A 57,671-nucleotide genomic window follows, 5' to 3' on the forward strand; every position below is an offset into this window, starting at 1 on the left:
ACAAGTTTGGCCCCTACGCCACCTGCCTGAGGTTCTTTTACAAATCGTGCCAATGCCGTCTCAATGGCCCGAGGCATCAATTCAAGATCATTATTCAGGTAAAGGGTGAAATCAGCCTCGACGTGCTTGAGTGCAGCGTTACACCCCTGTAAGAATCCAACATTCCCTAATGTTCTGATAACATTGATCCCACGAACATACCGCTCGATATGGCGAATTTCATCGGATGAACCGGAATCAACAAGAACAACCTGTATTTGACCACTGTAATTCTCTCGCAGCGAGTAAAGCGCAGTCATCGTCATGGCGAAATTATTATGCGCCACCATAATCACGCTCAGCTCTGGCTGATCACAAGAGAAATCAAGCCCACCCCGCAAAAGAAGAGGGAGACGGATACGGCACATTTCCTGATAAACAGCTTTGGAAATAAACTCCCGTTCCTCTGAAGAATATCCTCCTTCTTCCACAACACCACCATGCACCATGTAATGAACAAAAAAACTGGGATACCGTTGTGACGCGATTTCGCTTTTTATTTTAGGATTTTCTGCATAAACTCTAAGATTGACGTCTCTGGCGGGCTGACGCAGTTCGTACTGACCATTTTTTACAAAATGCTCATAACAGTTTCTAAACGCACCATGCTTGACTGCACCAGCCACGTCTTCATAGGCCTGAGCGTAGAATTGCTCGGAGAAAAAAGCGTTGGGATTGAACGCTTCTGGCGTGGCATTTGTCAGATAATGGTGGAGCGGCCCCTGCCAGTTAACAGCAGAGCGTTCCACATCAGGATAATTTTCCTGATACCAGACCGGATCAAAATACCATGAAAGCTTTTTGTCATTCAGAGTATTATCAGGAAATCCCTTGAGAAAGCTGATATAAGCGCCTTCGTCTGGCTCAACTACAAAATCCGGGACTTCAGCCAGAAAGACAATGGGATCAAAAAAAGGAGAAGACGGACAGTTGAGACGACTGCCCTGCTTAAGGTAATGGTCATAGCCATTCCTGAACCCATTTTTTTCAATTTCTTCACGGGGGAAATCCAGAAATTTCCGCCGATAATAGTCCTCATCAAACAGCCAATGCGGGCTTTTATCCCAAAATCCGACTTTGCAGTAATGATCAAATCCGGATTTAAATTCCCCAGAACAAATGCGCTCCCTTACGTCGGGATACCGCTCCGTGTACCATTTTTCATCAAAGAACGGGTTTGGGGAATGCTGTAACGCCCCCCCATATTGCTCATAAAATTCTTTAATATCATCGTCTGAGGTCGTATTTAAAAAATCCAAGACGGTTCTATATTTTCTTTTATACCAATCGAAGTTGAATTCACTCCAATCAAAACTCTTCCTGTTATCAGAGTGAACCATCATTCAAGCCCATATAATTAAATACCCAACCTCAGATCATGTAGGGCCTGCCGCAGCCCGTATCGGAAAACGGGGAACATACCGGTCCCCCGCGCCCAACCCAATTATGCAATAAGCTGTTCTTGGCGGAGAATGGAAAGAACATCCTGAATACGGTTTCCGTAGGTATGTTCTTCCAGCGTCCGTTTCTGAGCCTGCTGGGCAACCTCCAATCGCCGGTCGGGATCATCCAGAAAAGTTTCAATCAACTCATCAAAGTCCCGCTTGTTCGAAAATGTCGGGATCTCATCAGCCGTGAAATAACGGCGAAGTTCATAGGTATCTTCATGGAAAATCTGAAATGCGCCAGCCGCAGCCGCTTCAAATGTACGAGGCCCCGGCGTGGAAGGCGAGATCATGAAGCGCTTGTTTTCAAAGTGCAGGGAGCGCCCAAGGTTCAGCACAATTTTAGAACGCTGATACAGTTCAACCAACTGATGTTTTTCGATCCGGGCATCTGAAAATCCGACGCCGAACTCCCCCCAACCCGGACCGATGATACGAATGTTTAATCGACGCAAAGACGGCATGAGGTTGCGAACAATGTCTTTACGGCTTGTAAAAGCGACACCACAGAACAGAACATCAATGTTCCTGTTCGTTTCATCCATGACGGGCGCATAGTGCAGTTCACGGCTTGCTGCCAGAGGAAGATGATATACTCTTCCACGCTGATAAAAATTCGAACCCCAGCGATCACAGGAAAAAATAACGTCAAAATCGTCTGTAATACGGTAATTGGCGTCCTGTTCGTAAGGATCTTCTGTGGCCCAGAAAACCGTGGTAGCCCCGACCTTCTTGGCTTCACGGCTGACTTCTCCAAAATAGATGCTTTCTGGAAGATAAGAGCCAATAGAGAAGACAATAGTTGGTTTAAGTTGAGCAATAGATGCTGCTGCACCACTAATATGGACAGCCGTTACATTCTCCGCCCCAATACATTCGGCCCAACCATCCATAATAGATTCCCGAATCTGGGCATTTGCCTGAGATTCGTACCGACCACCACTACAAATCAAAACACGTTGGTCTGTTTCAAGGCCTGAGAATGTCACATTATTCCCCTTGAGAGATTTCACAAAAGCATCCAAACATAAATGTAAATAAAAATCTCCGCTTTTTTACGCAGGCAAGGTATTTTTGTAAAGTTACATTCCTCGCACAAACCGACCCTGAAACCAGACCCGAATAGTTCTCATTTAAATCCTTCAAATATATAAAGAGTAATTTATTTATTAAAAATGATATAACAAGATGAAATTAATACAAAACACATCTTTATTGACTGGAATACCTCTCACACCTTCTTTTCTCTCTATGTTATGTTCTAACTACGGAGTAAAAAACAGCGCATCATTCGGGTAGCACCACACACAAAATCAGGCATGATATGTTTTTTAAATACAAACAATTAGGTCGGCTTTGCCCTTCTTTTTATTGTGCGCCGTTTATATCGCAAGAACAAAAGCAATAAAAAAGCTCTCGCCTTTACAGACGAGAGCTTGATTCTCAACAAAAAATAGAAAAATGACTACTTGGTTATTGCACGCCCAGCAAGCAAAGCGACCACCAGAAAAACAACAAACAGGACAATTGCGATAAAGAACAGAATTTTCGCCATTCCTGCGGCTGCAGAAGAAATTCCGCCAAACCCGAATAGGCCCGCAATAATGGAAATGACCAAGAAAAATAATGCCAGCTTCAACATAATTGATTCTCCTCTACGTAAAGAAATTTATAGAAATTTTTCTAACAAATCAGAGTTTTCTGGCACACAGCGCACCTAGCAAAAACCCGGTGATCCCCGCCACAACAACGGACACAACAGGCTGATCCGCTACAACATCGCGCACTGCCTGTACCGCAGCGCACCCTTTGTTGCAGGTCAGATCCTCTATGGTATCAGACGCTTTGTCCCGCAGGCTTTCCGCGCCATCCTGCACACGGCCAATGCCTTCTTCCAGCTTGTACTGAATGTCGTTTTCGTCACTCATCACGCACACTCCTTATCGTTACGTCTTCTAACGCACTCTCATGCACAGAGATGCACGGACAAGGCAAATTTCTTACGAAAACCGTCAGATTTCCGCAGAATGCCAGTAGGGTGCTCCACCCGGATCTGCCTCTCCCGCAATCATGGCGCGCAGCCGGGCGGTATAGATCTTGAAAGCTGAGGAATGAGGATCTTTCTGGCCCGCTTCTACTTTTAACTCTCCTGTAATACCTGCAGGCGATCCTGAAAGAACGACAATACGTGTGGCCAGTTTCATGGCCTCTTCTATGTCATGCGTGACAAAAAGGACGGTCTTGTGCGTCTGCTGCCAGATTTTCAGCAGTTCATCCTGAAGAGCGCTCCGCGTTATGGGGTCCAGCGCGCCAAACGGTTCATCCATCAACAGCAGATCCGGGTCCACAGTCAAAGCCCGCGCCACGCCTACACGTTGACGTTGGCCACCCGAAAGCCGTCGCGGCCAACGCTCCGCTGCCTCTTCAAGCCCGACCAGCCGCAACGCCGCCAGCGCACGAGCCTGCTTTTCCTTGCGCGTAAGCGCCAGACCTTCCAGACCGAACATCACGTTGCCCAGCACACTGCGCCACGGCATGAGACGCGCATCCTGAAAGACGAGCGCCTGAGCCCGACGCTTTCCGGCCTCACGCTGCCCTGCTGCAACACCCGCAGCACTCTGGCTCGCTTCCGTTACCTGCCCTTCCGTGGGATTGCTCAACCCCATGAAAACCCGCAGCAAAGTCGACTTACCAACGCCGGATGGCCCGAGCAATGCGACAAACTCGCCTTTTAGCAAGGAAAGACTGACATGCCGCAAAATAAAAGTCTGGCCACCATCATGGGAAAGCCCCACATCTTCAAGACAGGCGACACTATCGGTAACACTCATGGCTGCCACCGCAAAACATAAGAGCTTACAAAGCCAAACAGAAAATCGGTCAATGCATATAACAGTGCCATGGTAAGCATGTAGACCACCACCACATCCGTTGCCAGCAGACTGGAAGCCTGCATCATACGCGCCCCAATACCGGGGACGCCAAACAGCTCTGCTGCCACGACAGACATCCACCCCTGCCCCAGACCAGTTCTCAATCCCGCCATCAAACCGGGTGCAGAAGCGGGCAATACAACCTTGAACAGACGCCCCCAAAATCCACCATGGCCAAAAGCGGCCGCCAGTTCATAAAATTCGGGATCAACACCGCGTACTGCTGCGTAAGCGGCGTAAAAATTGATCCAGAAGACCGATATGGCGATAACAAATGTGGCGCCCGCCGTGTTGAGGCCAAACCACAAAATAGCAAATGGAACCCAAGCCAGCCCCGGCACTGGCCGCAGAAGCCTCACCACCCCTTCCAGCAAACCGTCCACCACGGCAACCATGCCGCACAGCAAACCAAGCAATGCTCCGAAAACGGACCCGACCAGCAACCCGAGGCTGTAATGGCTCAGACTGTCCAGAATAGCCTGCTGCCAGAACCCGCCATGAACTTCATCCAGCCATGCCTGCCATAAGGAGCTTGGTGCTGGCACCATGCCCGATGGCAGAAAACCCGCCCTGACCGATGCTTCCCATAATCCAAAAAATACAAATAAACCGACTGCTGACAAAAGCAGCCGGTTTCGTTTAGACAAAGACCGTATCACTGTTTCAGTTGCCGCCACAAATCAAGATCGAACAGATCATCCACCTGTTGCGCCTTTCGAAGCAAGCCCTGTTCCACTTCAAAGTCCTGCAACTGACGCACACCCTCAATAATGCGGGTTGGATCGCTGATAAAGCGCGCGGCTGACCGTTCCAGCGCCTTCTTCATAACATCTTCGTTCAGAATGCCACCGCCCAGCGCCTTTGTCACAAAGGGAGCGGCATCGTCAGGGTGAGAGGAAAGCAGCGTGGTTGCACGAATAAACAGGGAGGCGAGTTGTTTGGCCCATACCTGCCGATCAACCGCATCGGGTTTAACAATGGCTAAAACAGAACCCGGCTGATCCGGCAGGAGATCATGCCCCGTTGCTAGCGTCCTTACATCTGGCAGGCGGCTTCTTACCACGGTTAAAGCAGGCTCACGCAACACGGCAGCATCAACCGCGTTGGCAAGAAAGGCCTGTTGTGCAGCATCAATATCCACCCCCACGATGCTGACAGTGGTGGGAAGCGAAGAGAGCCCTACCTGCTTCTGCAACCAGAAACGCAACAGGCTATCAGGCACTGAGCCCATAGGTTGGGCAGCAATGCGGGGCAAATGGCCCTTTTCTTTCGTGAACGCCGCAAACGAATTCTTCACGACTTCAGGTGAAAACCCGCCTTCCTGATCCTTGGGAAGCTGGTTTGCCAGTGCCCCACGCGCCACAACCTCCAGTTCCTCAACGGAGGCCGCAGTTACCACCTTCACATCAGAACCATGAGCACGTGCCTGAAGAAGAGGCAGCACCCCCGCCACATACGCATCAATCCTTCCGGAAACCAGGGCCTGAATAGCCTGCGGGCCGGACGTAAACCGCACCAGTTGAAGATCCAGTCCTGCATCCTTGGCCCAGCCCTCTCCATCCACCACAAACAGCGCAGATGACCCCAGCACAGGAATATATCCTACTCGAACCGGAGTTCCTGCCTGAGCAGGCGTTGACAGTGCGGCAAGCGCTATGCCTCCCAGCATCATCAGTCTGGAAAAGAGCCGTTTCATTTCATCCCCTGTATGGAAAGATGGTTTAATCTATCTTCTCAAGGGTGATTAAATGCCAGAAAGTGTCAATATCACAAACCAAAATAGGGATTGAATTTTCTACACACTACCTAATTTCGGAAATGATCTCGTATTTAAGACTGCGCGATCTTGTAGGCCCAAGGCGGCAAAGCCGCTTCCCGCCCAAACATAAAAAAGGTGCACGGAGCGTTACTCCATGCACCTTCCTGAAATTTACGCATCCAGAAAGCCGGGTAATCCGGCCTTTCTGGAATCAGCTTTTACTGACCACCCGCCGCATGCATTGCAGCTTCCTTATCTAACTGGGATTGAGCCCGTTCAGCCTCCCGCGTGTAAGCCCGCGCTTCTGGAGAAACCGTGATCGCCATTGTCATGAGGGCAGAGAGGACATACAGACCGCTGAAGATCCAGATGACACCTGCCGTACCAACAGAACCCTGAAACCATGTCACAATTGCTGGACCAACCCACGTACTGGCACCCGCCCCAAGACCCAGAATGGAAAGAGCTGCTGCTTTTTCCTTCGGGCACACCTGCGGCATCAAACCGGACAGCGGCACAAACGCGGCCAGAGACGCGCCATACAGAACCCCCATGGCGGCGGCAATCGGGAAATTGTGCGGCATGGACAGCGGAACGTAATAGAAAAGCGGTACACAGATAGCAGCACCAAGGCCACCGCCAACAGCCACAACGGTACGCGGACCCAAGCGGTCAGCCAGAATACCGGACAACAGATTGAAGATAATGTTGCTCAGGAACACGATTGACAGCAATTGCAGCCACTGTTCCAGAGAAAAGCCAACCAGCTTGGTGAACACGCCCGGCATAATCACCAGGAAAGCATATTCAGACGACGTGTTGATCGTCCGAACAAGGCCGGCAATAGCCGTTTTTGGTTCACGCCAGATAATGCTGATGGAACCAAACATGGCCTGCTTCAACGTTACATCCGGCGGGCTCAGGCGCTTCGAACCACTGGGTTCATGCGTGCACAACAGAGCCACAAAACCACCGGCCATAACCAGCGCCAGAGAAGACCAGAATGTTCCCATTTCCCCAATGCGCGGAATAGCAAAGCTGGCGAACAGTGATCCCAGCGTGGGCAACCCACCAGAAAACGCGAACCAGAACCAGCCGGCAGCAGAACCAAGCTGCCGCGCAGGCGTGGCAGCTGCAATCCAGACCAGAAAACCATAAGCAAACAGCGGATACCCCAACCCGCGGGCCGTGTATGCCACAATCATCATGCTATAGTTGTTCGGCTGGAGCCCAAGGACCAGAAACAGAACTTCAAAAATGCCCCAGATCCAAAGTCCGGTCCACATGACCTTCTTGGGTCCCCACATGTCAGACAACGGGCCGGAGAGCCAGGAAGAGATGGAAACAGCAACACCATAAACAGTAAACAGCAGAGCAACGCGTGTTGATGATTGCCCCTGACTTTCAAGGAACGGTGCCAGATACCCGGCTTCAACCCCGTCCCCGATCATGAAGAGCAAAAGCCCGACAAAGCCCCAAAGCAATGGCCGAGGTATGCCTATTCGGTCTATAAGGTTCTGCGCTTCCTGTTGCGTTGCTGTCTGCATCTACATGCTCTCCTTACATGCGATGATGGCACGCATATCCAGCACCTCATTGTGCCGGCTTCGGGCTCATCATCAACACGAACCATGGCGGGAGTGCTCACCCGGTCCGTCAGAAAAAGATTTTTGTTCGGGCACCGCGCTAGCAGGCGGATTAGACAGATCTGGAAGATCTCACCCAACAACAAGGGACGGAGCCAAACTCGACATCCAGTGTTGTCTCAATCGTTCATACCTGAGAACGACACGCCTAAAAAGGCAAAAGGGAGCCGCGGGGCGGCTCCCTGCAAAACCGTCAGCTTGACTTAAGCTGCCAGATCCTGCGTTTCCGTCGCTTCCGGACGGGGGCCGCTGTCCTGGCCCTTCGCGCTAACATCGCGATCAACCAGTTCAATCACAGCCATGTCTGCGGCATCGCCATAACGCATGCCGGCACGCATGACACGAGAGTAACCACCCGTGCGGCCTTTGTAACGTTCTGCAATAGCAGAAAACAGCTTCTTCACGATCACATCGTCACGCAGCATAGCGAATGCCTGACGACGAGCGTGCAGATCACCACGCTTGCCCAGCGTGATCAGCTTTTCCACAACCGGGCGAAGTTCTTTTGCCTTCGGCAGCGTGGTGGTGATCTGCTCGTGCTTGAGCAGAGCAACAGCCATGTTACGGAACATGGCAGCGCGGTGAGAAGAGGTAACGCCGAGCTTTCGGCCGGCAATACGGTGACGCATAGTTCAGTTCCTAGTCCTAAGAAGTGGGCTTAGAACGGCTCATCAAGCCGTTTTGCCAGATCTTCAATATTTTCCGGCGGCCAAGCCGGCACATTCATACCGAGAGAAAGCCCCATGGAGGTCAGGACTTCCTTGATCTCGTTCAGAGACTTGCGGCCGAAGTTCGGAGTCCGCAGCATTTCCTGCTCGCTCTTCTGGACCAGGTCCCCAATATAGATGATATTGTCGTTCTTCAGGCAGTTTGCACTACGAACAGACAATTCAAGCTCATCAACCTTACGCAGCAGGTTACGGTTGAACGGCAGATCATCCTGCGGTTCTTCCGCCTGAACCGGGCGCGGCTCATCAAAGTTGATGAACAACTGTAGCTGATCCTGCAGGATTCGGGCAGCAAGTGCAACCGCATCTTCCGGCGTGATCGCACCGTTGGTTTCCACCGTCAGCAGCAGCTTGTCATAGTCAGTTACCTGACCAACACGGGTCGGCTCAACCTTGTAAGACACGCGCTTAACCGGGGAATAGATGGCATCAACCGGGATAAGACCGATCGGCGCATCTTCCGGGCGGTTTGCAGCAGCAGGCACATAGCCCTTGCCCATACCAACCACAAATTCCATTCCTAGCTTCACACCATCATCCAGCGTGCAGATCACCAGATCCGGGTTCATGATTTCAACATCATGGCCTGTCTGGATCTGCCCGGCGCGAACCTCGCCAGGGCCAGTTGCCGTCAGCACCATGCGCTTCGGGCCTTCGCCATGCATACGCAGCGCAAGCTGTTTGATGTTCAGGACGATGTCCGTCACATCTTCGCGCACGCCAGCAACAGACGAGAACTCATGCAGAACGCCATCAATCTGCACGGCGGTCACTGCTGCCCCTTGCAGGGAAGACAGAAGCACGCGACGCAGGGCGTTACCCAGGGTCATCCCGAAACCACGTTCCAGCGGCTCGGCAACAACCGTTGCAATACGTGTCGGCTCCACTCCGGATTCGACTTCAAGCTTTTCGGGCTTGATCAGAGATTGCCAGTTTTTCTGAAGGACCAAGGTACCGGCCTTTCAATATGAAAAACCACTGCTGAAGCAGCGATTTCTCTGAACATTAATAAACAAACCAAAAGACGGCGGTTACCATAAGATAACCGCACACTTTCAATCCTTAGACGCGACGACGCTTGCGCGGACGGCAGCCGTTGTGCGGCACCGGCGTCATGTCACGGATGGACGTGATGGAGAACCCAACTGCCTGCAGAGCACGCAGTGCGCTTTCACGGCCTGACCCAGGACCGGAAACTTCAATTTCCAGCGTTTCCATGCCGTGTTCGCGAGCCTTACGACCAGCGTCTTCAGCCGCAACCTGTGCAGCATACGGCGTGGACTTACGAGAGCCCTTGAACCCCTGAGCACCGGCGGAAGACCAGGAAATAGCATTCCCCTGGGCATCAGAGATGGTGATCATGGTGTTATTGAACGTGGACAGAACGTGTGCCACGCCGGAAATAATGTTCTTGCGCTCTTTTTTACGAATACGCGGTGTAGCGGCTTTCGCCATAATTTTTCTACCTCAGTCCCTGCCCAGAAGCCCGCTAAAGCCATCCGGAAAACTTCAACAAATCGGATTAGCGTGTGGCTTTCTTCTTGCCTGCAATCGCAACAGCCTTCCCCTTGCGGGTACGGGCGTTGGTGTGCGTCCGCTGACCATGCACAGGCAGGCCACGACGATGACGCAGACCGCGGTAGCAGCCCAGATCCATCAGACGCTTGATGTTCATCGCCACTTCACGACGCAGATCGCCTTCAACGCGATACTGGATATCAATCAGCTCACGCAGCTTCATGATTTCGTCGTCGCTCAGTTCATTCACGCGCTTCGCTTCAGGAATACCAGCAGATTTACAAATCTGGTCAGCCTTGGTTGCGCCAATCCCGTAGATATACTGAAGCCCGATAACAACCCGTTTGTTTGTCGGGACATTCACGCCGGCAATACGTGCCACGCCTTACACTCCTGTCGGGTTCACCCAAAAAGGGCGAACACTCATAGCCTCCGCCACCGGAAGCAGATTTCACTCAGTGGCCGCGAAATATACCGGCCACCCGCACAAGTCAACGAAAACGGATCACTTTTTCGTGATCGATCACTGTCCAGCCATAACTGCTTCAATTTGCGCAGTAACTTCGGCAGCCGGCAACATGCCGTTAATTTTATAAAGACGACCGGTTTTTTCGTAGAATGGAAGAATCGGCGCAGTCAGTTTCCGATACTCCTTAAGACGTTCAACGACCGTCTCCCGCCGATCATCCGCCCGACGCTTGAATTCGTGGCTCCCACATGCGTCACACTCACCTTCCTTCTTGGGAGGGTTGGAGACTTCATTGTAGGTCGCCCCACACTGCGCACACGTAAAGCGGCCAGAGATTCTATCCGCCAGAATGTCCTCATCCACATCCAGAAACAGAACGACATCAATCTTCTTGTTGTCGGCCTTCAGCATTGTATCCAACGCTTCTGCCTGTCCGGTTGTGCGTGGGAATCCATCCAGGATGAATCCTTTCACACAATCTGGCTGCTCTATCCGTGACTTCAGCATGGCGATGATCAGCTCGTCTGGCACCAGGCGCCCGGCATCCATCAGGCTTTTGGCCTGCTTGCCGATATCCGACCCACGCGCCACTTCTGTCCGCAGCATATCGCCAGTCGAGATCTGCACCAGCCCATACCGTTCTTCCAAACGTTTGGACTGGGTTCCCTTTCCTGCTCCGGGCGGCCCCAGAAAAATAATGTTCATCGCCGGATGATCCTCTGTTTCTTACCGCCCCGAGAGCGACGCATCAGTCCCTGGTACTGATGCGCCACAAGATGCGACTGCACCTGCGTGACCGTATCAATCGTAACCGAGACGATAATAATCAGACTGGTCCCACCAAAGTAAAACGGCACATTGTAATGGCTGATGAGTATCTGCGGCAGAAGACAAACCAGCACCATATATGCCGCCCCGATTGTCGTCAGGCGGGTCAGAATCTTATCAAAGTAGGCAGCTGTGGCGGCTCCGGGACGGATACCGGGAATGAAGCCTCCCTGCTTGCGCAGATTATCCGCCGTCTCCGTCGGATTAAACGTTACCGCCGCGTAAAAGTAAGAAAAGAACACAATCATGGCGGCGTAGAACAGCATGTAAAGCGGCTGCCCCTGCCCGAGTTCCTCACCTAGGAAAGAGAGCCACCCCGGCATGGACTTACCGTTCATGAAACCCGAAATAGTGACCGGAATCAGCAGTACGGAAGACGCAAAAATCGGCGGAATAACCCCGGCGGTATTGACCTTCAGAGGCATATGAGTGGTATCGCCTCCAAACATCCTCTGTCCCATCTGGCGCTTGGGATACTGAATAACCACGCGACGCTGAGCCTGCTCCATGAACACGATGAACGTGATCGTGATAGCTGCCAGCACCAGAAACACCAGAACGAAGAAGGGTGAAAGCGCACCCGTATAACCAAGCTGGAACAAGCTCGCCAAAGCTTGCGGCAGGTTGGCCACAATCCCCGCAAAGATGATCAGGGAAATACCATTCCCTACCCCACGCGATGTAATCTGCTCACCAAGCCACATCAGAAACATCGTGCCACCCACAAGGGTGATGACACAGGATGTAAGGAAGAAAACGCCTGGGCTCACCACTGCTGCACCGGCAGCGCTATGCATATTTTCAAGCCCCACAGCAATGCCGTAAGCTTGAAACAAAGCAATAAAAACAGTCAGATAGCGCGTGTACTGATTGAGCTTCTTACGCCCCTGCTCGCCTTCCTTCTTCAGCGCTTCGAGAGACGGAACCGCTGTAGACATCAACTGCACAATAATGGATGCAGAGATATAAGGCATGATGTTCAGGGCAAAAACCGTCATACGGCCCAGAGCACCACCAGTAAACATATTGAACATGCCCAATATACCGCCCTGATGCTGCGCAAGCAGTTGCCCCATGACCGTGGCATCCACTCCCGGAACAGGAATGTACGTACCAAGACGGTAAATAATCAGCGCACCAAGGGTAAACCAAATCCGCTTTTTGAGTTCGGTTGCCTTGGCGAAGGAGCCCACATTAAAGTTGGCAGCCAACTGTTCGGCCGCGGAAGCCATGCATCCGTCCTTTCACACAAACAGCGTCACCACATAATGCGGGACGCTGGCATGATAGTCTAAAAGTTAAACCAGAACATCTCTGGAAAAACAGACCAGAAGAGGACAGCTATGACCCTGCCCTCTTCCATTCGCATTAGGATGCGCTGGCTTCGGCTGCTTTCGGCGCAAGAATCTTAACAGATCCTCCAGCCTTTTCGACAGCTGCAACTGCGGAAGCAGAAGCGCCAGAGACTTCAAACGTGACAGCACGTGTCAGTTCGCCTTCTCCCAGAATGCGCACGCCAGCATATTTACCAGTGCCAACAAGACCAGCTTTCTTCAGCAGTTCTTCCGTCACCGCTGCACCGGCATCAAGCTTACCATCTGCAAGAGCCTTTTCAACTGCACCGAGGTTAACCGGCGCATAGACCTTACGGAAGATGTTCTTGAAGCCACGCTTCGGCAGACGACGATAGATCGGCAGCTGACCACCTTCAAAGCCGTTCAGGGAAACGCCTTCACGCGCTTTCTGCCCCTTCACACCTTTACCGGAAGTCTTGCCCTTGCCGGAGCCGATACCGCGGCCAAGCCGCTTTTTACGATAACGAGCACCGTCGTTATCGCGAAGCTCATTCAGATTCATATCAATCCTCCACCTTCACAAGGTGGGCCACTTTACGGACCATACCGCGTGTTGAAGGGGTGTCTTCAAGAACCCGCTCACGACCAATCTTGTTCAAGCCAAGACCAATCAGGGTTTCTTTCTGGCCAGGCTTGCGTCCATTACCGGACGCAATCTGGACAACCTTGAAGGTTTTTGTCTCAGGCATCTGCAGCCTCCCCAACTGAAGCGGCCTGGTCGCGCTTACCGAAGATTTCTGCAACCTTCTTACCGCGACGGTTCGCTACGGAGCGTGGGCTGGCACAGCGGGCAAGAGCATCAAATGTTGCCTTCACCATGTTGTGCGGGTTCCGGGTCCCGAGGGACTTCGCAACCACATCGTTGATGCCCAAGCTTTCAAAAACGGCACGCATCGGACCACCAGCGATGATCCCCGTCCCGGCTTCAGCCGAGCGCAGCACAACCTTACCAGCCCCGAAGTGACCAGCAACATCGTGATGCAGGGTGCGGCCTTCCTTCATCGGCACGCGGATCATGCCGCGCTTGGCACGTTCCGTCGCCTTACGGATCGCTTCCGGCACTTCACGCGCCTTACCTGCACCGTAGCCAACACGCCCCTTCTGGTCACCAACAACAACCAGCGCTGCAAATGCAAAACGCCGACCGCCCTTAACAACCTTCGCAACACGATTGATGGTAACCAGTTTATCTACCAGTTCATCGCCTTCGCGTTCACGATCACGGCCGCCTCGACCGCCTTCTCTTGGTTCACGAGCCATTACGTGATCCTTTCCTCAGAAGGAGAGACCGCCCTCGCGGGCAGCCTCCGCCAGCGCCTTCACGCGCCCATGATAAAGATATGCCCCACGATCGAACACAACCTGAGAGACACCAGCGGCAACAGCACGCTGGGCAACCAACTTACCAACAGCGCCAGCGCTGTCTTTGTTGGCACCTGTCTTCAGATCTTCACGCAGCTCTTTATCCAGGCTGGAAGCAGCAGCGAGGGTACGCCCCTGCACGTCATCAATGACCTGCGCATAAATGTTCTTGCCAGACCGGAAGACCGACAGACGCGGACGACCACCAGCCTTGCGACGGAGCTGAAAACGGAGACGATCCCGCCGCCGATTCCGCAGTTCCTGCTGAGTGCTCATTATTTCTTCTTGCCTTCCTTGCGGCGAATGGTTTCCGTCTCATAACGCACGCCCTTGCCCTTGTAGGGTTCCGGCTTGCGGTAGCTGCGAATATCAAGAGCAACCTGCCCTACACGCTGCTTGTCGATCCCTTCGACAAGAATAGCGGTCGGACGCGGCGTGGAGATCTTGATGCCCTGCGGGATCGGATAGACCACGTCGTGAGAGAAACCGAGGTTCATCACAAGGTTGGAGCCCTGGACGGCAGCACGATAACCGGTGCCGTTGATTTCCAGAGCTTTCGAGAAGCCTTCAGACACACCCTTGACGGCCGTGGCGATCAAAGCGCGCGTGGTACCCCACATCATACGAGCCTGCGCAGCGTCGTTCACCGGACGAACGGCGACCTTACCTTCTGCAATTTCAGCCTCAATGTGAGAAGACAGGGGAACGGAAAGTTCACCCAGCTTGCCCTTGGCCTTGAAAACACCGTCTGCAATCGAGACAGTCACACCCGCGGGAACGTCAACGGGATATTTGCCTACACGTGACATGTATCCCTCCTCAGAACACGCGACAGAGGACTTCACCGCCAACATTGGCAGCGCGAGCCTCGACATCGGACAGAACACCACGCGGCGTGGACAGGATGGAAACACCCAGCCCGGCGCATACACGCGGCAGCTCCTTGATTTTGGAATAAACACGACGCCCCGGACGGGAAACGCGGTGAATTTCCTTAATAACCGGCTCACCTTCAGAGTATTTCAGTTCGATATGAAGCTGAACGATACCCTTGCGCACTTCTTCGCGCTTGTAGCCACGAATATACCCTTCGCGCTGCAGAGCATCCAGAACGTTTGAACGCAGGTTAGAAGCCGGAGACACACAGGCAGCATGGCGCGCACGCTGTGCGTTACGGATACGGGTGAGCATATCACCCAGCGGATCAGAAAGTGACATTGTGCGCCTTTACCAGCTAGCTTTAACCATGCCCGGAATCTGGCCACTTGAAGCCAGATCACGCAGTGCAATACGGCACAGCTCAAACTTACGGTAGTTACCGCGAGACCGGCCCGTCAGCTTGCAGCGCAAACGCACGCGAACGCGTGACCCATTGCGCGGCAGCTCTGCCAGCTTCAAAGACGCATCAAACCGATCTTCCACAGGAAGCGAGCGGTCCATCACAATATTCTTCAGCGCCGCACGCTTTTCCTTGTCACGCGCAGACATGCGAGCCCGCTTGGCATTCCGCGTGATGGCAGAAGTCTTAGCCATATATTTTTATCCTCCGGAACCCTTCGAAAACCTTCGACGGTTTTCCAAGACAACAACACCTGATGACAGGTAAACGATTTCCCTTAGGCTGCAAAGGGAAGATCAAACGCTTTCAGAAGCGCTTTAGCTTCCGCATCCGTTTTTGCGCTGGTCACGAACACAACGTCCATACCGCGGATTTCATCAACCTTATCATAGTCGATTTCCGGGAAGACGATCTGTTCTTTCAGACCCAGGGCAAAGTTACCACGCCCGTCAAAACCCTTGTTAGCCGGCAGACCGCGGAAGTCGCGAATACGCGGCATCGCAATCGTCACCAGACGATCAAGGAATTCATACATCTGGGCACGGCGCAGCGTAACCTTACAGCCGATCGGCAGACCTTCACGGATCTTGAAGCCCGCAATAGCCTTCTTGGCAACGGTTTTCACCGGCTTCTGACCAGCAATCAACGTCATTTCAGCAACTGCTGCATCAAGCTTTTTCTGGTCACCAGCAGCTTCACCAACGCCCATGTTCAGGACGATTTTTTCAAGCCGCGGCACCTGCATGACGTTTTTGTAGCCGAACTGCTCACGCAGCTTGCCACGCAGTTCGTTTTCATAGCGTTCCTGAAAACGAGGAACGGAACGAACGCCCTTAGACTCACTCATTCTCGCCTCCTCAGCCTTCAATCACTTCGCCGGTTGCCTTGGCAACACGAACTTTACGGCCATCTTCCAGCACACGGAAACCAACACGCGTCGGCTTCTTGGAAGCCGGGTCAACCAGCTTCAGGTTGGAAAGATGAACAGGCGCTTCACGGGAAATGATCCCACCTTCTTCGCCCATACGGGTTGCTTTCTGGTGACGCTTCACAACAGCAACGCCACGCACAATGGCGCGGTTTTCTGCCGGACGCACAGAAAGAACTTCACCTTCAACACCCTTGGAGGAGCCGCTGATGACAACAACCGTATCGCCTTTTTTAATACGAGCGGCCATTATTATAGCACCTCCGGAGCCAGAGAGATGATCTTCATGAACTTGCGTGCACGAAGCTCACGAACAACCGGGCCGAAGATACGGGTACCAATCGGTTCCTGCTGCTTGTTGATCAGCACAGCGGCGTTCTTGTCAAAGCGGATAGCACTGCCATCAGGACGACGTACCGGATAGGAAGTACGCACGATAACAGCTTGGTGGACGTCGCCCTTTTTCACCTTCCCGCGGGGGATGGCTTCCTTGACAGATACGACGATCACGTCGCCGACCGAGGCGGACTTCCGCTTGGAGCCGCCCAGCACCTTGATGCACTGCACCTGACGCGCACCGGAGTTGTCGGCTACGTCGAGGTTGGTCTCGGGATGGATCATGTTCTAGATATCCTTACCTTACGCCGACACGCCGACAGCAGAGGCGTCTACGGCCTCGCCATTGCGAGCAACCACAGCCCATGCCTTGCGCCGGGAAACCGGGGGGCACTCAATAATACGCACCGTGTCGCCAACTTTGCAGACGTTTTCTTCGTCGTGCGCCGCGTACTTCTTGGAGCGACGGATAAACTTCTTATACAGCGGATGCATGACACGACGATCGACAAGAACCGTTACGGTCTTGTCCATCTTGTCGCTGGTCACACGCCCGGTAAGGACGCGCCTTGGCATCGTCCAACTCCCTTCAGGAAATGGCAGCAGATGTTTTCGCACCTGCCGCAGTCTTCTCATTTTGCGCCACAATCGTCTTGATGCGCGCAATTTCACGCCGGATCACCCGAACGCGGCTCTGGCCTTCGGTCTGCCCGGTTGCCTGCTGGAAACGCAGATTGAGCTGTTCGCGCTTGAGCTCGATAAGCAGCGCGTTCAGTTCGTCTGACGTCTTGGCACGCAGATCAGCTGGCTTTGTTGCCTTTGCCATCTCACGCATCTCCAATTCGGGTCACAAACTTGGTCTTGATCGGCAGCTTTGCTGCACCGAGAGCCAGCGCTTCACGCGCGACTTCGGGCGGCACACCTTCGATTTCGAACAGAATGCGACCAGGCCTCACACGGGCCACCCAGTATTCAGGTGATCCCTTGCCGGAGCCCATACGCACTTCTGCGGGCTTTGTCGAGACCGGAAGATCCGGAAAAATACGAATCCACACGCGACCAGCACGTTTCATCGCTCTGGTAATGGCCCGACGAGACGCTTCGATCTGCCGTGCGGTGATGCGTTCGGGCTGAAGAGCCTTCAGACCGAACGTGCCAAAGTTGAGCGTGGTTCCGCTTTTGGCAAGACCGTGAATACGGCCTTTGTGCGCCTTGCGAAACTTAGTACGCTTTGGAGAAAGCATTGTCTTCTATCCTTCGCCTCAGCGCTGAGGGGCCTGTTCGGCCGCCCGGCGGTCCTGAGCCAGTGGGTCATGCGCCAGAATCTCACCTTTGAAGATCCATACCTTTACACCGCAGGTGCCGTAGGTGGTCTTCGCAGTAGCTGTTCCGTAGTCGATATCGGCACGCAGAGTGTGAAGCGGCACGCGGCCTTCACGATACCACTCGATACGAGCGATTTCTGCACCACCCAGACGACCGGAACAGTTGATCCGGATACCCTGCGCACCAAGACGCATGGCAGACTGCACAGCGCGCTTCATGGCGCGACGGAAGGCAACACGGCGTTCAAGCTGCTGGGCAATGTTGTCTGCCACCAGCGTTGCGTCGATTTCCGGCTTACGGATTTCAACGATGTTGAGCGCCACTTCCGTGCCAGCCATACGGGTCAGCTCTTTACGCAGAGCGTCAATATCCTGACCCTTCTTGCCGATGACCACGCCAGGACGTGCTGCATAGATCGTAACGCGCGGCTTCTTGGCCGGACGTTCGATCACAACACGAGACACACCAGCGCCGGAAAGCTTGCGGCGCAGGAACGCACGCAGCTTCAGGTCTTCGTGCAGCAGGCGAGAATAATCACCGTCAGCGTACCAACGGCTGTCCCACGTGCGATTGATACCGAGCCGCAGCCCGATCGGATTGACTTTATGTCCCATACCTCAGGCCGCCTTCTGCTCAGTAGAAGCTGCTTCAGGCTCGGGAGCCCGTTCGGCAACAACGATCTTCAGGTGGCTGAAGAATTTTTCCACGCGGGCAGAACGACCACGACCACGTGCATGGAAGCGACGCATCACGATGGACTTCCCAACTTCAGCCGTCTTTACCACCAGCTGGTCAACATCGAGCTGGTGATTGTTCTCTGCATTCGCAATCGCGCTTTCCAGGGTCTTTTTGACCTGCTGGGCGATACGACGCTTGGAGAACGTAAGAGTGGCAACTGCCTGAGACGCCGGCTTGTTGCGGATAAGACCCGCAACAAGGTTCAACTTGCGGGGACTAACCCGAATGTTGCGCGTAACGGCCTGCGCTTCAGTTTCCGCGAGCGTGCGCGGCTGTTTCGGCTTGCTCATTTTAGCCCCGCTTCGACTTCTTGTCGGCCCCGTGCCCGTGGAATGTACGGGTGGGAGAAAATTCGCCGAACTTGTGCCCGACCATATTCTCCGTCACCTGCACAGGCAGGAACTTCTGACCATTGTAAACACCGAACGTCAGTCCAACGAACTGCGGAAGGATCGTGGAACGACGTGACCAGATCTTGATCACTTCATTACGACCCGACGCGCGGGACGCTTCAGCTTTGCTTAGCAGATACCCGTCGACGAACGGGCCTTTCCAGACGGAACGTGCCATCTTCTATTGCCCCTTACTTGCCGGTCTTGCGACGACGGATAATCAGACTGTCCGTACGCTTGTTGACCCGAGTTTTGTAACCTTTGGTGGGCTTGCCCCACGGTGTGACCGGATGACGACCACCGGATGTCCGGCCTTCACCACCACCATGCGGATGGTCAACCGGGTTCATCACAACGCCGCGGTTATGCGGACGACGCCCCAACCAACGAGCACGACCGGCTTTACCCAGATGCTGGTTCATGTTGTCCGGATTGGACACAGCACCGATTGTTGCCATGCATTCACCACGCACAACACGCAGTTCACCGGACTGCAGCTTGATCTGCGCGTAACCGGAGTCCTTACCAACGAGCTGGGCATATGTGCCTGCAGAACGGGCCAGCTTGCCACCAGCGCCCTGCTTCAGTTCGATGTTGTGCACGATGGTGCCGACCGGGATAGAGGCCAGCGGCATCGCGTTACCCGGCTTAATGTCAACGCGCGTGCCAGCGATAACGTTATCGCCAACTTTCAGACGCTGCGGAGCCAGGATGTATGCCAGTTCACCGTCTTCATACTTCACCAGAGCGATGAAGGCCGTACGGTTGGGGTCATATTCCAGACGCTCAACCGTGCCGAGCACATCAAACTTGCGCCGTTTGAAGTCTACGTAACGATAAGACTGCTTATGACCGCCACCACGGAAACGAGAAGTCGTACGGCCGTTGTTGTTACGACCACCCGTCTTGTTCTTGCCTTCCGTCAGCTGCTTGACCGGCTTGCCTTTCCACAGATCGGCGCGATCAATCAGAACCGTGCCGCGAAGGCTCGGCGTGACGGGATTAAAGTGCTTCAGTGCCATTTGTTCCTACCCCACGTCACGCCAGTTTGGCGGTCAGGTCAATGGACTGACCTTCCGCAAGCTGGACGAACGCCTTCTTGATGTCAGAACGCTGTCCCAGACGCCCCTTGAAGCGCTTGGTCTTGCCCTTCTGGACAAGGGTGTTCACCCCAACAACCTTGACGCCAAACAGTGTTTCCACTGCCACTTTGATTTCAGGCTTGGTAGCCGTGATGGCAACCTTGAAAACAACCTGATTTTTTTCAGAAAGCGCGGTCGCCTTTTCCGTGATCAGCGGCGCACGAACAATATCGTACATCGCTTCCCGAGAAAGACGCTCGGCTTTCTTGCGCAGCGCAAGAATGTTGGTCATGCCAGGCGCTCCTTCAGACCTTCGAGACCAGCCTGGGTAATGGCCAGAACCTCGTGGTTAAGAATATCGTAAACGTTGGCGCCGATCGTCGGAAGAACGTCGATTTTGGGCAGGTTGCGCGCAGCGCGAACAAAGCCTTCATCAACAGCAGCGTCAACAATGAGGGCGGACTTCAGGCCGAGGGTCTTCAGCTTGACTGCCAGTTCGCTTGTGCGCGCCACACCGGAAGCAGACTGCAGAACAATCAGCTTGCCATCCTGAGCTTTCTGGGAAAGCGCAGAGATCAGGCCCAGACGACGCACCTTCTTGGGCAGGTCATATCCGTGGTCACGAGACACCGGACCATGGACCACACCACCGGTACGATACTGCGGTGCACGCAGAGACCCCTGACGGGCGCTGCCTGTGCCTTTCTGGCGATACGGCTTCTTGGTGGTGCCAGACACGTCAGCCATGCCTTTTACCTGATGCGTACCTGCGCGGCGCTTTGCAAGCTGCCAATGCACGACACGCGCCATGATATCTGCGCGCGGAGCGACTGCAAACAGTTCATCCGGCAGCGTAGCAGAACCAGCAGTGCCGTTATCAAGCGTTTTGATTTCGATTTCCATGACCTCAGCCCTCCGCCGTCACGAGAGCGGCCGGATAAGGCGCATCGACATGGCGGGCTTTTTTGATCGCATCACGAATCAACACGGTGCCGTTTTTTGCTCCAGGAATGGAACCACGCACCATGATCAGATTCTTTTCCGGATCGATCGCTGCAATTTCAAGATTCAGGGTGGTCACGCGTTCATCACCCAGATGGCCTGCCATCTTTTTGTTCTTGAAGGTTTTGCCGGGATCCTGACGGTTACCGGTAGAACCATGAGAACGGTGAGAAATAGACACACCATGTGTGGCTTCAAGACCAGCAAAGTTCCAGCGCTTCATGGCGCCTGCGAACCCTTTACCCTTGCTGGTGCCGGTCACGTCCACTTTCTGACCTACAACAAAGTGAGCAGCGGAAAGGGATGCGCCAACCTCAAGCGCGGCATCTTCAGCCACGCGAAATTCGCGTACAACCTTTTTGGGCTCAACCTTTGTGCGGGCAAAATGGCCGCGGTTCGGCTTGGTGACATTTTTTACCTTGGCTTTGCCCAGACCCAACTGAACAGCCGTATAGCCATCCCGTTCCTGAGTACGAACGTCCACCACCTGCACATCATCAACATGCAGGACGGTAACAGGCACATGCGTGCCATCTTCCTTGAACAGTCGGGACATGCCCAACTTTTTTGCGATCAATCCGGTGCGCATCGTCTGGACCTTAAAGTTTGATCTCGACATCCACGCCAGCGGCGAGGTCGAGTTTCATGAGAGCGTCCACGGTCTGCGGAGTCGGCTCGACAATATCGAGCAGGCGGCGATGAGTCCGAATTTCGAACTGCTCGCGACTTTTCTTATCCACGTGGGGAGAACGGTTAACCGTAAACCGTTCGATATGCGTCGGCAGCGGGATAGGACCCCGAACCCGCGCACCCGTACGCTTCGCCGTGTTTACGATCTCTTTTGTGCTGTTGTCCAGCACGCGGTGATCGTACGCCTTCAGGCGAATGCGGATGTTCTGGTTGTCCATTGTTTCTTAGTCCAACACTTTACTTGTCCGGGGAAACCCGGCCGCCAAGTAAGACCCCGGCTGATTGACTCAGCCGGGGCCATACAGTCCTAGGCTACTATCCGAATTATTCGGTGATAGAAGCCACAACACCTGCACCAACGGTGCGGCCACCTTCGCGAATAGCGAAGCGGAGACCTTCATCCATAGCGATCGGCGCGATCAGTTCAACATCCATGGCGCAGTTATCGCCAGGCATAACCATTTCCGTGCCTTCCGGCAGGTGTACAACACCTGTTACGTCAGTCGTACGGAAGTAGAACTGCGGACGATAGTTGGTGAAGAACGGCGTATGACGGCCACCTTCTTCTTTCGTCAGGATGTAAGCTTCTGCTTTGAACTTTTTGTGCGGGGTAATTGAACCCGGCTTCGCAAGAACCTGACCACGTTCAACGTCTTCACGCTTCGTGCCACGAACCAGCGCACCAATGTTGTCACCTGCTTCACCGCGATCAAGCAGCTTACGGAACATTTCAACACCGGTAACGGTTGTCTTCACGGTGTCTTTAAGACCCACGATTTCAACTTCATCACCAACGTTCACAACGCCACGCTCAACACGGCCGGTCACAACCGTACCACGACCAGAGATGGAGAACACGTCTTCGATCGGCATCAGGAACGGACGATCAACAGGGCGTTCCGGCTGCGGGATGTACGCGTCAACGGCGTCCATCAGATCTTTAACGCGGTTTTCGCCAACTTCCGGATCGCCATCTTCCAGCGTCACCAGAGCAGAACCCTTGATGATCGGAATTTCGTCACCCGGGAACTGGTAAGAAGACAGAAGTTCACGAACTTCCATTTCAACCAGTTCAAGCAGTTCCGGATCGTCAACCTGGTCAACCTTGTTCAGGAAAACAACCAGAGCCGGCACACCAACCTGACGAGCAAGCAGGATGTGTTCACGAGTCTGCGGCATCGGGCCGTCAGCTGCGGACACAACCAGGATCGCGCCGTCCATCTGAGCGGCACCCGTGATCATGTTTTTCACATAGTCAGCGTGTCCGGGGCAGTCCACGTGAGCGTAGTGACGCTTCGCGGTTTCGTATTCCACGTGAGCCGTGGAAATGGTGATGCCACGAGCGCGTTCTTCAGGAGCAGCATCGATCTGATCGTATGCTTTAAAGTCAGCACCGCCGCTTTTCGCCAGCGTCTTCGTGATAGCAGCCGTCAGAGACGTCTTACCATGGTCAACGTGGCCGATGGTGCCGATGTTGCAGTGCGGTTTATTCCGCTCAAATTTAGCCTTAGCCATTTTTCCACTCCATACCCCTCGAACCACTCAAGAGGCAGTTTCCAAATAAGTTTGCCACTTCCCTTACGGGCAAAAATGGCACCCTCGAATGATTACCAGCGATAGTGACTGAATGCCTTGTTGGCTTCAGCCATACGGTGGGTATCTTCGCGCTTCTTAACAGCAGCACCACGGTTGTTCACGGCGTCCAGCAATTCGTTGGACAGCCGGTCCTGCATGGTGTTTTCGCCCCGCTTGCGAGAGGCATCAATCACCCAGCGAATAGCCAGCGCCTGACGACGCTCAGCCCGGACTTCAACCGGCACCTGGTAGGTTGCACCACCAACACGGCGAGAACGAACCTCTACTGCAGGCTTAACGTTATCCAGAGCATTGTGGAACAATGCAACCGGATCAGCAGAAGCCCCACTCCGGCGAACAAGCGCCTCGAGAGCTCCGTAAACAATCCCTTCCGCAGTGGATTTCTTGCCATCATACATCAGAGCGTTCATGAAACGCGTAATGACAATGTCTCCAAACTTCGGATCAGGAAGAATCTCACGCTTAACAGCGCGGTGACGGCGGCTCATACCTTAACCTTCCCTTACTTCGGACGCTTGGCGCCATAAAGCGAACGCCGCTGGCGACGCTTAGCGATACCTTGGGTATCGAGAACACCGCGAAGGATATGGTAACGCACACCCGGAAGGTCCTTCACACGACCGCCACGGATCAGCACGACACTATGTTCCTGAAGGTTATGGCCTTCACCCGGAATATAGCTAACCACCTCATAACCGTTCGTCAGACGCACCTTGGCAACTTTACGCAGTGCGGAGTTCGGCTTTTTGGGCGTCGTCGTATAAACACGGGTGCAAACACCACGTTTCTGGGGGCAACCCTGCAGTGCGGGCACTTTATTGCGCTTAACTGCAGGCTTACGCCCTTTGGCAATGAGCTGGTTGATGGTCGGCATGCGCCTTTCCCGATCCTTACACAGTTCGGCCGGCTAACCTTTTTTATTGGCTGCCGACTTTCATTTGAAAATCCCACCAGGCACAACACCCGTGTGGGGCTATGTTGACATCCGGCACCACTTCCTACCGGAAGCCAACCGCATGCTTAACAGAGAATTACGATTTACCCCTGCTCCTGCAATGGAGCGGAGCTGAGGGCTGCTACCTAACCCTGCACCCCGTTGAAGTCAAGCCGAGATGAACGATTCTCCGCGGTTTGCTTCATGTCCACGCAAAAAAAGAAAGGGAACCAAGGATATCTCCCGGCTCCCCTTCCCTCTTCATAGCAAAGCAGACGCTTTTATTCGGCGGCTGAGGACCGACTGACCCGCTGCTTGTCCTGAGAGGCTGCAATAGCCCGCAGGCGGTTCATGACGCTCCCTGTCCCTGCCGGGATCAGACGCCCAACAATCACGTTTTCCTTCAAGCCGTTCAGTCTGTCGACTTTCCCGGCCGTTGCAGCTTCCGTCAGGACACGCGTGGTTTCCTGGAAGGAGGCCGCAGAGATGAAGGACTGTGTCTGCAGGGACGCCTTGGTGATCCCCTGCAGCACCGGCATAGCCACTGCGGGACGTTCACCTGCGTTCAGGCACTTGGTGTTCTCGACATCCATCTCAATCCGATCAACGGTTTCGCCAATCAGGTATGTCGTGTCGCCTGGCTCCAGAATTTCAACCTTCTGCAGCATCTGACGAACGATAACCTCGATATGCTTATCGTTAATCTTCACGCCCTGAAGACGATAGACATCCTGAATTTCATTCACGAGGTAATCGGACAGAGCCTCAACCCCCATGACCTTCAGAATATCGTGCGGCACGCGGGGACCATCGACCAGCGGATCGCCCTTTTCAACAAAGTCACCTTCCTGAACGGAAACGTGCTTGCCTTTCGGGATCAGATATTCGGTCTCTTCACCTGTCTCATCGTTCTTCACGATAATACGGCGCTTGGACTTGTAATCCTTCCCGAATTCAACACGCCCTTCCATCTCAGCAATGATGGCGTGGTCTTTCGGACGACGTGCTTCAAACAGTTCTGCCACACGCGGCAGACCACCTGTAATATCACGGGTCTTGGAGCCTTCACGCGGCAGACGGGCCAGAACGTCACCAGCATGAACTTCTGCACCGTTTTCAACGGACAGCAGTGTTTCAGGTGACAGGAAGTAACGGGCATCGCTGCCGTTTTCCAGTTTGATGACCTCGCCGTTCGGGCCTTTGATCTGCAGACGCGGCCGCAGATCAACACCCTTCCCTGCCTGCTTGTAGTCAACCACCACTTTGGAGGTCAGGCCGGTGACTTCGTCCATACGCTCAACGAGCGTGATGGAGTCAATCAGGTCAAGATATTCAATCTTACCAGCCTGTTCCGTGATGATCGGCAGGGTGTAGGGATCCCACTCTGCCAGTTTCTGACCACGGGACACAGATGCGCCTTCCGTTGTCAGCAACCGGGCGCCGTAAGGCACACGATAACGCGCTTTTTCCACACCAGCATCGTCAGTCAGCAGAATTTCACAGTTACGCGCCATGACAATCGGCACGTTCTGAGAGTTCTGCACCACGTTACGGTTCCGGATAACAACCTTACCGTCGCGGGATGCTTCGATCATGGACTGCTCGGCACCACGCTGAGCCGCACCACCGATATGGAAGGTACGCATGGTCAACTGAGTGCCGGGCTCGCCAATGGACTGTGCAGCGATCACACCAACGGCTTCACCAATATTGACCGGCGTGCCGCGGGCAAGGTCTCGTCCATAGCAATGGCCGCAAACGCCTACCCGGCTATCGCATGTCAGCACAGAGCGGATGAAAATGGACTCAATGCCCGCTTTTTCAATGCGCTCTGCATCCGCTTCTTCAATGAGGTGATTGCGCGGAACAATTACGTCACCAGAAGCAGGATCGACCACATCCGCAGCCGCGGTACGACCGAGGATACGTTCTGACAGGGAGGCAACAATTTCACCACCATCGAGAACGGCGCGAACCGTCAGACCACGTTCCGTACCGCAGTCTTCTTCAATGATGATGCTATCCTGCGCAACGTCCACCAGACGACGGGTGAGGTAACCGGAGTTCGCCGTTTTCAGAGCGGTATCGGCCAGCCCCTTACGTGCACCATGGGTAGACGTAAAGTAATCGAGAACCGACAGACCTTCTTTAAAGTTGGCGATAATCGGCTGTTCGATAATTTCACCAGACGGCTTGGCCATCAGACCACGCATACCGGCGAGCTGCTTCATCTGGGCCGGTGACCCACGCGCCCCGGAGTGGCTCATCATCCATACGGAGTTGATGGGCTTGCCAATTTCCTGACGAGAGATCTCTTTCGTCATGGCCGCCTGCACTTCGTCCGTGCAGCGTGACCAGGCATCGACCACCTTGTTGTAGCGTTCGCCAGCCGTGATCAGACCATCCTGATACTGCTGTTCGAATTCCTTCACTTCAGCAGCCGTACGATCAACAAGCACCTTCTTTTCAGCCGGGATGATCATGTCATCCTTACCAAAGGAAATGCCTGCCTTTGCAGCGTGACGGAAACCAAGAGCCATCAGACGGTCACAGAAGATAACCGCTTCTTTCTGACCGCAGTGACGGTAAACCGTATCGATCACATCAGACACGGCCTTTTTGGTCAGCTGTCTGTTGATCAGCGAGAACGGAATGGCATCGCTCTTCGGCAGGATCTGAGCAATCAGAACACGGCCTGGCGTGGTCACGATGGTTTCGTAAACTTTCTGACCGTCCTTGTTCACGCTTTCAAGGCGTGCGCGGATTTTGTCATGCAGCTTCAGAACACCGGCGCTCAGCGCATATTCCACTTCCCCGATGGAGGAGAAAGAAGGAGCACCAGCCTTAACCAGTTCACCCGTCGTGTTGTCATATTCACTGCGATCAGGCGTTACAGCAAATTCCGGCACTTCGAGACTGAGATAGTAAAGACCCAGAACAATATCCTGAGACGGCACGATAATGGGCTTACCGTTAGCCGGGCTGAGAATGTTGTTGGTGGACATCATCAGCACACGCGCTTCAAGCTGAGCTTCAAGGCTCAACGGCACGTGCACCGCCATCTGGTCACCATCGAAGTCCGCGTTGAATGCGGTACAAACCAGCGGATGAAGCTGGATGGCCTTACCTTCAACCAGCACGGGTTCAAACGCCTGAATACCAAGACGGTGAAGCGTGGGCGCGCGGTTTAGCATCACAGGATGCTCGCGGATCACTTCTTCAAGAATATCCCAGACTTCCGGACGTTCTTTTTCAACCATCCGCTTTGCAGCTTTAATGGTTGTTGCGTGACCGTACTTCTCCAGCTTCGAGTAGATGAAGGGCTTGAACAGTTCCAGCGCCATCTTCTTCGGCAGGCCGCACTGATGCAGCTTAAGTTCCGGTCCGACCACGATCACGGAACGACCGGAATAGTCAACGCGCTTACCAAGCAGGTTCTGACGGAAGCGGCCCTGTTTGCCTTTCAGCATATCGGACAGGGACTTCAGCGGACGCTTGTTGGCACCGGTAATGGCACGACCACGGCGACCGTTATCGAACAGGGCATCAACGGCTTCCTGAAGCATGCGCTTTTCGTTACGCACGATGATATCAGGCGCACGCAGTTCCATCAGGCGCTTGAGACGGTTGTTACGGTTAATAACGCGACGATACAGATCGTTCAGATCAGACGTTGCGAACCGGCCACCATCCAGCGGCACCAGCGGACGCAGTTCCGGCGGAATAACCGGAACCAGATCCAGAATCATCCATTCCGGACGAGAACCGCTTTCAGCAAAAGCCTCAATCAGCTTCAGGCGCTTGACCAGCTTCTTGCGCTTGGCTTCTGAAGTGGTTTCTTTGAGTTCCTGACGCAGATGAACCTTGTCGGCATCGCAATCAATGCGCTCAAGAACCTTCTTGATGGCCTCGGCACCAATCCCGACTTCAATGCCTTCTTCGCTATATTCGTCCATGACATCAAGGTACTGGTCCTCGGTCAGCAGAGAATATTGTTTCAGCGGAGATGTGCCGGGCTCCAGAACCAGATAGTTCTCAAAATAGAGAACCTTTTCCAGATCTTTCAGAGTCATATCGACCATAAGGCCGATACGGCTGGGCAGAGATTTCAGGAACCAGATGTGCGCAACCGGGCTGGCAAGCTGGATGTGGCCCATGCGTTCACGACGCACCTTGGCCAACGTGACTTCAACGCCGCATTTTTCACAAATAATGCCGCGGAACTTCATCCGCTTGTACTTGCCGCACAGGCATTCGTAGTCCTTGATCGGGCCAAAAATGCGCGCACAGAACAGACCATCGCGTTCCGGCTTGAATGTCCGGTAATTGATGGTCTCGGGCTTCTTGATTTCACCAAATGACCAAGACCGCATCTGATCGGGTGATGCCAACTGGATCTTGATCTGATCGAAGGTCATCGCCTGGCCGGTCTGGCCAAGAATTTTCATGAGTTCATTCATGTGCGGAAGCCCCCAAAGGGAAATGGGGCGCCGGAACTGCTGTTCCGGCTACCCCTTCAAAATAAGAACGGAGAATGGTGCTGAGCCTCACCTTTATTCTGCCCCCTGCTCCAGCTCAACATTCAGACCAAGAGACTTCAGTTCCTTGATCAGAACGTTAAAGCTTTCAGGAATACCGGCTTCAAAGTCATCCTGCTCACGCACAATGGCTTCATAAACCTTGGTACGACCGGATACGTCATCCGATTTCACTGTCAGCATTTCCTGCAGCGTATAGGCAGCGCCATAAGCTTCAAGCGCCCAGACTTCCATTTCCCCAAAGCGCTGACCACCGAACTGCGCCTTACCACCCAGCGGCTGCTGCGTAACAAGCGAGTAAGGCCCAATGGAACGCGCATGGATCTTGTCATCAACAAGATGGTGCAGCTTGAGCATGTAAATATAACCAACAGTGGTCTTACGCTCAAACGGCTCGCCCGTGCGGCCATCAATCAACTGGGACTGACCGGATTTGTTGACGCCTGCTTTTTCAAGCATGGCTTCAATATCTGGAATGGAAGCACCATCAAACACCGGCGTGGCAATAGGAACGCCCTTGCGCAGATTGTTCGCCAGTTCAATGAGTTCATCATTGCTCATGTTAGCAATGTCGTCCTCATAGATCTTGTCGCCATACACGTCTTTCAGGCGATCAAGCAGTTCCTGACGCTTCTCACCCGTGCGCTGATAATCATCAACCAGATTACCAATATCACGGCCAAGATTTGCGCAGGCCCAACCCAGATGCGTTTCCAGAATCTGCCCCACGTTCATACGGGACGGCACACCCAGCGGGTTCAGCACGATATCAACAGACGTCCCATCTTCCAGGAACGGCATGTCTTCAACCGGCACCACGCGGGACACCACACCCTTGTTTCCGTGACGACCGGCCATTTTGTCACCCGGCTGAAGCTTACGCTTCACGGCAACAAACACCTTGACCATCTTCATCACGCCGGGCGGCAGTTCATCACCGCGCTGCAGCTTTTCGACCTTGCTGTCAAAGCGAGCCTGAATTTTCTGCACAGAGGCATCAAATTCACGACGCAGCGTTTCCAGCTCAGCCATGACTGCATCAGAGGCCACAACAATGTTGCGCCATGCACCACGGGGCTGCTCATCCAGAACCGCGTCCGTGATTTCCGTGCCAGAACGGATACCCTTGAACCCGGCACCGGCAATCTGACCCAGCAGTTTTTCACGCAGACGGCTGTAGAAGGAGCGTTCCTGAATACCGCGTTCATCGTCACGGTCTTTGGACAGGCGTTCGATTTCCGCCCGTTCAATCGCCATGGCGCGTTCATCTTTATCCACGCCACGACGGGAGAAGACGCGCACGTCAACAATGGTGCCGGTGGTGCCAGGCGGCAGACGCAGGGAGGTATCACGCACGTCAGACGCTTTTTCACCAAAGATGGCGCGCAGAAGCTTTTCTTCCGGCGTCATTGGGCTTTCACCCTTTGGCGTGACCTTACCGATGAGGATATCACCGGGGTTCACTTCAGCCCCAACGTAAACAATGCCAGCTTCGTCCAGGTTACGCAGCGCTTCTTCACCCACGTTGGGGATATCACGCGTGATTTCTTCCTGACCCAGCTTGGTATCACGCGCCATGACTTCAAATTCCTCGATATGGATCGAGGTAAAGACGTCATCTTTCGCAATACGTTCGGAGATCAGGATGGAATCTTCGAAGTTGTAACCATTCCAGGGCATGAACGCGACCAGCACGTTACGGCCCAGAGCCAGTTCACCCAGTTCGGTGGACGGACCATCCGCAATAATGTCCCCGGCCTTCACCTGATTGCCCACATGCACCAGCGGACGCTGGTTGATACAAGTGGACTGGTTGGAGCGGGAATATTTACGCAGACGATAGATATCGACGCCCTGCGTGGACCCATTGGCATCCGTTGCACGCACAACGATACGTGCCCCGTCAATCTGGTCCACAATCCCATCACGCTTGGCAACAATGGTTGCGCCAGAGTCATGAGCCACAGCAGCTTCCATGCCAGTGCCAACGAGCGGCGCATCGGAACGCACCAGCGGCACAGCCTGACGCTGCATGTTGGAACCCATCAGTGCGCGGTTCGCGTCATCGTTCTCAAGGAACGGAATGAGCGCGGCGGCAACGGAAACAAGCTGCTTGGGTGACACGTCACAGGCCGTCACTTCAGTGGGGGGCACCAGACGGAAGTCCCCACCACGACGAACGGAGACCAGCTCGTCCGTTAGTGCGCCATCAGCACTCTGCTTGGCGTCAGCCTGAGCAACGATCAGCTTTTCTTCTTCCATGGCGGAAAGATATTTCCAACCATCCTGAAGAACGCCGTCCTTCACCAGACGATACGGTGTTTCAATAAAGCCGTACTTGTTCACCTTGGCATAGGTTGCCAGGGAGTTGATCAGACCAATGTTCGGGCCTTCCGGCGTTTCAATCGGGCAGATACGGCCATAGTGAGTCGGGTGAACGTCACGCACTTCAAAGCCTGCACGCTCACGGGTCAGACCGCCCGGACCCAGTGCTGAAAGACGACGCTTGTGCGTGACTTCAGACAGCGGGTTGGTCTGATCCATAAACTGGCTGAGCTGGGAAGACCCGAAGAACTCACGCACAGCAGCAGCAGCAGGTTTGGCATTGATCAGGTCATGCGGCATGACCGTGTCGATATCGACAGAGCCCATACGTTCACGGATAGCGCGCTCCATGCGCAGCAGACCGACACGATACTGGTTTTCCATCAGCTCGCCCACAGAGCGGACACGACGGTTCCCCAGGTTATCAATATCGTCAATCTGGCCGCGGCCATCCTTGAGTTCACACATCACCTTGATGGTGCGCAGGATGTCTTCCTTACGCAGCACGCGCACGGTGTCCGGCACATCCAGATCAAGACGCATGTTCATCTTCACGCGACCAACGGAAGACAGATCATAGCGGTCAGGATCAAAGAACAGGCCGTGGAACATGGCTTCGGCTGTTTCAGCCGTCGGCGGTTCACCCGGACGCATGACACGATAGATATCAATCAGCGCTTCATCACGAGAGCTGTTTTTATCAACGGTCAGTGTATTACGGATCCACGGGCCATTGGCAGCATCAATCGCCAGCAGCGGCAGTTCCGTCACGCCAGCTTCTTCAAGAGCTGCCAGACGTGCTTCCGTGATTTCCTCACCGGCTTCGCCGTAGATTTCGCCCGTGTCGTAATTGACAATGTCGTGCGCGATGAAACGACCGATCAGGTCAATGTCACCCACCAGCACTTCACGGGTTTTTTCCGCAATCTTACGCACCATGCGCGCGGTCAGCTTGGCTTCCGCTTCAGCAACCACTTCACCGGTTTCAGCATCCACCAGCGGCGCCAGCAGCTTCAGGCCACGGAAAGCATCGGCATCGAACGGACGCGCCCAACCCTTGGGGGTTTTGACGAACTTCACTTCACCGTAGAAGTAGGAGAGGATTTCGTTGTCATCCATACCCTTGATATCAAGGGCATCAACATCGCCACCCTCAGCAGCCTTCGCCTTGCGAGCGGCTTCAGAAGCAGCACCTTCAAGGGCGTAAAGCAGCGTGGTGACCGGCAGCTTACGCTTACGGTCAATACGGACGTAAATCAGATCCTTAGCGTCAAATTCAAAGTCAAGCCAGGAACCACGGTAGGGGATCACACGCGCGGCAAACAGATACTTGCCGGAAGAATGTGTCTTGCCTTTGTCGTGATCGAAAAACACACCGGGAGAACGGTGCATCTGGCTGACAATAACACGCTCGGTGCCATTGATAATGAAGGTTCCGTTATCGGTCATCAGGGGCATGTCGCCCATGTACACCGGCTGCTCCTTGATATCGCGAATGGAGCGTGAACCTGTATCTTCATCCACGTCCCACACAATGAGACGCAGGATAACCTTCAGCGGGGCGGAAAACGTCAGACCGCGCTGAATGCACTCTTCAACATCATATTTGGGTTCTTCGAATTCGTAACTGACGAATTCAAGCCGCCCCCGACCAGCAAAATCGTTAATCGGGAAAACAGACCGGAAGACCTCCTGCAAACCTGTTGGCGTGCGCGCATCAGGCGATACATTTGCCTGAAGAAACGTCTCGTAAGACGCGCGCTGCACATCAATCAGGTTCGGCATCGGAGCGATTTCGGGAATCCGCCCGAAACTCTTGCGAATCCGCTTCCGTCCTGTGAACGATTTGGTGATTGCGTTCATCGTCGCTCCTGCCCCGCCCTTAGTACTCGGACCATCAGGCCTGCCGCCTTACCGCAGGCCTGATGGTCCGACCTTTTGTTTCAGGCCGCTTAGCCCTACCGGAAAACCCGGCGTAACACCCTGCTTCGAAACAGAACCCGAAACAGGCAAACGGGCAGAGGCGTTATACCTCCACCCGAAAACCTTTTCCATCACCTCACCGCAAAGCGGCGAAGCTATGGTGAACTTATTTAATTTCGACGCTTGCGCCGTTGTCTTCAAGAGTCTTCTTGATTTTTTCGGCTTCGTCCTTGCTGGCACCTTCTTTGATGGTCTTCGGTGCACCTTCAACCAGATCCTTGGCTTCTTTCAGGCCCAGACCGGTGATGGCACGGATTTCCTTAATAACGTTGATCTTCTTGTCGCCAGCCTTGGCCAGGATCACGTCAAATTCGGTCTTTTCTTCTGCCGGAGCGGCAGCAGCGCCCGGAGCAGCAGCGGCAGCAACAGCAACCGGAGCAGCAGCGGAAACGCCCCACTTTTCTTCGAGCAGCTTGGAAAGTTCAGCAGCTTCAAGAACCGTCAGAGCAGACAGTTCGTCAACGAGCTTGTTCAGATCAGCCATGATTAGACTTCCTAATATAAACACTGGTTAGCAAAGCGCAACCCCCTCAGCAGGAAGGCCACGCTCAATTGAAAACACACCCTTTTGCAAGGGTATGGCTTTAGGCGGCTTCCGCCTCACCCGTTTTGGCATAGGCCCCAAAAACCCGAGCAAGCTGGCCAGCCGGTGCCTGGGTAACGCCTGCAATGCGTGTAGCCGGCGTGGAGATAAGACCCACGAGCTGCGCACGAAGCGTATCCAGAGACGGCAGTTCGGCCAGAGCCTTGATTCCGTCGGCATTCAATACCTGAGAACCAAGAGCGCCGCCGAGCAGCACAAGCTTGTCATTGGTTTTGGCGAACTCGACGATCACCTTTGCCACAGCCACAGGGTCCGCTGACCACGCAAGCGCGGTCGGCCCCTTCAGCAGCGGCGCGATGCCATCGAACTGGGTCCCATCCAGGGCGAGAGTTGCCAGCCGGTTTTTCGCGACTTTGTACGTCGCACCCGCTGCACGCACCTTGCGTCGCAGATCCGTCACATCAGCTACGGTCAGCCCGTCATTTCGGGTAACCACAACCATGGACGTTTCGGCAAACACGGCGGCAAGGGAAGCAACGAAGTCCCGCTTTTCCGTACGGTTCAAATCCCGTCTCCGTCTTGTTCTGCCCAGCACGAAGCCGACCAGAACGGGTTGCCCTCAGGATTTCATGACCACCATGAAATCCAGCTCGCCTGTCCTTGAACGGAATACCCGGAGCCTGCCGAACATACAGCCTGCAACCAGCATCCCCATCTTACCACCCGCAAGCCCCTAGGGACTAATTACGGCCAAACCGCGTGTGGTCTCGGACAGGTTTGGAAAGAATAACCATTCTCTCCATGATGCTACGCCAGACAGAGCCCGGCGCAGCAGCATCTCATACTCAGCCAGCGAAAGCTGAGATATCCAACTGAACACCCGGCCCCATGGTGGAGGACAGCGCAGCCTTTTTCAGGTACGTGCCTTTTGCACCAGACGGACGAGCCTTCTGCACGGCATCAATGAATGCGCGGGCATTTTCTTCCAGCTTGGCGGCGTCAAAAGAAGCCTTGCCAATACCAGCGTGCACGATACCGGCCTTTTCAGCGCGGTATTCAACCTGACCGGACTTGGCTGCTTCAATCGCACCCTTAACGTCCATAGTCACAGTGCCCAGCTTGGGGTTCGGCATCAGACCACGCGGACCGAGGATCTTACCCAGACGACCAACCAGAGCCATCATGTCCGGGGTAGCAATGCAGCGGTCGAAATTGATTTCGCCAGCCTGCACCTTTTCCATCAGGTCTTCTGCACCAACAACGTCTGCACCGGCAGCCTGAGCTTCTTCAGCCTTGGCACCACGTGCGAACACGCCAACGCGCAGGGTCTTGCCCGTGCCGTTCGGCAGGGACACGAAGCCACGAACCATCTGGTCAGCATGACGCGGGTCAATGCCGAGGTTGAGGGAGATTTCAACCGTTTCGTCAAACTTGGCGGTTGCATTGCCCTTTACCAGAGCAATTGCCTGATCCAGCCCATAAGCCTGACCGTGCGTTACTTTTGCCTGCGCAGCGGCAAAACGCTTATTCTTGGCCATGCTCTCAGCCCTCCACCGTCAAACCGATGGAACGAGCGGAACCAACCAGCATCCGCACTGCACCGTCGATATCGTTGGCGTTCATGTCTTTGAACTTCTGCTCAGCAATTTCACGCAGCTGATCCATGGTCACCTTACCCACGGTTGCGCTCTTGCCCACGGTCTGGCTGCCCTTGGAAATCTTGGCAGCCTTCAGCAGGAAGTACGTGTTCGGCGGGGTCTTGGTGATGAAGCTGAACGTGCGGTCTGCATAAGCGGTGATGACGACCGGGATCGGCATACCGGGCTCAAGACCCTGGGTCTTGGCGTTGAATTCTTTACAGAACTGCATGATGTTCAGACCACGCTGACCGAGCGCGGGACCGACCGGCGGCGAAGGATTCGCCTTGCCAGCGGGAATCTGAAGCTTGATGTAGCCAACAACTTTTTTGGCCATATCCGGGACTCCTCTTGTTGAACCCGAACCGCGGTTCGTTCGACTCTTTTGCACCATGGATATGGCACAGAAAGAGCCTCCCGCGTTCCGATAGGAAAGGCGCGCTTACCGGGGCGCACCCGTTCTGTCAAGGGGCTGAGGTGTTTTTGATACACCCTGCCCTGTCAGGTCAGACGATGCCGGATCGGCATTCGTATCAATTCCCGCAAGCGGCTTGGCATGGCGCAGATTGCCATATTGCAGCGGGTGGAACGGCATGATCTTGTCCGGCCTTGGCAGCTCGCCACGGGACCATCCACCACCCAACGCACGGATAAGTTGCACACGGGCATCCACGGCACGGGTTTCCACCTTCACCAGCGCAATGCGCGCCTCAAGAGCCGCTACCTGGGCAACCACCACATCCAGATAGTTGGTCAGGCCGCCTGTATAGAGCGCCATGGTCATGCTCTGGGTGCGGAGTGCGGCATCCACTGCACTACTCTGCTGATGCGCTTCCGTTTTGAGGCGTGTCGTGCGGGTCAGATTATCTTCCACTTCCTGAAACGCATCCAGCACGGTGCTCCGATACAGATCCTCTTCCTGCCTGTATTGCGACCAGTTCCGTTGCAGTTCCGCACGCCGCAGACCGCCCTGGAAAAGAGGCAGAAGCGCCTGCACACCAAACTGGTACATGGAGTTGGAGAGCGACGCGAGATCGAACCCGTTATCCATGAACCCTGTCATGGCGTTGAAGGTGATGTGCGGATAGAACGCCGCGCGGGACACACCAATCGCACGATTGGCCTGCGCCATCCGCCGCTCAGCCGCTGCAATATCCGGCCTCCGCTCCAGCAGGGTGGTCGGCAGCGCCACAGGAGGCTGCAGTTCCGTAAAGTTGAGCCGGGTTGTCGGCGCGATATGGAAGGATGCCGGAGCCTCATTCACCAGCACGGCGATGGCATGCTCCATCACGTCCCGCTGGGCCTTGATGTCCGTCTCCTGCGCCTGCGTGGCGTAAAGCTGCGCCTCCGCACGCGAGACATCCATGCCGGGCGCAATGGCACCGGCAAGCCTCATTTTAGTGACCTGCACGGCGGTCTGATAATAACGGATGGAATCTTTATAAACCGCATCCTGCGCATCCAGCCCACGCAACAGAACGTAGTCACTCGCCAGTTCAGCCTGTAGGCTCAGCCGGGCCAGAGCATATTGTGCCGCAGCCTCCTGCGTGCGCTGTTTACTCATCCGCACCTTGTTGCGGATGGCGGACCAGAAATCAGGCTCCCATGTTGCCGTTGCCGAATATTGCTCGGACGACATATAGACCGGCCCCTGAGACCCGGCCCCACGCCAGAGCCTGTGCCGGGAGCCTTTGTATTTCTCTCCAGCCGCCATGCCGTTGAGTTGCGGATAGAGGTGGGATTTTGCCTCCATCGCCACATCACGCGCCTGCATGAAGGCCTCAGCCTGGGCCTGAAGGTCCGGGTTCAGGCGCATGGCCTGATCTTCCAACTGGTTGAGTTCCGGGTCCCCCAGCATGGTCCACCAGTCAGACCGGATGGCATCATCAGAAGGATGGGCCGCGCGCAGCACGCCTTGCTCGCCCCAGTTTTCCGGCAACTTGAGGGGGGTAGGCTTGTAGCGGGGCGCCATATCGCAACCGGACAACATGGTTGCAAGAGACAGCCCTAGCAGAAACCCCGAACGCACCGTTTTACGAGACGCCATCCGCACCGTCATTGACGCCCTCCAGCCTCAGGGCCGGGGCGTTCATCTTCGGGCATGGCCCGCGTATCATCCTTATTGGTGTCGTCCGCAGCGGTCTTAGGTTTGCTGGCTGGCTTTTTGGACGGAAGATTGTAGCCCGGCGTGCCTTTGACAATTCTAACTTCCTGCCCATCCAGCAGTCCGGCAGATGGACTGTTCACCACGCGATCTGTTTTTTTCACCCCGCTCAGAATTTGCACGGTCGTCCCCAGATTGGTACCGACCGTTACATTGACCAGATGCACATGGTTGGAATCATCCACCAGCGCCACCTGCGTTCCTTCTGCCCGGAATATGATGGCCCCTTCAGGCAGGATCAGCATGTCCTCATCACCCGGCGCGCTGAAATGCGCCGTGGCGTAGGAGTTGGGCCATAGCTCGCCGGATTTGTTATCCAGCGTCAGTTCCGTTGTCACCGTGCGGGTTGAGGCATTGAAAGCCGACGCCGTGGCGAGGAACTTGGCCTTGAACGTGCGATCCGGATATTGCGGAATGCTCAGATCCGCCTCCAACCGAGGGGAAATGATATCGGCGTAATCCTGCGGCACCGCCACAAACACGCGCATGGCATGCACATCCGCCACGCTGAACAGTTCGGTTGCGTTACCGTGGGCATCCACATCCCCGCGCCCGGCATTCACGTAGTCACCCACATCTGCAAAACGCGACGTGACAACGCCATCAAACGGCGCAACGATTTTCTTGAACCCTTCAAGGGCCGCAAACCGCTCGACCTCATGCTCGGCCGCTTCAACCTGCGCTTTCTGTGCCTCCGCATTGGCGGCCTGCACATCCACTTCCTGCTGAGAAACAGCCTGCGTGCCCTGCAACGCCTTCCAGCGTTTGGCGGTAATCTGGGCCAGCTTATAGCGGGCCTGCGCCACGTTCAGGTTGGCTTTGGCGGCAGCGTACTGAGCATCCAGACCCGGGGTGTCAATTTCGGCCAGCACATCGCCAGCCTTCACCACGGCGCCGAAGTCCTTGTACCACATCTTCACGTAGCCAGAGACCTGCGCATAGATGGGTGCCTGATACCATGCGGCAATGTTGGCGGGCAGAGACAGCTTGCGCACGGATGGCCCCGGCTGCGGGTAGATCACCTGCACCGCTGGCGTGGCATCCCGCGCGGTTTCCTGCGCCAGATTCATGTAATTGGAATGACGCTCAACAATCCCAACTACGGCCAGAATGACCGCAGCGCCCCCTACCAGAGCAATCCCTAACTTACGGCGGGATGAGGAAGGCGCTGGCTGGGTATCATGACGCTCCGTGTGATCATGACCGCCCTCGTTCTGCGCGCTCATGCGCTTTCTCCCTCTTCCGTCGTCACCGGCTTTTTTCGATTATGCAGCATTGCAAACACGCAGGGCACAAACAGCAGGGTGGCCACCGTGGCCACCATCAGGCCACCCATGACCGCCTTACCCAGCGGCGCGTTCTGTGAATTACTCAGAGACATCGGCAACATACCGATAATCATGGCAGACGCCGTCATCAGCACGGGGCGGATACGTTCAAACCCGGCCTCAATGGCCGCCGCAATGGCGTCCCCATGCTCTTCCAGCCGTTCCCGCGCAAAGGATACCACAAGAATGGCGTTTGCCGTGGCAGTGCCCATGCACATGATGGCCCCCGTCAGTGCTGGCACGGACAGGGTGGTGTGGGTCAGGAACAGGCTCCAGGAAATACCCGCCAACGCGCCGGGCAGCGCGGTGATGATGATGAACGGGTCCAGCCAGGACTGGAAGTTGACCACAATAAGCAGGTACACCAGCAGCACGGACATGGCCAAGCCCCCCAGAAGCTGCGCGTAGGCACTGTTCATGGTCACAGCCTGACCGCGCACTTCCAGCGTGGAGCCACGCGGCAGATCAGGCCGTACTTCATCCACAATCCGCTCTACTTCACGCGAGACTGTGCCGAGATCTATCCCCTCATTAGAGGCATAGATGTCAAACACCGGCATGATGTTGTAATGCGCCACTTCGCCCGGTGTGCCGATCTGCTCAATATGGCTCAGGCCACCCAGAATTTGCGGAGGCTGGCCCGTTGGGTTGCCGTCCCCCTTATCAATGGGCGTAATTTCCAGATCGTTCATGGTTTGCAGGAACGTGGCTGGGGTCTGGATATCAATCAGATGCGAAACGCCCGTCTTTGTGTCCAGCCAGTACACCTGCCCGACCTGCGAGCTACCCGAGAGGGACACAAGCGCGTTGTTAGCAACGTCTGATTCTGTAATACCCGTGCCCAGTGCGTATGTCCGGCGTGCGTTCACCCGCAGGGTGGGCGTGGTCATGGGCTGCTGGACGGACACATCTGTCAGACCCGTGACGTGCCGCAGCCGGTCAGCCAGACGGTTGGCAAAGCGGAAATTGTCCGCAAGGTTACGCCCCACCACCTGCACATCAATCGGTGACGGCAGACCGAAGTTCAGAATTTTGGCAGTCAGATCCCCCGGCAGGAAGGAAATCTGCGTGCCGGGAAATTTCTCCTTCAGGTTGCGCCGCAGCATCTTCCGATACTCGGCCACCGGAGAATCCGGGTCCTTGAGGGAGATGGTGAGATCACAATCCTGCGTGCCAACTGTTGGTGTTGGAATGTACGCCTGATTCAGCGGGCTAAACGGTAAACCGCAGTTATCGACAATGCTTTCCACCTGACCGTTGAGCGTGCGTTCGATCTCATCATTGACCAACTGTGAAATCTTGCCTGCTTCTGAAAGCTTGGTGCCGAGTGGCGCACGCATGTGAATGGCCATGGTGTCGGAATTGATTTCTGGGAAGAAATCCTGCCCGACAAAAAACAGCAGACCAAGCGAGCCGATGGAGCACAGAACAAATACCGGCACAAAGGTGCCACGCGTTGCTACCAGATGGGTCAGCAGATCCTGATACCCATGGCGGAACTGCTCGAACTTGCGTTCAAACCCTTTCTGGAACCGGCCGAAAATGGTTTTGGGCTGCTGCGGGCCATGGGCGTGTGCCGCCACCTGCGCTGCCAGCATGTATTTCGCCATGGTCGGCACAAGGGTTCGGGACAGGATGAAGGACGCGATCATGGCGAAGATGATGGCTTCTGCCATGGGCATGAACAGCCAGCCCGCAACGCCCGTCAACTGGAACAGCGGCATCCACACAATACAGATGCACAGCGTGGACACGAAGGTAGGGATAACAATCTGGTTGGCCGCATCAATAATGGCGGTCTCCAGATCCTTGTCCATTTCAAGGTGAGCATCGATGTTTTCGATCATCACCGTGGCGTCATCCACCAGAATACCAACGGCCAGCGCAAGGCCACCCAGTGTCATGACGTTGATGGTCTGCCCAGCCCAGCCCAACCCGATAATGGAGCACAGCATGGCCAGCGGAATGGAGGTGGCAATAATGACCGTGGAACGCCAGGACCCCAGAAACAGCAGTACCACAAGACCCGTCAGACAGGCGGCGGTGAGCATTTCACGCAGCACGTCCTGTACGGATTCCTTCACGAAGGTGGAGGCGTCATTCAGAACCTTGATGTCGACACCCGGCGGCAGGGTTTTGGTAATGCCCGGCAGCAGTTTCTTCACACCGGACACAACATCCAGCGTGGAAGCATCACCGCTTTTCATCACCACAATCAGCACGCCCTGCTGACCTTTGACCAGCACGAGGTTTGTCTGCGGCGGGCCACCCTGATGCACCCACGCCACATCCTGCAGGCGAACAACAGCGTTCCCCACCTGCTTGATGGGCAGCATGTTCAATTCATCCAGCGCACGGGGCGAGGCGTTGGTCTGCACCATCCAGTCAAACGCGCCGATGCGCTGATCCCCGGCGGGCAGCACAATGTTCTGGCTGTTCAACGCACGGGAGACATCCACCGGAGACAACTGGTGCGCCAGCAGCTTGATGGGGTCCAGATCCACCATCACGTTGCCGGGCTGCCCCCCATACGGGTTGGGAATGGCGGCCCCCGCTACGGAGACCAGCGCAGGCCGGATCAGATTGGAGGACATGTCATAAATCTGTGAGGCCGTCATGGAGGTGGAAGACACCTGCAACGTGATGACCGGCACGGATGATGCATTATAGGCCAGAACCAGCGGCGGCGTGGAGCCGGTTGGCATCTGCTTGATGACTGTCTGGGAAACGGATGTGATCTGTGTCTGGGCGACAGCAGTATCTGTTCCGGGTTGGAAGAAGATCTTAACAATTCCGCGCCCGTAATAAGACTGGCTTTCTATGTGCTCGATATTATTGACCGTCGCCGTCAGGGCGCGTTCATAATAATACACAACACGACCGGACATATCTTCTGGCATAAGGCCAGTATAAGTCCACACAACGGCCACAACGGGAATTTTGATACTTGGAAAAACGTCCGTTGGTGTCGTGAATACCCCCCTGATGCCGAACACCAGAATGAGGATCGACAGAACGACAAATGTGTACGGCTTTTTAAGCGCTGTAACCACAATCTCATTCATGTGCGCTACCCCCGGCAACGACACACAAATGGCTGCATCCAGATGAATCAGTCATACCTACGTGAGATACAGATATCCTTCTCAAGCGCCAATAAAAATGCTTTTAATCAGGCTGTATAAATGCATTTGTCATTGAAATATAATCCTGAAACAGGTGCCACGGCCTCCGGCACCTTCCTCCACCGTAACAGAGGCATCATGCATATGGGCAATGGCTGAAACAAGGCTGAGACCAAGCCCGCTTCCCGGTACATGGCGGCTCTTGTCAGAACGGTAAAAACGAGTGAGCACCGCCTCCCGCTCCCCTTGAGCAATGCCGATACCTGTATCCGTAACCGTCAACACAGCCTTATCGGCCTGCCGCATGACGGCTACCGTTACCCGACCTCCCTCCGGCGTGAACTTGATGGCGTTATCGACCAGATTGGCCAGCAGTTCGATCAGGAGATGCCTGTCTCCATCTATCTGAACGGGCGTGGAGGCAACCTGCGTAACAAGGTGGATTCCTTCCGTCTCCGCAATAGGTTCATACAGATCCACCACATCTGCCACCAAGTCCGCCAGATTGAGGGACGCAAAGCCAGCCCGGCGGCGGCTGCTCTCAATTTCGGCAATCCGCAACAAGGCGGTGATAATGGCCAGACACTGGTCCAGATCATCCACGGCGCGGGAGACGGCTCCCTCAAGTGCATCGCGCGGGCCGCCGGTGGAAAGAGCGCGCTCCAACTTGGCCCGCACACGCGAGAGCGGCGTGCGCAGATCATGGGCAATATCGTTACCCACCTCACGCATGCCATCCATCAGGTTTTCCAGCCGGTCCAGCATGCGGTTCACACTTCCCGCAAGCCGTTCCAGATCATCCCGCTCCTTGCCCGCAGGCAGGCGTTCATGAATATCGCCTGCCATAATCAGGTCTATCGCCTCATGCATGTCTTTCACGCGGGAGAGGGCGCGGTGACTGAGCACCATCCCCAGCAACAGCGCGAACAGCAAGGTCGGCACGGCCGCCAGCACCGTGGCATGCCGCAGCATGAGTTTCTGCTCCGCCAGCAGATGAAAACTGCGCCCCAACACCAGAATATTGCCATCCGCCAGCGTGACAGCCAGCAGGCGCAGCGGATAAGCGGCCCCTTCTTCCGGGTAGATTTCAATATTATGGGGTTTGCCGTCTGCTTTCAGGCCCCGAGGCCAAGACCGCAGATCACCCGTAATCAGGGCATGGCTCGGGTCAAACAGCCCCGCGCTGCTGATAACCAGCCGCATATCATCCGTCGCACGTTTCCGGATAACGTATTCCAGATGCTCCGGCGTCATTTCGGCAAGCAGTTTGGCTTCACCACGCAGCAGTTCAGTAGAGCGATGAGATTCCACCGCCTCCATCTGCGTATATACCAGCGCAAACTGCATCACCATCACGCCTGCCATGGCGGCCAGCGCCATAAGAGTGAGGCGGAATGCGGCGGTGCGGAAAAGCTCAGTCAGGAACACGCAGCAGGAATCCGGTGCCGCGAATGCTTCTGATCAATGGTTCCTCACCCGGAGCATCAACCTTGCGACGCAGTTTACCGATATGCACATCCACCAGATTGGTGCGCGGAATAAAGCGATACTGCCACACATCTTCCAACAACATGGACCGGGTGAGCACCTGATCCGGCCGGCGCATCAGATATTCCAGAAGCCGGAACTCACGCGGCAGCAGTTCAATCTCCCGCCCATCCCGCCAGACGCGGCGTTCGATCAGATCCATCTCCAGCGGCCCTACGCGCAGGCGCGTGCTGCGGGTGTCATCCGGACGGCGCAGCAACGCCTCAACCCGCGCCAGCAGTTCTTCCATGGCAAAGGGCTTGGTCAGGTAATCATCACCGCCCGCCTTCAGGCCGGTCACGCGGTCATCCACGGCGGAAAGAGCAGACAGCACAAGAACTGGCGTGCGAATGCCGCGCTGACGCAGGGTTTCGATAACCGTCAGGCCATCCATGCCGGGCAGCAGACGGTCCACCACCATCACATCCACACCACCCGCCAGCGCCGCCGCAAGGCCGGCATCGCCTGTGGCGCGATGCTGCACATCCAGACCGTGGGCTGTCAGTTCCCCAACAATTTCTTCAGCAATGGTGCTATCGTCTTCTATCAGAAGAACGGCGCCACGGGGCTGATTTTCCTGCCCTGTGCCGTTATCACCCTGTGCTGTTTCCAATGCCGTTTCGTCATTCATATCTGTTCTGATGCTGTCTTCTGTGGGGTTACGCCAGTAAATTCCATTTCAGAGTGAGAGACACCTGCTGGGGAAAGTCCCCCTTCTCCCTCTGGTTTCCGGGCCGTGCTTTCAGGCACCATACTCCCTTCCGTGTCTTCCGGGCCATCAAGTTCTCGCAAACGGCGGCTGACAACCCGCGTGCGCCGCCGCGCTTCTTCAATGGAGGAAGACATGGCCTGCGCATTCCGGGCCAGTTTTTCCAGCACGCCGTCCATCTTGATCATTTCCTGACGGGTGGCCCCCAACAGCCGGGCTATTGTTTCCGTCCGGTCTTCCAGCGCGAGGGTCACATACCCCAGATGCACCGTGCGCAACATGGCGGGCATCAGAGCTGGCCCCATGATCATGACACGGCAGGTCCGGCTGATTTCATCAAACAGGCCCGGAATACGCGCGGCCTCCGCGTACAATCCATCAGTTGGCAGATAGAGCACGGCAAATTCAACCGTTCTGGGCGGCTGAATATATTTGGCGGCAATTTTACGCGCTTCCAGCCGCATCGTGTTTTCAAGCGCCTTGCGTGCGGCCTTTTCTCCCACGGCATCCCCTTCTTCCGCCGCGTTCAGAAGGCGCTCGTACGCCTCGGTAGGGAATTTGCTGTCAATGGCCATAACGGGCGGCGTGCTGGCACGCACCGGCATGCGGATAGCAAATTCAACCACATCATTCCCGGACCCCAGCCGCACGTTTGACTCATACGCGCCTTCGGGCAGCACATCATCCAGAATGGCTTTGAGCTGCGCCTCCCCCCAGCCGCCACGGGTCTTCACATTGCTGAACAGGCGTTTGAGATCACTGATCTGCGCTGTCATGGCGCGGACCTCCCCCATAGCCTTCTGCATGGCGGAAAACTGCTCCAGCACGCGCTGGAAGGAAGTCTGCATCTGGCGTTCAACGGCCTCATGCAACTGCTCTGTCACCGCTGTGCGAATGGCCCCCAACTGACGGGCAGAGGCCTCGGCCATCTCACGCAGAGCTTCCGACTGCGCTGCGCGGGCTTCGGCCTGCTCCCGCCCCATGCTGCCCGCTATGCCGCCCAGCCGTTCGGCCATTTCCGCGCGCATCTGTTCGATCCGCGCCATCATGCCCCGCTCCATTTCAGAGAGGGTGCCGCGCTGCTGCGTGGCTTCCGACCGGCTGACGGCGGCTTCCCGCTCAATCAGCACATACAGCCGGGCCAGCAGATCAGCATCCGCCCCGCCCTCCTGAGCGCGAGGGCGCAGGAGCAACGTCATGACCGCGCCAAGCGCAAGCGCCCCTATGGCAACACCAGCAAGCAGTAGACTATTTTCCATAGGCCGGTCTTGTCATCCCTTCTTCAAAAAGGGGAGTGTATGCAACACGTGATGAACCAATTCGCTCTTATCACGACAATGCAATGACATCCCTTTGATAACAATGGTATGAGGTTTGCCGCGCAAATAGCTGCTTTACAAGAATAACGAACAAACAGGAAACTTTACGCGTGTCTCTGCCCAGCCACTCTCCGTCTTCCGGTCGCAGCCATTCTTTGTATCTTCAGGTTATTATTGCTGTTGTTACAGGCATTCTGGTTGGATATTTTTTCCCCAATATCGGGGCCTCCCTCCGCCCACTTGGTGATGGTTTTGTCAAACTGATCAAGATGGTGATCGCGCCAGTTATTTTTCTGACTGTGTGCACCGGCATTGCCGGTATGGCGGACCTGAAGCAGACAGGCCGCGTGGCAGGCAAGGCCATGGCCTACTTCCTGTTTTTCTCCACCTTCGCGCTTATTGTGGGCATGATTGTCGCCAATGTGGCGCGCCCGGGCACCGGGCTGCACATCAAGCCGGAATCTCTGGATGCAGGGTCCGTGGCCTCCTTTGTGAGTGAAGCCCACTCTCACTCCTTTACAGAATTCCTGATGCGCATCATCCCCGCCACAACGGCAGGGGCATTCACCTCTGGTGAAATTCTTCAGGTTCTGCTGGTGGCCATCCTGTTTGGTATCAGTCTGGCCAAGATGGGCCCTGCGGGGGAAAAAGTGCTGACCCTGTTCCGTAGCCTGACGGAACTGGTGTTTGGCGTGGTGCGGCTGGTGATGTATGTGGCGCCTATCGGGGCATTTGGCGCCATGGCGTTTACGGTAGGCAAGTTTGGTGTGGCCTCTATTAGCCACCTGATTGAGTTGGTTTTGGCGTTTTACCTGACCGCCATAGTCTTTGTTTGCGGTATTCTTGGTATTGTCACGCGCCTGATGGGCTTCAGCATCCTGCGCCTGCTGAATTACCTGAAGGAAGAGCTGCTGATTGTGCTCGGCACCAGCTCTTCTGAATCAGCATTACCCGGCCTTATTTCCAAACTTGAAAACGCAGGTTGCCCGCAAGGGATTGTCGGGCTGGTGGTACCCATGGGCTATTCATTCAATCTGGATGGCACTAATATTTATATGACACTGGCCGCGCTGTTCATTGCGCAGGCCACGGATGTTCACCTCAGTTTAGGCGAACAGGCAGCCTTGCTGCTCGTGGCCATGGTCAGTTCCAAGGGAGCTGCCGGGGTCACGGGCGCTGGTTTCATTACGCTGGCCGCCACCCTCTCCGTCGTGCCGAGTGTGCCTGTGGCGGGCATGGCGCTTATTCTGGGAATTGACCGTTTCATGTCGGAATGTCGGTCTCTTACCAATCTGGTAGGGAACGCCGTGGCCGCCATTGTCATTTCCCGGTGGGAAAACGCGTTGGACACCACGCAGCTTCACGCCGCACTGGACAAGCGCAAAAGTGAATGACGGCTGCCTTTCAAAAAAACCATCCTCACGCAACCTCTGCTTCCCCCCCCGGTTTAGAGGCTTTTTGAATATCCGGCCAGGAAACGCTGGCCGAGTATTCAGGCAGCCTTTTCAGGCTTAAAAACAACGGAGATCCGGAATGACCACGGCGCAGCGTCTGCGTGGTATTCTGGCAGGGTCCGCCGGAAACCTGCTGGAATATTATGACTGGTATGTTTATTCCTCTTTCACCATTTACTTCGCGCACGCTTTCTTCCCCCGTGGAAATGAAACCGCAGAACTGCTGAACGCTGCCGCTGTTTTTGCCGTTGGCTTCTTTATGCGCCCCATTGGTGGGTGGCTGCTGGGTGCCGCGGCTGACCGTTATGGCCGCCGTAAGGCCCTGACCCTCTCCGTTACGGCCATGTGCCTTGGCTCCCTCGCCATTGCGGTGTGCCCGACTTATACGCAGATCGGCTTGCTGGCGCCTGCCGTGCTGCTTGTAGCGCGACTGGTACAGGGCCTTAGTCTGGGCGGAGAATATGGGGCCTCCGCCACTTATCTGGCGGAGATGTCTGACCCCCAGAATCGTGGTTTCTGGTCAGGTTTTCTTTACGTCACCCTTGTCATGGGCCAGTTGCTTGCGCTCGTGATCCTGCTGCTGATGCAATATGTGTTCCTCACACCCCAGCAGATTGAGGTCTGGGGCTGGCGCATTCCCTTCCTGCTGGGTGCGGCAGGAGCCGTTCTGATCTTTTGGCTCCGGCGGCAGATGCAGGAAAGTGAACGCTTTGAACGCAGCCACCAAAAACAGGAACAGGGTGGTCTGCGTGTTCTCCTGCAGCATAAACGGTCGGTGCTGACTGTGTGCGGCATGACGCTAGGTGGCACAGTAGTATTTTATACCTACACCATCTACATGCAGAAATACTTGGCCAACACGCTCGGTTTTCCCAAAAATACCGCAACGCTGGTCTCATCCGCATCACTGCTGGCCTTTGCCCTGATGCAGCCCGCCTTTGGCGCTCTGTCTGACCGAATTGGCCGCAAACCGCTGCTACTCTATTTTGGCATTTGCGCCACGCTGGGCACGGTTCCACTGCTTACTCTGCTCTCCGGTGTTCAGTCCCCATGGGCCGCGTTTGGGCTTATTACCGGGGCCCTGTTTATTGCCTCCGGCTATACTTCCATCAACGCAGTGGTGAAGGCAGAACTCTTTCCCACACAGGTGCGCGCGCTGGGTGTGGCCCTGCCCTACGCCGTTACTGTCTCTCTGTTTGGCGGCACAACGGAATATATTGCCCTATGGTGCCGTCAGGCCGGGCATGACATCTGGTTTGCCTATTACGTTTCCCTTTGTGCCGCCATTACCCTCCTGACCGTTCTGACCCTGCGCAAAACCGACAGGATCAGTGAAGAAAACGGGGCATCCGCAGCCGCGCAGACATTACCAAAAAATTAGGAAGAGGCCGAAATCGCCCACAAGGAGCCTTTAAATTGCCATGAGGGAGCGCATTATTTGAAAACAGAGAAGAGGAGCGGTTCCCCCCTCCCTTCCCGTTTTCAGGAGGCATACATTATGCGCCGTATGACAAAACTTCTTCTTGCTCTGCCCATTATTGCTGGCACAGCACTGGCAAGCGTTCCGGCAGCCGAGGCGTATCCCGGCCCCCATTGGGGCGGTGGTCCACGCTGGGGCGCTCCGCCGCCACGCGGCTATTGGGGGGGCGGTGGTCCGCGCCACTGGCACCATCGTGGTGGCAATGGGGGCGCTATTGCCGGTGCCCTGATTGGTGGTCTGGCCGTAGGCGCTCTGGCAGGAGCTGCCATGGGCAACGCTGCACCGCCGCCCGTAGCTTATGCGCCACCACCACCCCCTCCGCCGCCAGTGTATGCGGTTCCCGCGGTGCCAGTCGCTCCGGTTCCCGGCTATTATGCCGCACCGGGTGCTTATTACTCCGGCTGGTAACACCCAGCCGGTTTCACTGCCACCAGCCATCAAGACCGGCTGGGGCCATCCTGCGCCACAAGCTGATGGCAAAATCTGGCCGGGCCTGAGAGAATACAAACGACTGCGTGGTAAGGCCCCCTCACACCGCAAGAATTGCGTTTGACTTACAGAGCCTGAGCGGCTTCCAGAACAGCTTCTACATGGCCCGGCACCTTCACCTTCCGCCATATCCGGGCAATCTTGCCATCGGCTCCGATGAGAAAGGTTGTACGGTCAATGCCCATATAGGCCTTGCCGTAAAGCGACTTTTCCACCCACACACCATACGCTTCCGTCACGTCCCCTTGTGCATCAGAGGCCAGCGGGAACGTGAGATGGTATTTATCCGCAAAAGCGTCCAGCTTTTTCACTGGATCACGGGACACACCAATTACAGTCAATCCAGCGCCTTCAAATGCCTTCAGGGCTTCATTAAAGCCACAGGCCTCCTTGGTGCAGCCGGGCGTATCCGCCTTGGGGTAGAAATACAGCACAAAAGGCTTGCCTTTAAAGTCTGCCAGACTGACATGACGCCCCCGGCTGGTTGCCATGGAAAAATCAGGAGCGATACTCCCGTCCTGTAAAAGCTGTTCATCAGGCATGCTGGTTCTCCTTGTTCTGACACACGCGGCTCACACGCGCATTTGACCAACCGTAGCGAGAGACCGTGCAAACTGAAAGACATGCTTGCGGCAGCGCCTCGCTCATTGTCTGATGGCGCGGTGTCGCGGTCTTCCTCCCTACGTATGGACGTGCGGAAGGTTTGTTTCCACCATCACTTCGGCAAACGCATCCCCTTCGGCAACAGGACCGATCACGCGGGCAAAACACGCCCGCACAGTTCGTGCCAAAGCCGTGGTACGCAGCAGAAGCGTGGCCATATTATCCATCTCCATGGCGCGAAGCAGCATGGCCAGCGCGGGCGGGGCGAGTTCTTTTTCCAGATCAAGGGGAGGCACCGGGCCACAAAGCAAACGCAGCAGACACTGAAGCCGCCGCCATACTGCATCCGCTTCCAGCAGAAGCGCCGTATCCTCACGTGTTAGAAACCCAGCCTTGCCCAAGCGCGCCAGCGCCCTGCGTGTACAGGGATCACGCACGCCCTTGTCAGCCGCAACAAGCTGCAAGCTCTGAGCAACAAACTCCACCTCCATCAGCCCGCCCACACGCCGTTTGACATCCCAAGGGCTGGAGGCTGGCAGATCACGTGCCAGACGGGCCCGCATGGCCCGCGCATCTTCACGTATTGCCTCAGGCTGCGGCGTAAGCGTTTGTATCTGACCATCCAGAATGCGACCCAGATCGTCCTGTATGTCCCGTTTCAGAAAAGCCGGGGCGGCAATAATACGCGCCCTGGTCAACGCCATACGCTCCCATGTCCATGCGGCTTCCGTGTGGTATTTCAGAAAAGCCCGGCGGGCCACGGCAACAGGCCCCGCTGCCCCTGAAGGCCGCAGCCGCATATCCACCGCATAAAGGGGGCCTTCCGGGCCGGGCGCCGTCAAGGCCGCAATAAAGGCATGGGCCAAACGGGTATAGTATTGCGCCACAGTAACAGAGCGCGCAGCAGGAAGCACAAACCCTTCCGGCGTTTTTTGGGGCGGCGTTTTGGGCACTACGCTGGCCTGCACCTCCTCCGGATGATCAAACACTAGCAGCAGATCAAGGTCTGAACCGGGCATCATTTCTCTGGAGCCTGCCTTGCCCATCGCAATAACCGCCATGCCCCCACCGGGCACCCGCCCATAGCGGCGCACATGGTCTCTTTCCACCGCCTGTTTGAGCACAATCATGATGGTGTCTGCCAAGGCCGTACGGGCACGCTCCGCTTCATTCTCGCTCATGCGGCCTTCCAGCACCGCAACGGAAAGACGAAATTCCTCCCCGCGTAGGAGGGGGCGCAGGGCCGTTACCAGCAGCTCCGTATGTTCCACCTCGCTCGCCAACTGCCGCAGACGGGCCTGAACATTGCGTCCCTCTTCCGGTTCTGGTTCCAGCAGCCCTTCCAAGGCGGAGGGCGTATCCGCAAGATGGTTGGCCAGAAAAGCCGAGGCATCAAGCAGCGCCGCAATCCGGTCTATCAAAGCCGGGTTACGTTCAAACAGGGAGAGCAGTTGCACGCCTGCATGCTGGCGCGCCAGCAGGGCATCAAACCGTCGTAAACAGGCCAGCGGGTTACTGCGCGCGGCAAAACTGGCCAGCAACGCAGGCAACAGAACCCGCAGCAACGCATGCGCCCGTTCAGACCGCAGCGCCCGCAGGCTATTACCCTGCCAGCGGGCCAATACCTGCGCGGCTTCTGCCGCCTGATCTGCCGGGAACCCAAGTTTCTGCAACAATGCAGGCGAATTTTCATCTTCTGGCGCAATAGCCAGCAGAGCCGTTTCCGCTTCTTCCGCCTCAGGCGGCTGGCTAACAAAATGCCGCTCAAAAATACGTCTGGCTTCACGCATGCGCGGCAGCAGGTCCAGCGCCAGTGCTTCACCGTCCGCATAGTTCATGAACACGGCAAACGCGTGAAAGGCCTCCGGCTGTTCGGGCAGGGAGTGTGTCTGGTGGTCGGCCCGCATTTGCAGCCGGTGCTCGGCATCCCGCAACAGGCGATAGGTGCGGGCCAGAACCTCGGCTTCCTCCCGCGGGATGTAAGCCGAGCCCACCAGTTTTTTCAGCGCGCCGAAGGTTGTTTTCTCGCGCAAAGCGGGCACGCGACCACCCCACACAAGCTGCATGGCCTGCGCAATAAACTCAATTTCCCGAATACCGCCCTGCCCCAGCTTCAGGTTATGGCCCAGTAGCCATTGCATGCTGGCGGCGGGATCAGCCAGCACACTGTCAGGCATCTCGGCAAGGCCGGTGCGCCCGACATTACGGTAACGGTCAATCCGCGCCTTCATGGTGTGGATATCGTCAATCAGCGCGAAATCAAGATGCCGGCGCCAGACAAAAGGGCGGATGGCCGCCAGAAAATCCCGCCCCAGCTTGAGGTCTCCCGCCACCGGGCGCGCCTTGATCATGGCGGCGCGTTCCCACGTCTGGCCAAGGCTTTCATAATACAGGATGGCAGCCTGCACCGAGACCGCCGCTGGCGTGGAGGATGGGTCCGGCCTCAGGCGAAGATCGGTACGGAAAACGTAGCCATTCGCATCCCGCGCTTCCATGAGGCTGACAAGATCGCTAGTCATACGGATGAACACGCGCCGCACGGCATCCGGCTGCTTGTGACCTGAGGGGTCATACAGCACCATCAGGTCTATATCGGAGGAGAAATTCAGTTCCCGTGCCCCGAGCTTTCCCATCGCCAGAACAAAAAAACCACAACCGTATGTCGAGCGTTTGGGGTCACGTAACTGAAGCTGACCGGATTGATGGGCGACCCATAACAAATGCCTGACCGAGACCTCCAACGCGGCCTCAGCCAGACGGCTGAGCGTTTGCGTTACGTCTTCCAGCGGCCAGAACCCGCCCAGATCAGCCACGGCACACAGCAGGGCCACCTGTTTTTTGGCACGCCGGAGTGTGGCGGCAACATACTCTCGCCCAGATGTAATGTCACACGCAGCCAATGCCGCAAACGCGTCTTTCGCGCAGGCCTCCGGGCCGTCCTGCAACAAGGCGGCAAAGGAGAGCGGATCTTGCCGGGCCAGATCAGACAGATACGGGCTGTTGCCCCCAAGGCAGGCCACCAGTTCCATGGCCCCCGGCAGCTCAAGAACCTCACCCCGGCCCACATCCCGCAGAAGGGTGATCATGTCCTCCTCAAGATGCTGGGCGGCCTGCGCATCCGCCGCAGCGGGCCAACTGGCATCCGGCCAGACGCGATGCTCACCACGGCGGGCGCGTACATCCTTGAACTGGGGCACATGTTTAAACTGGGATTGAATAACAGGCGTCATGGTCTGACCATTCTGGTGAAGGACGAAGGGTTGCTGCGTTGACTTCCACAGGTCAAGACCTGCGCCGCCCGCTGCATAAGCGGGTTTTGCGTGTTTTAACTGTTCTGGCGCTGGCCGTCCTGCTTCTTCCGTTTCTGGTGGTGGCGGGACTTATGCTCCGCATGGTATTCGGGCCGGTCAACATCACACCTCTGGCCCGCCCGTTCCTGCCGGTAACCGTCATGCCGGGAGCCCCCCACCAACCGCCTGCCGCACGCCTTACACTCGGCCGGGCGGAACTGCGTTGGAATGGTCTGCATGATGGCTGGAGCACGCCTGTTATGCTTGATCTGCATAACCTGCGTATTCTCAAAACAGACAGCACTTCGCCCGACACAATTGAAGATGCCCGCATCACACTGGCACCGCTGGCCATGTTGCATGGCTCTCTTGCCTTGCGGACAGTGGATATTGAGGGCGTGCGTCTTGCGCTGCGCCGGGGCAAGGATGGCAGCGTAGGGCTGGACGTGAATGCTCCCTCCGTTCCACCCGATCAGTCACAGAACAATGCGCTTGATCCGCTAGGCATTGAGCGGCTGAGCGTTCACAACGCCCGGGTAACGGTCAATGATCAGCTTACCGGCACCCGCTGGCTTGCCACGCCGTTTGACACCACTCTGCATCTTCTTCCCGTAGCGGGCAAAAATGGCGTGACAGGCACTGTCACGTTCAGCATCACCGGCGAGGAAACGCATGCCCGTCTGGATCTGACTGCATCGGGCACCCGCACACCTGAAAATACGGTTACGTGGCATCTATCTGTTGCCCCAACCCAACCGGCTGGTTTTGCCAAGCTGAGCCCCGCTCTGAAAGATGTGGGGAATACGGTCAGCCTGAACGGCGATGCCATTTTTGCACCCGCGCCACACAGCTTCTGGTTGCTGCCACATGCGCTGGATCTGCTGGCAGATATTGGCAAAGGACCGCTGACTGTCGCCCATTCGCACTACCTGCTGAACCATGGCACAGCAGCCGTGCACCTGGACCTCAACCACGCCTCGCAGTCTCATATTCCGGCAACGCTCTCCCTCACCGCCCTGCGGCTTGATCTGCTTGACCCCAATCAGCCTGACGCAGCAGCAGAAGGTATTACCGTTAACGGTCATGCCACGCTCAGCGCCTCTGACCTGTTCAGTCCTCAGGCGCTTTCCGGGCAGGCAAGCCTTGAAATACCGCAGATTGATTTTGCCAATATTGCCCAGTTCTGGCCGGAAAAAGCCGCCAAAGGTGGCCGACTGTGGGTGAAGAAGAACATCACGCAGGGGCTTGCACATGATCTGCATGTGGCTGCCAGCCTGCATAGTGATACAGGCTGGAATGGTCTGAATGTCACGGGCATTACCGGCGGCGTGGACGCTACGGGCCTGACTGTCCACTGGTTGCGGCCCATCTCCCCCCTACAGGGGATGAATGCCCATCTGGAAGTGGATGGGATGGATAAGCTCCACATCACGTTTGACCACGCCTACCAACTGGTGAACCGTGCGGATAAAAATGTGGGCGCGACCGGCATTGGCCGGGTGGAGGCCGGGCCGGGCTCCATGGATATCACCGGGCTCACCAAAAAAGATCAGGACGGCACGATCAAAACCGCCCTGCGCGGCAATCTACGCGATATTCTGGCTCTGCTGGCCGAACCGCGGCTGCATCTTCTCTCCCGTCACCCCATCAGCTTTACAAAGCCATCGGGCAATGCGTCTGTCATGCTCTCTCTCACCCTACCGCTTGAGAGCGATGTCACGACCGATCAGATGACCATCAATGCCCACGCCGATCTGACCCACACCTATCTGGGTAATGTTGTCATGGGCCGGGCCATTACCAACGGTCGTATCCAGATAGACGCCACGGCGCAAAACCTGAACCTGACGGGGCATGCTGCATTGGGTGGCCTGCCTTCTGACGTGAGCTATTTTATGGATTTCCGCTCCCTCTCCCCCACAGAGGTTGCAGAAAAAGCCCATGCCATCACACACATTACGCCGCCAACCGCTATTGCGGCAGGTTTTGCCGTGGGAGACCATTTTTACGGCAGTGCAGAGCTTCAGACAGACTATACCCGCCTCGCTAACAACACAGGGACCGTTGGGCTTAATCTGAACCTGACACCCGCAAAAATCCTTATCCCGCTCTGGCACAAGGCCGCAGGGCGGAAGGCACAGGTTTCGGCTGAACTGGCGCTGGTGGATGGGCATATCACGGCCGTCAACAAACTGCTGGCGACAGGCCCCAATCTGGATGTACGCGGACAGGCCCGCCTGCGCCCCAACCGCCCTCCTGAACTGCTGATTTCCTCTTTCTGGATTGATCGGTCTACCGGGCACGCTCGGCTGATGCTCCCATACGCTGCACAAGACAAGACCATCCGCGTTGGCGTCTATGCCTCCACGCTGGACCTCTCTCCCCTGATGGAAGGAGACCCCACAGCCCCCAAACCCGCCAGCACCGGATACCATGTGCCAGAAGCGGCAACCGGCACCATCCACGGACCGCCGGGAAATGCGTGGGTTATTGATCTGCAGGCAGATTCCCTGTTCTACAACCAGACCCGGCAGCCCCTGAAAGGTGTGAAGGCCCATTTTGAAGATAACGGCATGCGGCTGGAAAGCATGCATTTCACCATGCGCGGCCCCTCGCCGGTTGCCATGCATCTCACACCCAACGGCAGCAAACGCAGCCTGCATGTTGCTATTCCCGACATGGGCGCTTTTCTGGCAGCGTTCAACATTCTGCCCAACGTGGAAGGCGGACAGGCCACCCTTCAGGGCAACTTTGACGACACCCTACCCTCAGCCCCCTTCAAGGGCGTGCTGAACATCACACCTTTTGTTCTGACAAAAACACCCAGCACGGTGCTGATCGCCCGCAACCTTTCCCTTTACGGATGGATCAACGCCCGCAAAGCGCCGGAATTTGAAATTTCCCGCCTGACCATGCCTGTGACCTTCAAAGATGGCGTTCTGGGCATTCAGGAGGGGCGTGCCGGAAATGATGCGCTGGGGGCCACACTGGAAGGCAAGGTCGATCTGGACCGCAATGTGCTCGATCTGAACGGTACGGTGGTGCCTGCCTTTGCTCTCAACAAACTGCCGGGCAAGCTACCCGCTATTGGCCGATTGTTCAGCCCGGAAAAGGATGGCGGGCTGGTTGCCATGAAATTTGGCATTTCCGGCAAACTTGACAACCCGGATCTTCACGTGAACCCGTATTCCATCTTCCTGCCCGGGATGTTGCGCAAGCTGTTCTAGAAGCCCCACTTCCCGAAAAAATCAGGGAGTTTCCGGCCCTGTCCCTGCGGAAGGGGCATCCGGGTCTTCAATGTCAGCAGGGCTTTCGCTCAGATAAACGGTGTCATGTAGCGGGCCTTCCACATGCGCGGTGATAATGCCTGCCTTCACCGCAGCCTGAAAACCTGATGCTTCATCCTCAAAGGTCGTATCAACCCCGTTTCCGCTCACTTCCCCCACGGGCTGGAATGTGACGTCCACCTGTGGGCGGACAGGATTGATCAACCAGTGCCGGGTTCTGGACACCAGCGTTGAGGCATCCGCCATGCCGCACGGCTGCATTTCTGTAAGGGTTACGGTTTCCGTGGTCACCAACCCTTCCATTTGAGCAGGGTCTTTGCGGCCATTCGCTGGCCTGCGCGCCACAAATACCGTGCCGGAAGGGATGACCATCAACGTATCGGGATGATCGCTTTTCTGGTGCGCAAAACAGATATCCACACCGCCCTGCACGTTGAGGGACGGCGCAACGCCACCCAGCCCACCAGCACCAGCACCAGCACCAGCACCAGCACCAGAAGATGCCACCCCAGAGGACTGCTTACCAGTCTGTGCCCACCCGGTGCCTGACGGCGTGCTACCCAGCACGCCTATTGCCAGACCGGCCAATGCATAGGCCAGAACTCTGGTGTTTTGTGGCGTCATGCCCATTCCCTTTCCTTCTCAACAGGGCGGGCAAGGTTATGGCGTAGCGGGCGCTTCCTTCTTCAGCCCCGCAGGGATAGCAAACACCGTATCGGGTTGCGATACCCTGTTTACACTCAGGGCCCTGACCGTAATCTGGCCGCCTTGCGCAACCTGCAACAGCAGCCCATCCGCCGTGTAACACACATCACTGGCATGCCCGTCTGTATCTTTCGTGCGCCATAATGTGCATTGTTCTCCTGCCACTACGGAACCACCCAAACGCGCATAGGTGCCCGTCATGGCTGTATGACCAGGCGGTGTCAGCACCTGGCTGGGGGCTGGCATCACACTTTGTCGGCGGCGGGCCTCATCCACTACGGTCAAAGTATGGTCCGGCCAGGATGTAATCATGTAAACAGCAGAGTTCTGAGGGTCCAGCCGCTGGCGCAGAGAGGCCACCTGCCACCGCATGCGCTGCTTCATCACGGCGTCCCCCATGGGAGAGGTGACTTCATACAGCACATCAACATCCGTCGAAGGGGTGATGAAAGGGGCATCCTGTGAGACGCCTTGTTGGGCAGCCTCCCCAATGCTCCCTCCTCCGGCCTGAGCCTGAGCCTGAGCCTGAGCCTGAGCCTGAGCCTGAGCCTGAGCCTGAGCGGGAAGCACAGACACAAGGCTTACGCAACCCAGCAGAAGGGGCACGCCCGCGCCAGAGAGTGCCCTTGCTTTGCGTTCCCTCATATCCTTCCTGTCAGGCAATGCTCTTCCTTCTCCCTGCCGGGAGTGCCGAACACAACTCATTGGGCGCTGCTCCC

The 57,671-nt window shown here is 55.8% G+C and carries 59 protein-coding genes (2 of these 59 only partly in view); 4 read left to right on the plus strand and 55 right to left on the minus strand.

Annotation, left to right across the window (positions count from 1 at the left end):
• The 50 genes from QWU00_RS01510 to QWU00_RS01755 all read right to left on the minus strand — a co-directional run.
• Positions 1-1,298 carry the 5' portion of a glycosyltransferase gene (locus QWU00_RS01510; RefSeq protein WP_231551549.1) on the minus strand. Its footprint begins 1,606 nt before the window's first position, so only the first 1,298 of its 2,904 coding nucleotides appear in the window; it begins with the start codon at positions 1,296-1,298; its stop codon lies beyond the left edge, outside the window.
• Between the two features lie 185 nt (positions 1,299-1,483).
• Positions 1,484-2,473, minus strand: coding sequence for a CgeB family protein (locus QWU00_RS01515; protein ID WP_045542307.1), 990 nt, complete (start codon positions 2,471-2,473; stop codon positions 1,484-1,486).
• Positions 2,474-2,949: 476 nt separating this feature from the next.
• Positions 2,950-3,126, minus strand: a complete 177-nt coding sequence (locus tag QWU00_RS01520) for a DUF1328 domain-containing protein (RefSeq protein WP_035377701.1) — start codon at positions 3,124-3,126, stop codon at positions 2,950-2,952.
• 49 nt (positions 3,127-3,175) lie between these two features.
• Positions 3,176-3,412: a hypothetical protein gene (locus tag QWU00_RS01525; protein ID WP_035377699.1), complete on the minus strand. Its 237-nt coding sequence runs from the start codon at positions 3,410-3,412 to the stop codon at positions 3,176-3,178.
• 84 nt (positions 3,413-3,496) lie between these two features.
• The gene (locus tag QWU00_RS01530) at positions 3,497-4,324 is read right to left on the minus strand and encodes an ABC transporter ATP-binding protein (RefSeq protein ID WP_231551548.1); all 828 of its coding nucleotides are present in this window, start codon (positions 4,322-4,324) and stop codon (positions 3,497-3,499) included.
• Entirely contained in the window at positions 4,312-4,965 is a 654-nt protein-coding gene (locus QWU00_RS01535) for an ABC transporter permease (protein ID WP_392388286.1), read from the minus strand. Before QWU00_RS01535 ends, QWU00_RS01530 begins: the two co-directional genes overlap by 13 nt.
• Before the next feature lie 107 nt (positions 4,966-5,072).
• Entirely contained in the window at positions 5,073-6,113 is a 1,041-nt protein-coding gene (locus tag QWU00_RS01540) for an ABC transporter substrate-binding protein (protein ID WP_035377693.1), read from the minus strand.
• Positions 6,114-6,394: 281 nt separating this feature from the next.
• Entirely contained in the window at positions 6,395-7,723 is a 1,329-nt protein-coding gene (locus QWU00_RS01545; protein ID WP_035377691.1) for an MFS transporter, read from the minus strand.
• A 302-nt stretch (positions 7,724-8,025) separates the two neighbouring features.
• On the minus strand, positions 8,026-8,451 hold the full coding sequence (rplQ, locus tag QWU00_RS01550) for a 50S ribosomal protein L17 (RefSeq protein ID WP_006557782.1): 426 nt from the start codon (positions 8,449-8,451) through the stop codon (positions 8,026-8,028).
• A 29-nt stretch (positions 8,452-8,480) separates the two neighbouring features.
• Positions 8,481-9,500, minus strand: coding sequence for a DNA-directed RNA polymerase subunit alpha (locus tag QWU00_RS01555; RefSeq protein ID WP_006557781.1), 1,020 nt, complete (start codon positions 9,498-9,500; stop codon positions 8,481-8,483).
• A gap of 112 nt (positions 9,501-9,612) precedes the next feature.
• On the minus strand, positions 9,613-10,005 hold the full coding sequence (gene rpsK, locus QWU00_RS01560; protein WP_006557780.1) for a 30S ribosomal protein S11: 393 nt from the start codon (positions 10,003-10,005) through the stop codon (positions 9,613-9,615).
• A gap of 67 nt (positions 10,006-10,072) precedes the next feature.
• Positions 10,073-10,450, minus strand: a complete 378-nt coding sequence (gene rpsM, locus QWU00_RS01565) for a 30S ribosomal protein S13 (RefSeq protein ID WP_035377689.1) — start codon at positions 10,448-10,450, stop codon at positions 10,073-10,075.
• Between the two features lie 141 nt (positions 10,451-10,591).
• Positions 10,592-11,242, minus strand: coding sequence for an adenylate kinase (locus QWU00_RS01570; RefSeq protein WP_035377687.1), 651 nt, complete (start codon positions 11,240-11,242; stop codon positions 10,592-10,594).
• Entirely contained in the window at positions 11,239-12,597 is a 1,359-nt protein-coding gene (gene secY, locus QWU00_RS01575; RefSeq protein ID WP_035377685.1) for a preprotein translocase subunit SecY, read from the minus strand. Before secY ends, QWU00_RS01570 begins: the two co-directional genes overlap by 4 nt.
• A gap of 136 nt (positions 12,598-12,733) precedes the next feature.
• Positions 12,734-13,222 carry a 50S ribosomal protein L15 gene (gene rplO / locus QWU00_RS01580; RefSeq protein WP_035377683.1) on the minus strand — a complete coding sequence of 163 codons (489 nt, stop codon included), beginning with the start codon at positions 13,220-13,222 and terminating at the stop codon, positions 12,734-12,736.
• A gap of 1 nt (position 13,223) precedes the next feature.
• Positions 13,224-13,409, minus strand: a complete 186-nt coding sequence (gene rpmD, locus QWU00_RS01585; protein ID WP_006557775.1) for a 50S ribosomal protein L30 — start codon at positions 13,407-13,409, stop codon at positions 13,224-13,226.
• Positions 13,402-13,980: a 30S ribosomal protein S5 gene (rpsE, locus tag QWU00_RS01590; protein ID WP_035377681.1), complete on the minus strand. Its 579-nt coding sequence runs from the start codon at positions 13,978-13,980 to the stop codon at positions 13,402-13,404. The genes rpmD and rpsE overlap by 8 nt, the downstream gene beginning before the upstream one ends.
• A gap of 15 nt (positions 13,981-13,995) precedes the next feature.
• On the minus strand, positions 13,996-14,358 hold the full coding sequence (gene rplR / locus QWU00_RS01595) for a 50S ribosomal protein L18 (RefSeq protein WP_035377679.1): 363 nt from the start codon (positions 14,356-14,358) through the stop codon (positions 13,996-13,998).
• The gene (rplF, locus tag QWU00_RS01600; protein ID WP_006557772.1) at positions 14,358-14,891 is read right to left on the minus strand and encodes a 50S ribosomal protein L6; all 534 of its coding nucleotides are present in this window, start codon (positions 14,889-14,891) and stop codon (positions 14,358-14,360) included. The genes rplR and rplF overlap by 1 nt, the downstream gene beginning before the upstream one ends.
• Before the next feature lie 10 nt (positions 14,892-14,901).
• On the minus strand, positions 14,902-15,300 hold the full coding sequence (gene rpsH, locus QWU00_RS01605) for a 30S ribosomal protein S8 (protein WP_035377678.1): 399 nt from the start codon (positions 15,298-15,300) through the stop codon (positions 14,902-14,904).
• Between the two features lie 9 nt (positions 15,301-15,309).
• Positions 15,310-15,615, minus strand: coding sequence for a 30S ribosomal protein S14 (gene rpsN, locus QWU00_RS01610; RefSeq protein ID WP_035377675.1), 306 nt, complete (start codon positions 15,613-15,615; stop codon positions 15,310-15,312).
• Positions 15,616-15,698: 83 nt separating this feature from the next.
• Positions 15,699-16,268, minus strand: coding sequence for a 50S ribosomal protein L5 (gene rplE / locus QWU00_RS01615; protein WP_035377673.1), 570 nt, complete (start codon positions 16,266-16,268; stop codon positions 15,699-15,701).
• A gap of 10 nt (positions 16,269-16,278) precedes the next feature.
• Positions 16,279-16,599, minus strand: a complete 321-nt coding sequence (rplX, locus tag QWU00_RS01620) for a 50S ribosomal protein L24 (RefSeq protein ID WP_006557768.1) — start codon at positions 16,597-16,599, stop codon at positions 16,279-16,281.
• Positions 16,600-16,601: 2 nt separating this feature from the next.
• Complete coding sequence (rplN, locus tag QWU00_RS01625) at positions 16,602-16,970, minus strand: 50S ribosomal protein L14 (protein WP_006557767.1); 369 nt, start codon at positions 16,968-16,970, stop codon at positions 16,602-16,604.
• An 18-nt stretch (positions 16,971-16,988) separates the two neighbouring features.
• Positions 16,989-17,261 (minus strand): 30S ribosomal protein S17, encoded by a 273-nt coding sequence (gene rpsQ, locus QWU00_RS01630; protein ID WP_035377670.1) that lies wholly within the window; start codon positions 17,259-17,261, stop codon positions 16,989-16,991.
• 13 nt (positions 17,262-17,274) lie between these two features.
• On the minus strand, positions 17,275-17,511 hold the full coding sequence (rpmC, locus tag QWU00_RS01635) for a 50S ribosomal protein L29 (RefSeq protein WP_006557765.1): 237 nt from the start codon (positions 17,509-17,511) through the stop codon (positions 17,275-17,277).
• A gap of 1 nt (position 17,512) precedes the next feature.
• Positions 17,513-17,929 (minus strand): 50S ribosomal protein L16, encoded by a 417-nt coding sequence (rplP, locus tag QWU00_RS01640; protein ID WP_006557764.1) that lies wholly within the window; start codon positions 17,927-17,929, stop codon positions 17,513-17,515.
• Between the two features lie 18 nt (positions 17,930-17,947).
• Positions 17,948-18,625, minus strand: a complete 678-nt coding sequence (gene rpsC, locus QWU00_RS01645) for a 30S ribosomal protein S3 (RefSeq protein WP_006557762.1) — start codon at positions 18,623-18,625, stop codon at positions 17,948-17,950.
• A gap of 3 nt (positions 18,626-18,628) precedes the next feature.
• Entirely contained in the window at positions 18,629-19,039 is a 411-nt protein-coding gene (rplV, locus tag QWU00_RS01650) for a 50S ribosomal protein L22 (protein ID WP_006557761.1), read from the minus strand.
• Between the two features lies 1 nt (position 19,040).
• Complete coding sequence (rpsS, locus tag QWU00_RS01655; RefSeq protein WP_006557760.1) at positions 19,041-19,319, minus strand: 30S ribosomal protein S19; 279 nt, start codon at positions 19,317-19,319, stop codon at positions 19,041-19,043.
• Positions 19,320-19,332: 13 nt separating this feature from the next.
• Positions 19,333-20,163 carry a 50S ribosomal protein L2 gene (gene rplB, locus QWU00_RS01660; protein ID WP_006557759.1) on the minus strand — a complete coding sequence of 277 codons (831 nt, stop codon included), beginning with the start codon at positions 20,161-20,163 and terminating at the stop codon, positions 19,333-19,335.
• 16 nt (positions 20,164-20,179) lie between these two features.
• Positions 20,180-20,515, minus strand: a complete 336-nt coding sequence (locus QWU00_RS01665; protein WP_035377669.1) for a 50S ribosomal protein L23 — start codon at positions 20,513-20,515, stop codon at positions 20,180-20,182.
• Entirely contained in the window at positions 20,512-21,126 is a 615-nt protein-coding gene (gene rplD / locus QWU00_RS01670; protein ID WP_006557757.1) for a 50S ribosomal protein L4, read from the minus strand. The genes QWU00_RS01665 and rplD overlap by 4 nt, the downstream gene beginning before the upstream one ends.
• Positions 21,127-21,130: 4 nt before the next feature.
• Positions 21,131-21,814, minus strand: coding sequence for a 50S ribosomal protein L3 (gene rplC, locus QWU00_RS01675; RefSeq protein ID WP_006557756.1), 684 nt, complete (start codon positions 21,812-21,814; stop codon positions 21,131-21,133).
• A 10-nt stretch (positions 21,815-21,824) separates the two neighbouring features.
• The gene (gene rpsJ, locus QWU00_RS01680) at positions 21,825-22,133 is read right to left on the minus strand and encodes a 30S ribosomal protein S10 (RefSeq protein ID WP_007282720.1); all 309 of its coding nucleotides are present in this window, start codon (positions 22,131-22,133) and stop codon (positions 21,825-21,827) included.
• A 106-nt stretch (positions 22,134-22,239) separates the two neighbouring features.
• Complete coding sequence (gene tuf / locus QWU00_RS01685; protein WP_035377667.1) at positions 22,240-23,430, minus strand: elongation factor Tu; 1,191 nt, start codon at positions 23,428-23,430, stop codon at positions 22,240-22,242.
• 92 nt (positions 23,431-23,522) lie between these two features.
• Positions 23,523-23,999 carry a 30S ribosomal protein S7 gene (gene rpsG, locus QWU00_RS01690; RefSeq protein WP_006557752.1) on the minus strand — a complete coding sequence of 159 codons (477 nt, stop codon included), beginning with the start codon at positions 23,997-23,999 and terminating at the stop codon, positions 23,523-23,525.
• Between the two features lie 14 nt (positions 24,000-24,013).
• Positions 24,014-24,385 (minus strand): 30S ribosomal protein S12, encoded by a 372-nt coding sequence (gene rpsL, locus QWU00_RS01695; protein WP_003622698.1) that lies wholly within the window; start codon positions 24,383-24,385, stop codon positions 24,014-24,016.
• Between the two features lie 341 nt (positions 24,386-24,726).
• A complete protein-coding gene (rpoC, locus tag QWU00_RS01700; protein ID WP_035377664.1) occupies positions 24,727-28,905 on the minus strand; it encodes a DNA-directed RNA polymerase subunit beta' in 4,179 nt (1,392 codons plus the stop codon).
• A gap of 93 nt (positions 28,906-28,998) precedes the next feature.
• A complete protein-coding gene (gene rpoB / locus QWU00_RS01705) occupies positions 28,999-33,171 on the minus strand; it encodes a DNA-directed RNA polymerase subunit beta (RefSeq protein ID WP_035377662.1) in 4,173 nt (1,390 codons plus the stop codon).
• A 226-nt stretch (positions 33,172-33,397) separates the two neighbouring features.
• Positions 33,398-33,775 (minus strand): 50S ribosomal protein L7/L12, encoded by a 378-nt coding sequence (gene rplL, locus QWU00_RS01710; protein WP_006557747.1) that lies wholly within the window; start codon positions 33,773-33,775, stop codon positions 33,398-33,400.
• A gap of 100 nt (positions 33,776-33,875) precedes the next feature.
• A complete protein-coding gene (gene rplJ / locus QWU00_RS01715) occupies positions 33,876-34,400 on the minus strand; it encodes a 50S ribosomal protein L10 (protein ID WP_006557746.1) in 525 nt (174 codons plus the stop codon).
• 280 nt (positions 34,401-34,680) lie between these two features.
• A complete protein-coding gene (gene rplA / locus QWU00_RS01720; RefSeq protein WP_035377660.1) occupies positions 34,681-35,373 on the minus strand; it encodes a 50S ribosomal protein L1 in 693 nt (230 codons plus the stop codon).
• 4 nt (positions 35,374-35,377) lie between these two features.
• The gene (rplK, locus tag QWU00_RS01725) at positions 35,378-35,809 is read right to left on the minus strand and encodes a 50S ribosomal protein L11 (RefSeq protein ID WP_035377658.1); all 432 of its coding nucleotides are present in this window, start codon (positions 35,807-35,809) and stop codon (positions 35,378-35,380) included.
• A 105-nt stretch (positions 35,810-35,914) separates the two neighbouring features.
• Positions 35,915-37,519: an efflux transporter outer membrane subunit gene (locus tag QWU00_RS01730; RefSeq protein WP_035377802.1), complete on the minus strand. Its 1,605-nt coding sequence runs from the start codon at positions 37,517-37,519 to the stop codon at positions 35,915-35,917.
• 8 nt (positions 37,520-37,527) lie between these two features.
• Entirely contained in the window at positions 37,528-38,862 is a 1,335-nt protein-coding gene (locus QWU00_RS01735; protein ID WP_081938930.1) for an efflux RND transporter periplasmic adaptor subunit, read from the minus strand.
• Positions 38,859-42,029, minus strand: coding sequence for an efflux RND transporter permease subunit (locus QWU00_RS01740; RefSeq protein ID WP_035377656.1), 3,171 nt, complete (start codon positions 42,027-42,029; stop codon positions 38,859-38,861). The genes QWU00_RS01735 and QWU00_RS01740 overlap by 4 nt, the downstream gene beginning before the upstream one ends.
• Before the next feature lie 129 nt (positions 42,030-42,158).
• On the minus strand, positions 42,159-43,517 hold the full coding sequence (locus QWU00_RS01745) for a sensor histidine kinase (RefSeq protein ID WP_035377654.1): 1,359 nt from the start codon (positions 43,515-43,517) through the stop codon (positions 42,159-42,161).
• Positions 43,504-44,247 carry a response regulator transcription factor gene (locus tag QWU00_RS01750; RefSeq protein WP_006559126.1) on the minus strand — a complete coding sequence of 248 codons (744 nt, stop codon included), beginning with the start codon at positions 44,245-44,247 and terminating at the stop codon, positions 43,504-43,506. The genes QWU00_RS01745 and QWU00_RS01750 overlap by 14 nt, the downstream gene beginning before the upstream one ends.
• The gene (locus QWU00_RS01755; RefSeq protein ID WP_035377652.1) at positions 44,244-45,584 is read right to left on the minus strand and encodes a DNA recombination protein RmuC; all 1,341 of its coding nucleotides are present in this window, start codon (positions 45,582-45,584) and stop codon (positions 44,244-44,246) included. Before QWU00_RS01755 ends, QWU00_RS01750 begins: the two co-directional genes overlap by 4 nt.
• A 170-nt stretch (positions 45,585-45,754) precedes the next feature.
• Between QWU00_RS01755 and QWU00_RS01760 the strand changes: the two genes are divergently transcribed.
• The 3 genes from QWU00_RS01760 (at position 45,755) to QWU00_RS01770 (ending at position 48,986) form a co-directional block, all read left to right on the plus strand.
• Positions 45,755-47,038 carry a dicarboxylate/amino acid:cation symporter gene (locus QWU00_RS01760; RefSeq protein ID WP_081938929.1) on the plus strand — a complete coding sequence of 428 codons (1,284 nt, stop codon included), beginning with the start codon at positions 45,755-45,757 and terminating at the stop codon, positions 47,036-47,038.
• Between the two features lie 139 nt (positions 47,039-47,177).
• Positions 47,178-48,479: an MFS transporter gene (locus tag QWU00_RS01765; protein ID WP_035377651.1), complete on the plus strand. Its 1,302-nt coding sequence runs from the start codon at positions 47,178-47,180 to the stop codon at positions 48,477-48,479.
• Between the two features lie 117 nt (positions 48,480-48,596).
• Positions 48,597-48,986, plus strand: coding sequence for a hypothetical protein (locus QWU00_RS01770; RefSeq protein WP_035377648.1), 390 nt, complete (start codon positions 48,597-48,599; stop codon positions 48,984-48,986).
• Positions 48,987-49,132: 146 nt separating this feature from the next.
• Here the strand turns inward: QWU00_RS01770 and bcp are convergent, their stop codons facing one another.
• Entirely contained in the window at positions 49,133-49,609 is a 477-nt protein-coding gene (gene bcp, locus QWU00_RS01775) for a thioredoxin-dependent thiol peroxidase (RefSeq protein ID WP_035377646.1), read from the minus strand.
• Positions 49,610-49,747: 138 nt separating this feature from the next.
• Positions 49,748-52,900: a bifunctional [glutamine synthetase] adenylyltransferase/[glutamine synthetase]-adenylyl-L-tyrosine phosphorylase gene (locus tag QWU00_RS01780; protein ID WP_035377644.1), complete on the minus strand. Its 3,153-nt coding sequence runs from the start codon at positions 52,898-52,900 to the stop codon at positions 49,748-49,750.
• A 38-nt stretch (positions 52,901-52,938) separates the two neighbouring features.
• On the opposite strand from QWU00_RS01780, the gene QWU00_RS01785 reads away from it, so the two are divergent.
• On the plus strand, positions 52,939-56,187 hold the full coding sequence (locus QWU00_RS01785; protein WP_035377643.1) for an AsmA-like C-terminal region-containing protein: 3,249 nt from the start codon (positions 52,939-52,941) through the stop codon (positions 56,185-56,187).
• Positions 56,188-56,208: 21 nt separating this feature from the next.
• Here QWU00_RS01785 and QWU00_RS01790 read toward each other — a convergent pair whose 3' ends face one another.
• The 3 genes in view from QWU00_RS01790 to QWU00_RS01800 are tightly spaced (at most 56 nt apart) and all read right to left on the minus strand, a layout consistent with a single transcriptional unit that may run on beyond the window.
• Positions 56,209-56,871 carry a hypothetical protein gene (locus tag QWU00_RS01790; RefSeq protein ID WP_150395582.1) on the minus strand — a complete coding sequence of 221 codons (663 nt, stop codon included), beginning with the start codon at positions 56,869-56,871 and terminating at the stop codon, positions 56,209-56,211.
• A 36-nt stretch (positions 56,872-56,907) separates the two neighbouring features.
• Positions 56,908-57,597, minus strand: a complete 690-nt coding sequence (locus QWU00_RS01795) for a hypothetical protein (RefSeq protein WP_035377641.1) — start codon at positions 57,595-57,597, stop codon at positions 56,908-56,910.
• Positions 57,598-57,653: 56 nt separating this feature from the next.
• Positions 57,654-57,671, minus strand: the final stretch of a protein-coding gene (locus tag QWU00_RS01800; protein ID WP_231551547.1) for a DUF4412 domain-containing protein. Its footprint extends 828 nt past the window's final position; only the last 18 of its 846 coding nucleotides appear in the window; its start codon lies off the right edge, out of view; the stop codon is at positions 57,654-57,656.

It is taken from the genome of Acetobacter tropicalis, assembly GCF_030644465.1.
Lineage (GTDB): Bacteria > Pseudomonadota > Alphaproteobacteria > Acetobacterales > Acetobacteraceae > Acetobacter > Acetobacter tropicalis.

Bases quoted from the DNA above. Each gene is read 5' to 3' on its own strand.
- QWU00_RS01520 (WP_035377701.1), bottom strand. From the start codon at position 3,126: ATGTTGAAGCTGGCATTATTTTTCTTGGTCATTTCCATTATTGCGGGC.
- QWU00_RS01525 (WP_035377699.1), bottom strand. From the start codon at position 3,412: ATGAGTGACGAAAACGACATTCAGTACAAGCTGGAAGAAGGCATTGGC.
- QWU00_RS01535 (WP_392388286.1), bottom strand. From the start codon at position 4,965: ATGGTGCCAGCACCAAGCTCCTTATGGCAGGCATGGCTGGATGAAGTT.
- QWU00_RS01540 (WP_035377693.1), bottom strand. From the start codon at position 6,113: ATGAAACGGCTCTTTTCCAGACTGATGATGCTGGGAGGCATAGCGCTT.
- QWU00_RS01545 (WP_035377691.1), bottom strand. From the start codon at position 7,723: ATGCAGACAGCAACGCAACAGGAAGCGCAGAACCTTATAGACCGAATA.
- rplQ (WP_006557782.1), bottom strand. From the start codon at position 8,451: ATGCGTCACCGTATTGCCGGCCGAAAGCTCGGCGTTACCTCTTCTCAC.
- rpsK (WP_006557780.1), bottom strand. From the start codon at position 10,005: ATGGCGAAAGCCGCTACACCGCGTATTCGTAAAAAAGAGCGCAAGAAC.
- QWU00_RS01570 (WP_035377687.1), bottom strand. From the start codon at position 11,242: ATGAACATTATTTTTCTGGGGCCGCCCGGAGCAGGAAAGGGAACCCAG.
- secY (WP_035377685.1), bottom strand. From the start codon at position 12,597: ATGGCTTCCGCGGCCGAACAGTTGGCTGCCAACTTTAATGTGGGCTCC.
- rplO (WP_035377683.1), bottom strand. From the start codon at position 13,222: ATGAATCTGAATGAGCTTCGCGATAACGACGGTGCTCGTTATCGTAAA.
- rpmD (WP_006557775.1), bottom strand. From the start codon at position 13,409: ATGCCTGAGACAAAAACCTTCAAGGTTGTCCAGATTGCGTCCGGTAAT.
- rpsE (WP_035377681.1), bottom strand. From the start codon at position 13,980: ATGGCTCGTGAACCAAGAGAAGGCGGTCGAGGCGGCCGTGATCGTGAA.
- rplR (WP_035377679.1), bottom strand. From the start codon at position 14,358: ATGAGCACTCAGCAGGAACTGCGGAATCGGCGGCGGGATCGTCTCCGT.
- rplF (WP_006557772.1), bottom strand. From the start codon at position 14,891: ATGTCACGTGTAGGCAAATATCCCGTTGACGTTCCCGCGGGTGTGACT.
- rpsH (WP_035377678.1), bottom strand. From the start codon at position 15,300: ATGTCACTTTCTGATCCGCTGGGTGATATGCTCACCCGTATCCGTAAC.
- rpsN (WP_035377675.1), bottom strand. From the start codon at position 15,615: ATGGCTAAGACTTCTGCCATCACGCGGAATGCCAAGCGGGCTCGCATG.
- rplE (WP_035377673.1), bottom strand. From the start codon at position 16,268: ATGAGTGAGTCTAAGGGCGTTCGTTCCGTTCCTCGTTTTCAGGAACGC.
- rplX (WP_006557768.1), bottom strand. From the start codon at position 16,599: ATGGCCGCTCGTATTAAAAAAGGCGATACGGTTGTTGTCATCAGCGGC.
- rplN (WP_006557767.1), bottom strand. From the start codon at position 16,970: ATGATCCATCCCGAGACCAACCTCGACGTAGCCGACAACTCCGGTGCG.
- rpsQ (WP_035377670.1), bottom strand. From the start codon at position 17,261: ATGCCAAGGCGCGTCCTTACCGGGCGTGTGACCAGCGACAAGATGGAC.
- rpmC (WP_006557765.1), bottom strand. From the start codon at position 17,511: ATGGCAAAGGCAACAAAGCCAGCTGATCTGCGTGCCAAGACGTCAGAC.
- rplP (WP_006557764.1), bottom strand. From the start codon at position 17,929: ATGCTTTCTCCAAAGCGTACTAAGTTTCGCAAGGCGCACAAAGGCCGT.
- rpsC (WP_006557762.1), bottom strand. From the start codon at position 18,625: ATGGGACATAAAGTCAATCCGATCGGGCTGCGGCTCGGTATCAATCGC.
- rplV (WP_006557761.1), bottom strand. From the start codon at position 19,039: ATGAGCAAGCCGAAACAGCCGCGCACGCTCGCGGAAACTGAAGCGCAG.
- rpsS (WP_006557760.1), bottom strand. From the start codon at position 19,319: ATGGCACGTTCCGTCTGGAAAGGCCCGTTCGTCGACGGGTATCTGCTA.
- rplB (WP_006557759.1), bottom strand. From the start codon at position 20,163: ATGGCACTGAAGCACTTTAATCCCGTCACGCCGAGCCTTCGCGGCACG.
- QWU00_RS01665 (WP_035377669.1), bottom strand. From the start codon at position 20,515: ATGACCAACATTCTTGCGCTGCGCAAGAAAGCCGAGCGTCTTTCTCGG.
- rplD (WP_006557757.1), bottom strand. From the start codon at position 21,126: ATGGAAATCGAAATCAAAACGCTTGATAACGGCACTGCTGGTTCTGCT.
- rplC (WP_006557756.1), bottom strand. From the start codon at position 21,814: ATGCGCACCGGATTGATCGCAAAAAAGTTGGGCATGTCCCGACTGTTC.
- rpsJ (WP_007282720.1), bottom strand. From the start codon at position 22,133: ATGGACAACCAGAACATCCGCATTCGCCTGAAGGCGTACGATCACCGC.
- tuf (WP_035377667.1), bottom strand. From the start codon at position 23,430: ATGGCTAAGGCTAAATTTGAGCGGAATAAACCGCACTGCAACATCGGC.
- rpsG (WP_006557752.1), bottom strand. From the start codon at position 23,999: ATGAGCCGCCGTCACCGCGCTGTTAAGCGTGAGATTCTTCCTGATCCG.
- rpsL (WP_003622698.1), bottom strand. From the start codon at position 24,385: ATGCCGACCATCAACCAGCTCATTGCCAAAGGGCGTAAGCCTGCAGTT.
- rpoC (WP_035377664.1), bottom strand. From the start codon at position 28,905: ATGAATGAACTCATGAAAATTCTTGGCCAGACCGGCCAGGCGATGACC.
- rpoB (WP_035377662.1), bottom strand. From the start codon at position 33,171: ATGAACGCAATCACCAAATCGTTCACAGGACGGAAGCGGATTCGCAAG.
- rplL (WP_006557747.1), bottom strand. From the start codon at position 33,775: ATGGCTGATCTGAACAAGCTCGTTGACGAACTGTCTGCTCTGACGGTT.
- rplA (WP_035377660.1), bottom strand. From the start codon at position 35,373: ATGGCCAAGAATAAGCGTTTTGCCGCTGCGCAGGCAAAAGTAACGCAC.
- rplK (WP_035377658.1), bottom strand. From the start codon at position 35,809: ATGGCCAAAAAAGTTGTTGGCTACATCAAGCTTCAGATTCCCGCTGGC.
- QWU00_RS01730 (WP_035377802.1), bottom strand. From the start codon at position 37,519: ATGGCGTCTCGTAAAACGGTGCGTTCGGGGTTTCTGCTAGGGCTGTCT.
- QWU00_RS01735 (WP_081938930.1), bottom strand. From the start codon at position 38,862: ATGAGCGCGCAGAACGAGGGCGGTCATGATCACACGGAGCGTCATGAT.
- QWU00_RS01740 (WP_035377656.1), bottom strand. From the start codon at position 42,029: ATGAATGAGATTGTGGTTACAGCGCTTAAAAAGCCGTACACATTTGTC.
- QWU00_RS01750 (WP_006559126.1), bottom strand. From the start codon at position 44,247: ATGAATGACGAAACGGCATTGGAAACAGCACAGGGTGATAACGGCACA.
- QWU00_RS01755 (WP_035377652.1), bottom strand. From the start codon at position 45,584: ATGGAAAATAGTCTACTGCTTGCTGGTGTTGCCATAGGGGCGCTTGCG.
- QWU00_RS01765 (WP_035377651.1), top strand. From the start codon at position 47,178: ATGACCACGGCGCAGCGTCTGCGTGGTATTCTGGCAGGGTCCGCCGGA.
- QWU00_RS01770 (WP_035377648.1), top strand. From the start codon at position 48,597: ATGCGCCGTATGACAAAACTTCTTCTTGCTCTGCCCATTATTGCTGGC.
- bcp (WP_035377646.1), bottom strand. From the start codon at position 49,609: ATGCCTGATGAACAGCTTTTACAGGACGGGAGTATCGCTCCTGATTTT.
- QWU00_RS01780 (WP_035377644.1), bottom strand. From the start codon at position 52,900: ATGACGCCTGTTATTCAATCCCAGTTTAAACATGTGCCCCAGTTCAAG.
- QWU00_RS01790 (WP_150395582.1), bottom strand. From the start codon at position 56,871: ATGACGCCACAAAACACCAGAGTTCTGGCCTATGCATTGGCCGGTCTG.
- QWU00_RS01795 (WP_035377641.1), bottom strand. From the start codon at position 57,597: ATGAGGGAACGCAAAGCAAGGGCACTCTCTGGCGCGGGCGTGCCCCTT.